The sequence below is a fragment of the Acinetobacter sp. 1207_04 genome, assembly GCF_052850415.1.
Genome location: NZ_VXCQ01000010.1, coordinates 57,672 through 115,342, shown reverse-complemented (window position 1 = coordinate 115,342; position 57,671 = coordinate 57,672). Strand labels below are relative to the sequence as shown.

General features: G+C 37.7%; 59 protein-coding genes and 1 pseudogene (1 of these 60 only partly in view). 42 read left to right on the top strand and 18 right to left on the bottom strand.

Annotation, left to right across the window (positions count from 1 at the left end):
- Positions 1-10: 10 nt before the first annotated feature.
- From FW754_RS10865 to pyrF, 23 genes are all read left to right on the top strand, one after another.
- Positions 11-649, top strand: a complete 639-nt coding sequence (locus FW754_RS10865) for a MotA/TolQ/ExbB proton channel family protein (RefSeq protein ID WP_419346931.1) — start codon at positions 11-13, stop codon at positions 647-649.
- Between the two features lie 14 nt (positions 650-663).
- Positions 664-1,089, top strand: a complete 426-nt coding sequence (locus tag FW754_RS10860; protein ID WP_409511583.1) for an ExbD/TolR family protein — start codon at positions 664-666, stop codon at positions 1,087-1,089.
- Between the two features lie 3 nt (positions 1,090-1,092).
- Positions 1,093-2,817 carry a lipid A export permease/ATP-binding protein MsbA gene (gene msbA, locus FW754_RS10855; RefSeq protein ID WP_446324652.1) on the top strand — a complete coding sequence of 575 codons (1,725 nt, stop codon included), beginning with the start codon at positions 1,093-1,095 and terminating at the stop codon, positions 2,815-2,817.
- A gap of 6 nt (positions 2,818-2,823) precedes the next feature.
- Positions 2,824-3,840 carry a tetraacyldisaccharide 4'-kinase gene (lpxK, locus tag FW754_RS10850; protein ID WP_419346934.1) on the top strand — a complete coding sequence of 339 codons (1,017 nt, stop codon included), beginning with the start codon at positions 2,824-2,826 and terminating at the stop codon, positions 3,838-3,840.
- An 11-nt stretch (positions 3,841-3,851) separates the two neighbouring features.
- Positions 3,852-4,613: a 3-deoxy-manno-octulosonate cytidylyltransferase gene (gene kdsB, locus FW754_RS10845; protein ID WP_446324651.1), complete on the top strand. Its 762-nt coding sequence runs from the start codon at positions 3,852-3,854 to the stop codon at positions 4,611-4,613.
- A 14-nt stretch (positions 4,614-4,627) separates the two neighbouring features.
- The gene (locus FW754_RS10840; protein ID WP_446324650.1) at positions 4,628-5,608 is read left to right on the top strand and encodes a DNA polymerase III subunit delta'; all 981 of its coding nucleotides are present in this window, start codon (positions 4,628-4,630) and stop codon (positions 5,606-5,608) included.
- A gap of 32 nt (positions 5,609-5,640) precedes the next feature.
- Positions 5,641-5,985, top strand: a complete 345-nt coding sequence (locus FW754_RS10835) for a PilZ domain-containing protein (protein WP_409511578.1) — start codon at positions 5,641-5,643, stop codon at positions 5,983-5,985.
- A 30-nt stretch (positions 5,986-6,015) separates the two neighbouring features.
- Positions 6,016-6,789 (top strand): TatD family hydrolase, encoded by a 774-nt coding sequence (locus tag FW754_RS10830; RefSeq protein WP_409511577.1) that lies wholly within the window; start codon positions 6,016-6,018, stop codon positions 6,787-6,789.
- Positions 6,790-6,860: 71 nt separating this feature from the next.
- Complete coding sequence (locus FW754_RS10825) at positions 6,861-7,481, top strand: TetR/AcrR family transcriptional regulator (protein ID WP_446324649.1); 621 nt, start codon at positions 6,861-6,863, stop codon at positions 7,479-7,481.
- Between the two features lie 7 nt (positions 7,482-7,488).
- Entirely contained in the window at positions 7,489-8,064 is a 576-nt protein-coding gene (locus FW754_RS10820) for a prepilin-type N-terminal cleavage/methylation domain-containing protein (RefSeq protein ID WP_446324648.1), read from the top strand.
- 21 nt (positions 8,065-8,085) lie between these two features.
- On the top strand, positions 8,086-8,475 hold the full coding sequence (gene gspI, locus FW754_RS10815) for a type II secretion system minor pseudopilin GspI (RefSeq protein WP_409511574.1): 390 nt from the start codon (positions 8,086-8,088) through the stop codon (positions 8,473-8,475).
- On the top strand, positions 8,472-9,215 hold the full coding sequence (gene gspJ / locus FW754_RS10810) for a type II secretion system minor pseudopilin GspJ (protein WP_446324647.1): 744 nt from the start codon (positions 8,472-8,474) through the stop codon (positions 9,213-9,215). Before gspI ends, gspJ begins: the two co-directional genes overlap by 4 nt.
- On the top strand, positions 9,216-10,214 hold the full coding sequence (gene gspK / locus FW754_RS10805; RefSeq protein ID WP_419346954.1) for a type II secretion system minor pseudopilin GspK: 999 nt from the start codon (positions 9,216-9,218) through the stop codon (positions 10,212-10,214). It abuts the gene before it with no gap.
- A gap of 187 nt (positions 10,215-10,401) precedes the next feature.
- Positions 10,402-10,998, top strand: coding sequence for a 6-pyruvoyl trahydropterin synthase family protein (locus FW754_RS10800; RefSeq protein ID WP_409511571.1), 597 nt, complete (start codon positions 10,402-10,404; stop codon positions 10,996-10,998).
- A gap of 137 nt (positions 10,999-11,135) precedes the next feature.
- The gene (gene ung / locus FW754_RS10795) at positions 11,136-11,849 is read left to right on the top strand and encodes a uracil-DNA glycosylase (protein WP_446324646.1); all 714 of its coding nucleotides are present in this window, start codon (positions 11,136-11,138) and stop codon (positions 11,847-11,849) included.
- Positions 11,846-12,967: an enoyl-CoA hydratase/isomerase family protein gene (locus FW754_RS10790; protein ID WP_409511569.1), complete on the top strand. Its 1,122-nt coding sequence runs from the start codon at positions 11,846-11,848 to the stop codon at positions 12,965-12,967. The genes ung and FW754_RS10790 overlap by 4 nt, the downstream gene beginning before the upstream one ends.
- A 61-nt stretch (positions 12,968-13,028) precedes the next feature.
- The gene (gene tadA / locus FW754_RS10785) at positions 13,029-13,580 is read left to right on the top strand and encodes a tRNA adenosine(34) deaminase TadA (RefSeq protein WP_446324645.1); all 552 of its coding nucleotides are present in this window, start codon (positions 13,029-13,031) and stop codon (positions 13,578-13,580) included.
- Positions 13,581-13,649: 69 nt separating this feature from the next.
- Positions 13,650-14,081 carry an SRPBCC family protein gene (locus FW754_RS10780; RefSeq protein ID WP_409511567.1) on the top strand — a complete coding sequence of 144 codons (432 nt, stop codon included), beginning with the start codon at positions 13,650-13,652 and terminating at the stop codon, positions 14,079-14,081.
- Positions 14,082-14,093: 12 nt separating this feature from the next.
- On the top strand, positions 14,094-14,783 hold the full coding sequence (gene cmk, locus FW754_RS10775; protein WP_446324644.1) for a (d)CMP kinase: 690 nt from the start codon (positions 14,094-14,096) through the stop codon (positions 14,781-14,783).
- Positions 14,784-14,904: 121 nt separating this feature from the next.
- Complete coding sequence (gene rpsA / locus FW754_RS10770) at positions 14,905-16,587, top strand: 30S ribosomal protein S1 (protein ID WP_409511565.1); 1,683 nt, start codon at positions 14,905-14,907, stop codon at positions 16,585-16,587.
- 159 nt (positions 16,588-16,746) lie between these two features.
- Positions 16,747-17,052, top strand: coding sequence for an integration host factor subunit beta (locus tag FW754_RS10765; protein WP_409511564.1), 306 nt, complete (start codon positions 16,747-16,749; stop codon positions 17,050-17,052).
- 18 nt (positions 17,053-17,070) lie between these two features.
- On the top strand, positions 17,071-17,436 hold the full coding sequence (locus FW754_RS10760) for a lipopolysaccharide assembly protein LapA domain-containing protein (RefSeq protein ID WP_409511563.1): 366 nt from the start codon (positions 17,071-17,073) through the stop codon (positions 17,434-17,436).
- A 167-nt stretch (positions 17,437-17,603) separates the two neighbouring features.
- Positions 17,604-18,284 (top strand): orotidine-5'-phosphate decarboxylase, encoded by a 681-nt coding sequence (gene pyrF / locus FW754_RS10755; protein WP_409511562.1) that lies wholly within the window; start codon positions 17,604-17,606, stop codon positions 18,282-18,284.
- 677 nt (positions 18,285-18,961) lie between these two features.
- Here the strand turns inward: pyrF and FW754_RS10750 are convergent.
- On the bottom strand, positions 18,962-19,870 hold the full coding sequence (locus tag FW754_RS10750) for a lysine exporter LysO family protein (RefSeq protein ID WP_446324643.1): 909 nt from the start codon (positions 19,868-19,870) through the stop codon (positions 18,962-18,964).
- 42 nt (positions 19,871-19,912) lie between these two features.
- The gene (locus FW754_RS10745; RefSeq protein WP_446324642.1) at positions 19,913-21,436 is read right to left on the bottom strand and encodes a flavin-containing monooxygenase; all 1,524 of its coding nucleotides are present in this window, start codon (positions 21,434-21,436) and stop codon (positions 19,913-19,915) included.
- 228 nt (positions 21,437-21,664) lie between these two features.
- Here FW754_RS10745 and FW754_RS10740 point away from each other — a divergent pair, with 228 nt between their 5' ends.
- The 3 genes from FW754_RS10740 (at position 21,665) to FW754_RS10730 (ending at position 26,487) form a co-directional block, all read left to right on the top strand.
- Positions 21,665-22,705 (top strand): AraC family transcriptional regulator ligand-binding domain-containing protein, encoded by a 1,041-nt coding sequence (locus FW754_RS10740; RefSeq protein ID WP_446324641.1) that lies wholly within the window; start codon positions 21,665-21,667, stop codon positions 22,703-22,705.
- A gap of 79 nt (positions 22,706-22,784) precedes the next feature.
- Positions 22,785-23,939, top strand: coding sequence for a cell division protein ZapE (gene zapE / locus FW754_RS10735; RefSeq protein WP_409511558.1), 1,155 nt, complete (start codon positions 22,785-22,787; stop codon positions 23,937-23,939).
- A gap of 385 nt (positions 23,940-24,324) precedes the next feature.
- Positions 24,325-26,487, top strand: a complete 2,163-nt coding sequence (locus tag FW754_RS10730) for a malate synthase G (RefSeq protein WP_446324640.1) — start codon at positions 24,325-24,327, stop codon at positions 26,485-26,487.
- Between the two features lie 138 nt (positions 26,488-26,625).
- Here FW754_RS10730 and FW754_RS10725 read toward each other — a convergent pair whose 3' ends face one another.
- The gene (locus FW754_RS10725; RefSeq protein ID WP_409511556.1) at positions 26,626-27,090 is read right to left on the bottom strand and encodes a MarR family winged helix-turn-helix transcriptional regulator; all 465 of its coding nucleotides are present in this window, start codon (positions 27,088-27,090) and stop codon (positions 26,626-26,628) included.
- Positions 27,091-27,234: 144 nt separating this feature from the next.
- Entirely contained in the window at positions 27,235-27,552 is a 318-nt protein-coding gene (locus FW754_RS10720) for a hypothetical protein (RefSeq protein WP_446324639.1), read from the bottom strand.
- 541 nt (positions 27,553-28,093) lie between these two features.
- Here FW754_RS10720 and FW754_RS10715 point away from each other — a divergent pair.
- Positions 28,094-29,647, top strand: coding sequence for a TerC family protein (locus tag FW754_RS10715; RefSeq protein ID WP_409511554.1), 1,554 nt, complete (start codon positions 28,094-28,096; stop codon positions 29,645-29,647).
- A 132-nt stretch (positions 29,648-29,779) separates the two neighbouring features.
- Here the strand turns inward: FW754_RS10715 and FW754_RS10710 are convergent, their stop codons facing one another.
- Positions 29,780-30,637, bottom strand: coding sequence for an alpha/beta hydrolase family protein (locus FW754_RS10710; protein WP_409511601.1), 858 nt, complete (start codon positions 30,635-30,637; stop codon positions 29,780-29,782).
- Positions 30,638-30,781: 144 nt separating this feature from the next.
- Between FW754_RS10710 and FW754_RS10705 the strand changes: the two genes are divergently transcribed.
- Complete coding sequence (locus FW754_RS10705; protein ID WP_446324638.1) at positions 30,782-31,240, top strand: hypothetical protein; 459 nt, start codon at positions 30,782-30,784, stop codon at positions 31,238-31,240.
- A gap of 108 nt (positions 31,241-31,348) precedes the next feature.
- Here the strand turns inward: FW754_RS10705 and FW754_RS10700 are convergent, their stop codons facing one another.
- Together FW754_RS10700 and brnQ are read right to left on the bottom strand one after the other, a co-directional pair.
- Entirely contained in the window at positions 31,349-31,591 is a 243-nt protein-coding gene (locus FW754_RS10700; protein ID WP_409511552.1) for a hypothetical protein, read from the bottom strand.
- A 423-nt stretch (positions 31,592-32,014) separates the two neighbouring features.
- Positions 32,015-33,307: a branched-chain amino acid transport system II carrier protein gene (brnQ, locus tag FW754_RS10695; RefSeq protein ID WP_409511551.1), complete on the bottom strand. Its 1,293-nt coding sequence runs from the start codon at positions 33,305-33,307 to the stop codon at positions 32,015-32,017.
- A gap of 320 nt (positions 33,308-33,627) precedes the next feature.
- Here brnQ and map point away from each other — a divergent pair, with 320 nt between their 5' ends.
- A complete protein-coding gene (gene map, locus FW754_RS10690) occupies positions 33,628-34,422 on the top strand; it encodes a type I methionyl aminopeptidase (RefSeq protein WP_409511550.1) in 795 nt (264 codons plus the stop codon).
- Positions 34,423-35,084: 662 nt separating this feature from the next.
- Here the strand turns inward: map and FW754_RS10685 are convergent.
- The 4 genes from FW754_RS10685 to aceR form a co-directional block, all read right to left on the bottom strand.
- Positions 35,085-36,257: a benzoate/H(+) symporter BenE family transporter gene (locus FW754_RS10685; RefSeq protein ID WP_446324637.1), complete on the bottom strand. Its 1,173-nt coding sequence runs from the start codon at positions 36,255-36,257 to the stop codon at positions 35,085-35,087.
- Positions 36,258-36,496: 239 nt separating this feature from the next.
- Positions 36,497-37,156 (bottom strand): leucine efflux protein LeuE, encoded by a 660-nt coding sequence (leuE, locus tag FW754_RS10680; protein ID WP_446324636.1) that lies wholly within the window; start codon positions 37,154-37,156, stop codon positions 36,497-36,499.
- 156 nt (positions 37,157-37,312) lie between these two features.
- Positions 37,313-38,302, bottom strand: a complete 990-nt coding sequence (gene tal / locus FW754_RS10675; RefSeq protein ID WP_446324635.1) for a transaldolase — start codon at positions 38,300-38,302, stop codon at positions 37,313-37,315.
- Between the two features lie 89 nt (positions 38,303-38,391).
- Complete coding sequence (gene aceR, locus FW754_RS10670) at positions 38,392-39,282, bottom strand: HTH-type transcriptional regulator AceR (protein ID WP_409511546.1); 891 nt, start codon at positions 39,280-39,282, stop codon at positions 38,392-38,394.
- Positions 39,283-39,402: 120 nt separating this feature from the next.
- On the opposite strand from aceR, the gene aceI reads away from it, so the two are divergent.
- The gene (aceI, locus tag FW754_RS10665; protein WP_446324634.1) at positions 39,403-39,834 is read left to right on the top strand and encodes a chlorhexidine efflux PACE transporter AceI; all 432 of its coding nucleotides are present in this window, start codon (positions 39,403-39,405) and stop codon (positions 39,832-39,834) included.
- Positions 39,835-39,949: 115 nt separating this feature from the next.
- Here aceI and FW754_RS10660 read toward each other — a convergent pair.
- Together FW754_RS10660 and FW754_RS10655 are read right to left on the bottom strand one after the other, a co-directional pair.
- Positions 39,950-40,474, bottom strand: a pseudogene (locus FW754_RS10660) (hydrolase).
- A gap of 182 nt (positions 40,475-40,656) precedes the next feature.
- Positions 40,657-42,186: an acetyl-CoA C-acetyltransferase gene (locus FW754_RS10655; protein ID WP_409511544.1), complete on the bottom strand. Its 1,530-nt coding sequence runs from the start codon at positions 42,184-42,186 to the stop codon at positions 40,657-40,659.
- A gap of 241 nt (positions 42,187-42,427) precedes the next feature.
- On the opposite strand from FW754_RS10655, the gene FW754_RS10650 reads away from it, so the two are divergent.
- The 4 genes from FW754_RS10650 (at position 42,428) to FW754_RS10635 (ending at position 46,685) form a co-directional block, all read left to right on the top strand.
- Entirely contained in the window at positions 42,428-43,819 is a 1,392-nt protein-coding gene (locus tag FW754_RS10650) for a 3-oxoacyl-ACP reductase (protein WP_446324633.1), read from the top strand.
- Between the two features lie 262 nt (positions 43,820-44,081).
- Positions 44,082-44,939 carry a MaoC family dehydratase gene (locus tag FW754_RS10645; RefSeq protein WP_446324632.1) on the top strand — a complete coding sequence of 286 codons (858 nt, stop codon included), beginning with the start codon at positions 44,082-44,084 and terminating at the stop codon, positions 44,937-44,939.
- A 76-nt stretch (positions 44,940-45,015) separates the two neighbouring features.
- Entirely contained in the window at positions 45,016-46,293 is a 1,278-nt protein-coding gene (locus tag FW754_RS10640) for a serine hydrolase domain-containing protein (protein ID WP_446324631.1), read from the top strand.
- A gap of 50 nt (positions 46,294-46,343) precedes the next feature.
- The gene (locus FW754_RS10635; protein ID WP_446324630.1) at positions 46,344-46,685 is read left to right on the top strand and encodes a hypothetical protein; all 342 of its coding nucleotides are present in this window, start codon (positions 46,344-46,346) and stop codon (positions 46,683-46,685) included.
- 91 nt (positions 46,686-46,776) lie between these two features.
- Here the strand turns inward: FW754_RS10635 and FW754_RS10630 are convergent, their stop codons facing one another.
- The 5 genes from FW754_RS10630 to FW754_RS10610 form a co-directional block, all read right to left on the bottom strand.
- A complete protein-coding gene (locus tag FW754_RS10630) occupies positions 46,777-47,856 on the bottom strand; it encodes a porin (RefSeq protein WP_419347006.1) in 1,080 nt (359 codons plus the stop codon).
- Between the two features lie 256 nt (positions 47,857-48,112).
- Entirely contained in the window at positions 48,113-48,526 is a 414-nt protein-coding gene (locus FW754_RS10625; protein WP_409511538.1) for an HIT family protein, read from the bottom strand.
- A 32-nt stretch (positions 48,527-48,558) separates the two neighbouring features.
- Positions 48,559-48,825 (bottom strand): YARHG domain-containing protein, encoded by a 267-nt coding sequence (locus FW754_RS10620; protein WP_409511537.1) that lies wholly within the window; start codon positions 48,823-48,825, stop codon positions 48,559-48,561.
- A 147-nt stretch (positions 48,826-48,972) separates the two neighbouring features.
- Positions 48,973-49,848, bottom strand: a complete 876-nt coding sequence (locus tag FW754_RS10615) for an NAD(P)-dependent oxidoreductase (protein WP_446324629.1) — start codon at positions 49,846-49,848, stop codon at positions 48,973-48,975.
- 72 nt (positions 49,849-49,920) lie between these two features.
- Entirely contained in the window at positions 49,921-51,012 is a 1,092-nt protein-coding gene (locus FW754_RS10610) for an alpha/beta fold hydrolase (protein ID WP_409511535.1), read from the bottom strand.
- Positions 51,013-51,152: 140 nt separating this feature from the next.
- Between FW754_RS10610 and FW754_RS10605 the strand changes: the two genes are divergently transcribed.
- The 8 genes from FW754_RS10605 to FW754_RS10570 form a co-directional block, all read left to right on the top strand.
- Positions 51,153-52,340, top strand: a complete 1,188-nt coding sequence (locus FW754_RS10605) for an O-succinylhomoserine sulfhydrylase (RefSeq protein WP_419347012.1) — start codon at positions 51,153-51,155, stop codon at positions 52,338-52,340.
- A 27-nt stretch (positions 52,341-52,367) separates the two neighbouring features.
- A complete protein-coding gene (locus tag FW754_RS10600; protein WP_446324628.1) occupies positions 52,368-52,697 on the top strand; it encodes a YbaB/EbfC family nucleoid-associated protein in 330 nt (109 codons plus the stop codon).
- A 12-nt stretch (positions 52,698-52,709) separates the two neighbouring features.
- On the top strand, positions 52,710-53,306 hold the full coding sequence (gene recR, locus FW754_RS10595) for a recombination mediator RecR (protein WP_409511532.1): 597 nt from the start codon (positions 52,710-52,712) through the stop codon (positions 53,304-53,306).
- Between the two features lie 290 nt (positions 53,307-53,596).
- Positions 53,597-54,739 carry a ribonuclease D gene (locus FW754_RS10590; protein WP_446324627.1) on the top strand — a complete coding sequence of 381 codons (1,143 nt, stop codon included), beginning with the start codon at positions 53,597-53,599 and terminating at the stop codon, positions 54,737-54,739.
- A 153-nt stretch (positions 54,740-54,892) separates the two neighbouring features.
- On the top strand, positions 54,893-55,195 hold the full coding sequence (locus tag FW754_RS10585; protein WP_409511530.1) for a YcgL domain-containing protein: 303 nt from the start codon (positions 54,893-54,895) through the stop codon (positions 55,193-55,195).
- Positions 55,188-55,604 (top strand): hypothetical protein, encoded by a 417-nt coding sequence (locus FW754_RS10580; RefSeq protein WP_409511529.1) that lies wholly within the window; start codon positions 55,188-55,190, stop codon positions 55,602-55,604. Before FW754_RS10585 ends, FW754_RS10580 begins: the two co-directional genes overlap by 8 nt.
- Positions 55,605-55,624: 20 nt before the next feature.
- Positions 55,625-56,476: an AAA family ATPase gene (locus FW754_RS10575; RefSeq protein WP_419347019.1), complete on the top strand. Its 852-nt coding sequence runs from the start codon at positions 55,625-55,627 to the stop codon at positions 56,474-56,476.
- Between the two features lie 15 nt (positions 56,477-56,491).
- Positions 56,492-57,671, top strand: the 5' portion of a protein-coding gene (locus FW754_RS10570) for a vWA domain-containing protein (protein WP_409511527.1). 8 nt of this gene lie beyond the right edge of the window; the window shows 1,180 of its 1,188 coding nt (coding positions 1-1,180); it begins with the start codon at positions 56,492-56,494; its stop codon lies off the right edge, out of view.

Here is a 57,671-nt window from a genome sequence, read left to right as displayed (position 1 = left end):
GAATAGGTTTATGTGGGAATTGGTGAAAGCGGGCGGTTGGTTAATGCTGCCGTTGGTGTTGTGTTCGATCTTTACTTTGGCTATTACGCTTGAACGCTTAATTCGTTTGAAGCGGGCGAATGTATTACCCAAAAATTTATTATTGCAAAAAGGTCGTCCACTCGATTCAGTGCTTGATACGCTTGAGCAAGATAAAGTCGCGGCAAATTCAACTTTGGGTTATATCTTGCGTGAAGGCATAGATGCATTTCCACAAGGTGAAGCCTATGCACGTGCACAAATGGAAGCGACTGCATCGCGTGAAATTGGATATTTGGAAAAGAATGTTAACTTTTTAGGCACACTCAGTGCTGTTGCGCCATTGCTTGGTTTATTGGGGACTGTACTTGGGATTATTGAATCATTTTTAGTTTTGGACTTTGGTACTAATAGTAATCCAACTATGATGATTCCAGGTATTTCCAAAGCATTGATTACCACTGCTGCGGGTATGGTGATTGCAATTCCTGCACTATTTGCCTACCGTTATTTTCAGCGCTTGGTTCAAGAATATATATCTGAGCTAGAACAACAATCGACACTATTTCATGCAGCATTGTTCTATCGTAAACAGCAGCCAAAAGATGTTGAACAAAAACAAGCGAGCTGATTGGGGATAGGCAGATGAAATTTAAAAGATCGAATACTGTTGAAGATATTCATATCAATCTAACACCCATGATCGATTGTCTATTATTTATATTGGTTATTTTGTTGCTTACGACAACATTCAATCAACAAAGTCGAATTAATTTATCTTTACCCGATGCACAGGGTGTTCCACCGAAGGACTTTCAGCATAAAATTGAGGTGATGGTTGATGCATCTGGACATTATGCAGTCAATGGTCAAGCTCTTTCGAGTAAAGAAGTTGCCGATTTAAGTGCAGCAATTAAACAGACGGCACACGATAAACGTGATTTAATGTTTATTATTGCCGCAGACGCTAAAGCAACCCATCAAGATGTCATTCGTGTGATGGATGTTGCGGGTCAGCTTGGCTTTGTTAATATCAATATCAGCACCAAAGTTCCCTCCCGAGGTTATTAATCAGTGAAGCAGGATTTTAAGGTCTATCTGCGCCTTTTAAGTTATTTAAAGCCCTTTGTTGGGATTATGGTCTTGGTTGTGGTGGGTTTTGCTCTCAATGCAGCGACTGAAGTTTCAGTCGCTAAATTGTTGGAAAAAATCATTAATGCCATTCAAACTCGAGATCAAAGTTTTACGACCTTATTTCCAATTCTTGTTGTTTTACTGATGTTTTTCCGCGGTGTCGGATTGTTTATTGGTGGTTATTTTACTGCCGTCATTTCACGCAATTTAATTTTTAATATTCGTCAGGAAGTATTTGCAAAGTTATTGCGTTTGCCTGCGCAGTATTATCTAGATAATAGTAGTGGGCATATTACGGCAAAAATTATGTACAACGTTGAACAGCTTACCGCAGCGTCAACAGAGTCATTAAAAACAGTTTTGCAACAGGGGATGATTACCATTGCCTTGTTAGGTTATCTGCTTTATACCAATTGGCGTTTAACAGCCGTAATTCTTATTTTTGGCCCACTGATTGGGATCATTATTCGCAAAGCATCTAAGCGAATGCGTAAACTGTCAGTGCAAGTGCAAGACACGATGGGGGATGTAAACCATGTGGTACAAGAAGCCGTAGGTGGACAGTTGGTTGTTAAAGGCTTTGGTGGACAGTCTTATGAGCAGGAGCGTTTTAAACAACATTCGTTGGAAAATTTAAAACGTGGTCTGAAAATGGTCATAGTACAACAGTTGAATAGCCCGATTGTTCAACTGATTATGTCCATTGCGCTGAGTATTATTATGTACATTGCGCTACGTCCTGAAATTTTACAAGATACATCAGCAGGTCAATTTATTGCCTATATTACCGCTGCGGGTATGCTGAGTAAGCCGATTAAAACCCTGACAGATGTGAATGAAAAATTACAACGAGGCATGGCAGCAGCACATTCAGTTTTTGAATTGCTCGATTTACCTGAAGAAAAAAATAATGGAACACTCACTCCAGTATTAAAAGGTAATGTTGAATTTAAAAACGTCAATATGAAGTATGCAGATGGTTATCATGCTATCCAAGATTTTACCTTAAAAATTGAAGCAGGGCAGACGGTAGCTTTGGTCGGACGTTCGGGTGCAGGTAAAAGCTCGCTCGTTAATTTACTTATGCGTTTTCAAGAGATTAATTCAGGTAGTCTATTGTTTGATGGTATTGCCATTCAAGATATTGAAGTCAATAGTCTACGTACACAAATTGCGATGGTGAATCAACAGGTCGTGCTGTTTAATCGAACCATTCGTGAAAATATTGCTTATGGTCAGTTAGAGTCTGCAACGGATGAAGAAGTGATTGCAGCAGCAAAAGCCGCTTATGCACATGACTTTATTATGAGTTTACCCAATGGTTATGACACCGAAGTCGGTGCACAAGGTTTAAGCTTATCTGGTGGACAACGTCAGCGTATTGCAATTGCGCGTGCAATTTTGAAGAATGCACCAATTTTGATTTTGGATGAAGCTACAAGTGCGCTCGATAATGAGTCTGAGCATTATATTCAAAAAGCTTTTGATGAGGCGATGCAACATCGTACGACGATTGTGATTGCACACCGATTATCGACCATTGAAAATGCAGATGTAATTGTGGTTATGGATAAAGGGCGTATCATTGAGCAGGGTACTCATAGTGCGTTATTGGCTGCGCATGGGGCTTATTATCAACTGCATGCACGCAATTTTGAGGAATAATCTGTTATGTCAATTGCACAGACCATTCAGGATGCTTGGAATCGTCAGGCGAAGTGGTTGGTTTTATTGCGACCGCTGTCTTGGTTGTATGGTGGTGCATTTGCATTTAATAAAAAATTATATACGCTTGGGTTGAAAGCAGTTTACCAAGCGCCTGTCCCTGTGATGGTGATTGGTAATATTACAGTTGGTGGTAGTGGGAAAACACCATTGCTGATTCAATTGGTGAAGTATTTACAGCAAAATGAAATTCGAGTGGGTGTGATTAGTCGGGGCTATGGTGGTCAAGGGCCATTCCCCGCATTGGTGGGCTTAGATGCAACACCAGATTTTGTCGGTGATGAACCGTGTTTGATTGTGCAGTCTACAGGTGTGCCGATGGCGGTCGGCTCAAATCGTCAACAGACGATTGAATTGTTGCTTGAGCAACATGAGCTTGACCTCATTATTAGTGATGATGGTTTACAGCATTGGGCATTGGCACGGCAAATTGAGTGGATTGTACTTGATCAAAATCGTGGTTTAGGTAATCAAAAACTCCTACCCGAAGGCTATTTACGCGAACCTATTTCTCGGCTTGAAATAGGGACAGTCATTGAGCATGCAACACAGCCTAATTCAGATTTAAATATGCATTTGGATGTCGGTGAGCCATATTTACTCAATCCATTGTATGACCAAGCAGTTGATTTTGATCCAACACAAAATTATTACGCTGTGGTTGGAATTGGTTTTCCGCAACGATTTTATAACACGCTTGAATCGATAGGCGTGCAACAGTTTCAGTGTCATGAATTTGCAGATCACTATGATTATGAAATTGATGATTTGCAGTTTGAAGATAGTAATCCGATTGTGACTACTGAAAAAGATGCTGTTAAACTTTTACCATTATTGAAAAAAAATCCGCTTTTTCACCGTGAAATATGGGTTATTCCTGTTGAAGCGGTGCTTTCTGAACAGTGTTATACATTACTCGATCAGCAACTCATGCAAGTGGGTATTGTTGTAGATGAAGTTTAAAGGTTAATTGAATGAAACATATCGTCATTCCTGCGCGTTTCGCAAGTTCTCGACTGCCTGGTAAGCCTTTATTGCAAATTCATGGTCGTCCCATGATTTTACGTGTGGTTGATCAAGCCAAAAAGGTTCAAGGTTTTGATGATTTGTGTGTGGCAACCGATGATCCTCGTATTGCAGATGTTTGTCGTGCTGAAGGTGTCGATGTTGTGATGACTAATCCAAATCATCCATCGGGTACGGATCGTTTGAGTGAGGTTGCACGTATAAAAGGTTGGGCAAGCGATGACATTATTGTCAATGTTCAAGGGGATGAGCCATTAGTTCCTGCACTATTAGTATGCCAAGTCGCTGATTTATTGATTCAACGTACAGATTGTTCTATGTCAACTTTGTGCGAACCGATTCATTCTCTCGAAGAATTTCAGCGTGATAGTATTGTCAAAGTAGTGATGTCTAAGCTTAATCAAGCGTTGTATTTTAGTCGTTCACCGATTCCCTATGATCGTGATGGCGCGAAAGTGACTGAGCCGAAATTACACTCACAAGCCTATCGTCATTTGGGATTATATGCCTATCGTGTGCAGTTGCTACAAGAATATGTGCAGTGGGATATGGGGGTGCTTGAGCAACTTGAAAGCTTAGAGCAGTTACGGGTTCTTGAAAATGGGCACCGTATTGCCATTGCTGTTGCACAAGTGAATTTACCACCAGGTGTAGATACACAAGTCGATTTAGATCGTTTAAATACTTTGCCTGTTTCGACCTTTGAATAAGTAGAGCAGGATTTATGGATGCATCAACCTCTCAGGTTTATCCGTGGCAACAACAGATGTGGAGTACGCTGACGGGGCGTTTTCCACAAATTGGTCACGCCTTATTATTTTATGGCAAAAAAGGCTGTGGTAAGCATGCGTTTGCACAACATTTTTTGGCGTGGATTTTGTGCCAAAAACGCCAGCCTCAAGGGGCATGTGGTGAATGTAGTAGTTGTTTGTGGTTGAAATCAGACACACATCCAAATTATGTATACATCAGTACAGATGAAGATAATAAAAAAAGTAATGCACGAATTAAGATTGAAAAAATTCGTGATTTATTGCCTTTTGTTCAACAAACAGTAGAAGGTTGGCGGGTGGTGGTGATTGAGCCTGCCGAAGCGTTAAATATTGCATCAGCGAATGCTTTGCTGAAAACGCTTGAAGAACCCGGTGAGCGTGTGATCATTATTTTATTGGCACAGCATCCACAAAAACTGCCTGCAACTATTCGTAGTCGTTTACAGCATTTTGCTTTAGACCGTATTGAAACTACTATTGCAGAACAATTTTTACATACCTATTTGCCTGAAATTGATCAAGTTAAAACACAATTGTTGATGAATTTATCAGGGCAAATGCCACTACAAGCCATACAATTGGCACAATCTACATGGATTGATCAGCGGCAAGTATTTGTGCAAGATTGGCAAAAATTAGTGATGGATAAAAATATGCCACTACTTTATGCGAGTAAATGGCAGAAGGCACTGATATTTCCAGATTTTGTTCAACTTTTTGAATACTTGTTGTCTGATTTAATTTGTGTCAAGCTGAATCAAGATGTGAAAAATTCCGATTTAAAGTTAGATGCTTTGGCAGAGCAATATTCGCTTGAAGCTTTATTTGCACTGTATCAAGACTTACATGACTTTAAAAAAATGGTCGATCAAAATGTCCAGACCAATTTGGTGTTGGATCAAATTTTTATAAAACTAATGAATGTCGCTTAACGACAAAATTGTAAAATGATAAGGGGAAGACAATGCAGCCACCACGTATGGGCGGTTTAATTCAGGTCAATATTAATGACCGTGCAACCTTGCAGGCAAGTTATATGCCATATATTAAAGGTGGTGGATTATTTGTACCATCAAAACAACAAGTTAAAATGGGTGATGAGGTTTTTGTACTTGCGGGTCTGCCTGACCAATCACAAAAAACACCGTTAACGGGTAAAGTGGTGTGGATTTCACAAAAGCAAACAGGATTGAAACCACAGGGTTTTGCAATTCAATTAACTGGTGAAAAAGGCGTTTATTACAAAATGGAAGCTGAAAAATTACTCGCAGGGAGTATGTCTTTAGACCGTCCTAGCTTTACAATGTAAGCTATTCAAATTGAAATCACAGGTAACGCCGTGTTTGTAGATACACATTGTCATTTAACTATGCTTGATCTTGCACCCTATGGCGGAGATTTGGATGTAGCATTGCAACAGGCACGTGAAGCGGGTGTAATTCGTTTTATGGGGATATCGGTTGATTTAGCTGATCATATTGCGTTGTCTGAAATTGCTGCCCGCCATGCCGATGTTGGCTATAGCGTGGGTGTACATCCTTGCGAAGATGAAGCAGTAATGCAACAAGCCACTGTTGAATGCTTGGTTGAGTTGGCACAACCGGACAATGTTTGGGCTTTGGGTGAAACAGGTCTAGATTATTTTCATAGTACCGAATTTGTCGATGAACAAAAGCGTTGTTTTGCTCGACATATTCATGCATCACAGCAAGTGGGAAAGCCTGTGGTAGTGCATACCCGTGCTGCCAAGCATGACACCATTGATATTATTCGTGCAGAAAAATCAACACACGGTATTTTGCATTGCTTTACTGAGGATTTAGAAACGGCAAAGGCTGTTTTAGATTGTGGTTACTATATTTCTTTCTCAGGTATTGTTTCTTTTAAAAATGCACAGGATTTGCGTGATGTGGCAAAACAAGTACCACTTGATCGCTTATTGATTGAAACAGACAGTCCTTATCTTGCGCCTATGCCGTATAGAGGAAAGTCTAATGAACCAAAATACGTGCCCTATGTAGCCAAAGCCTTGAGTGATGTATATGATAAACCACTCGAAGAGATTGCCATGATTACAACACAAAATTTTGAAAATCTTTTGCGAGGCAAATAAGGATTGCTCAGTGATGAGAGCAAGTAACACAGTAAACCAATAACAGCGAAAGAAGAGAGTACAGGGTGAAGATGGATCGTCAGGCTCAGTTTAGAGCAAGAGAAGCATTAATTTTTCAAGTCGCTGAGCAGTTGCTTTTGGAAAATGGTGAAGCAGGAATGACTTTGGATGCACTCGCAGCTGAGCTTGATCTTGCTAAAGGGACGCTCTATAAACATTTTCAAAGTAAAGATGAGTTATATATGTTGCTCATTGTGCGTAACGAGCGCATGTTATTGGAAATGATTAAAGATACAGAGAAGGCATTTCCTGAGCATTTGGCATTTTTTATGCTGCACCATCTACATCACCCCGAACGTGCGGTTTTATTCCATCAAATTGAAGAGCGGCTATCTACTACAGGTGTAGGTATTTATCATTTGTTTACAGAGCTTTATCAAGTTCGTAAACAGCGCTTACGCTTAATTATTCGTATGACAGAAAGTTATTTAGAGTCAATTCACAGCAATATGATGGTGCGCGATTATTTGGCATCTATTTGGTCAATTACGCAAGGTGGCGCATCGATTTTAAACTCAAGTTTCTATCAACGTTATTTGGGCTGTCGAGATACTCTCCGGGTTGCACTGATTGATCAGGCCTTGTCCTTGCCAAAACATCAAGTGCGAATGGCTCCAGTACAAACAATGTAAGGTCATCATGAAACAAAAGACATCATCATCTCAGTTGCAGTCAGGTTTTACCCTCATTGAGTTGATGGTGGTGATTGTGATCATTGCAGTGGTTGCTTCATTGGTCGTGTTTAATGTTGAAGGTGTCGATCAGCGTAAAGCCATGCAAGCTAGAGAAGTGTTGATGCTTGATTTAAAACAGATTCAGCGTGAATCGAGTGATCAAGGACGCATTTATGCTTTAAAAATCAGTCCTGCTACCGATGTTTCCGATTTTAAATACACATTGGTAGAATATCACGACAAGACTGTTGATTTGGCGAATCCAAACAAACGTATGGCAAATGAAAAAAAATGGACTGAAGTACAGGATTTTTCAGTGCGAACTTTACCTAGTCGTGTGTCATTTAACATTACGGCGCAAGAGCATGAATTTAATAATGCTGCGAATACCGATTTAATTGGACGCAATGCGCCCGATTTAATTTGGCTTGGCAATGGTGAAACCAAACCTGTTGCCATACAAATGTATTATGATCAAAAACCTGTCGGTGAGTTGATTCGTCTCGATTATTTGGGGCAAGTCAGCGATGAGCAACAATAACAACTCAATTGAGTCGATGCCATGAAAAAAAAGACAGGCTTTACCCTGATTGAAGTTGTGGTTGCACTCGCAATTTTTGCAATAGCGGCTATGGCGCTAACCAAGGTGGCAATGCAATATACTCAAGCCACATCAAATGCTATTTTACGTACCAAAGCGCAATTCGTTGCACAAAATGAAATTGCTCTCATGGAAATTAATAGAGAATGGTTGCAGGGAACCGCATCCAAGCAAATCACAGCGCAGGGTGAAACATGGCAAGTCGACAAAAAGGCTGAATCGACCATTAGTCCTGATGTTCAGCGTATCGAATTACAAGTCAGCCTTTTTAATACCGATCAGGGTAAAGTTGAAACAGGTGTCACAACATTGATTTTTTTTAACCACCCTGCAAAAGAAAAACAATCGTGAAAATTTACGCTACGTCACGAAAGGGCTTTACCCTTGTTGAATTGTTGGTTGCCATTGCTATTTTTGCGGTGCTTTCTGCATTGGGGTGGAAAGTTTTTGATTATTTGATTCAAGTTAAAGATCGTAATGCTGTGCATGAAGCTAATATTGGTCAATTACAGCAAGCCTATCAGCAAATGCAACGCGATACTTTGCAACTCATGCCTGTGACGGCAAATATTGCAGGCGATGTACAACCTGCGCTTAGTTTGTCTAATCAACAATTCACTTTTAGTAAAGCTGGTGTCACTGATCCATTAAAACAAGGTCGATCTGCTTTTGAACGTATTGAATACCAATACAATGCACAAGATAAAAAAATTTATCGTTTAAAATATAATAACTTGAACAGACTCCGAACTGAACAGCCACTATCAGCAGTATTGCTGAGTGATGTTGATCAGTTTGAAGTCATGGCTATGAATCCGACGGAAATTAATCAATGGCCTGCAACAGCAATTGATGCCGAAAATTTACAATATCAACGATTACTTCCTCGGGGTATTCGGGTACGTTTTACCATTCGTGAGATTGAATATGAATGGTTATTTAGTTTACTTAATACTGATTTCATTCTTCAGCAAGCCCAAAATAATCAGAATGGAATAGGGGGCTCAGGCAATCAGTCAAATAGTCAAAATGGAAATAATTCCCAACAAGGAAACGTGCAGCAAAATTATATGCAGAATGAGAGTGAGTAAATGAACTTAAAACGCACTCCTCCAATATATACTTTAAGTCATTCACAACGTGGTGTTGCGCTGATTACCATTTTAGTTATGGTGGCAATTGCAACGATTTTGGCGGCAACCATTGCTAAACGTCAAAAGCATACGGCTGAAAATACCGCTTATTTGATTCGACAAAATCAGGCATTACTGTATGCCAAAAGTGCCGAAGCCTTTGCATCTGAATTATTAGTACAAGACAGTGATAGCAGTGGTGGTGCGGACTATCTACAAGAAACATGGGCACAACCGATGCCGCCATTTCCTGTTGAGGATGGTATGGTATCGGGTCGGCTTGAAGATGAATCGGGAAAATTTAATCTCAATGATCTTGTAGGGGCTGATGGTACAACGGTAAATGATGATGCAAAAAAACTATTTGAACAATTGTTACGCCGTGTTGGTCTACCAGTAGAATTGAGTCAATCGACAATAGATTGGATAGATAGTGATGATTTGACTGTCGGTTCGATGGGGGCAGAAAGTAATTATTATCAAGGGTTATCACCGGGTTATACCTCTGCTAACGCACCCTTTAATGCAATTGAAGATCTGAAGCAAGTTCGTGGATTTGAAGGTGGAAATTATGATTTGATTGCACCTTATCTTTCGGCATTGCCTGCAACAACAGTTAAAATTAATATTAATACTGCACCATCATTATTGCTTGCAAGTTTAGATGAAAAATTGGACGTCAATACAGTTGCAACGGTATTGCAAGAAAAACAAAAAAAGATGGAACACTTTGCCAATGTCGGTGAGTTACTTGCTGTACAGCCTTTTGATAGTATGAGTGATGAAGGTAAAAATCTTGCCAATAAAATGCTCGATGTAAAATCGGATTATTTTAAAATTCAAGTTGAGGTGATATTGAGTAATCGAAAACGACAGCTCAGTAGCCATGTTTTTCGTAAAGATAAACAAGTGACTATTTATGCACGAAGTATGGCACCTTTTATTTTTCAGCCTTAAACTAATCCATTCACAAACGATTTTACTTTCTTATGAATCTGTAGGTTTTTCTCTCAAAGGTTGGAATATGGTATGTATATCTTCATGATGTAATTGACCTATAGTGCTGAACGGTAAAATTAATGCTCAGGCTCAGCATTTTGCTTTATAATTAAATTTCTTAACGTTTTGTTGAATGTACTGGCATATGTTAATTCGAAAGTTATTTAAGTTTGAAAATGCACACATTGTGCGTAATTGTACTTCTGACCGCTGTAAGCGCTCGATTCATGGGCATAGCTATAAGGTTGAATTGTTGCTAAAAGCTTCGAAGCTCGATCATGGTCAGATGGTGTACGATTTTGGTTTGTTGAAAGGTGTTATTAAGGATATTTTTGACAGTTTTGATCATGCCATTTGTTTTTGGCAAAATGATGATCCTGAATATATTCAGGCATGTAAAACATTCAGTGCGCGTTGGGTGGCTTTGCCTGTATCACCATCGGCAGAACAGTTTTCACGGATTTTCTTCTTTCTTGCACAAGAAGTGATGAAATCGACCATTACCCAAAATGGTGAAGGCGATGTTGAGGTGTATTCGGTCATTGTGCATGAAACGGATACAGGCTATGCACAAAGTTTTCAAGAAGATATTGAAAATGAGCAAATGGGTATTTTGACATTGGATCAAATTGTATTTTCAGAACAGGTACAGAACGAATGGGCTGATCCTGAAATGTATGGAAAATTACAACAAGGGATTCAATTTCAAAACCCTGAAGTAGATTTGCAAGTAAAAATTTAAAAATGGTTTGATTGAGAAGGGCTTGAGCTTTAGTCAAACTGTCGATTGTGAAGATAATTCACAAATATTGTAAAAGTAATAGTGGTATAGAGTAGACACATTGCGTTGTCGAGCGATAGATTTAGGATGAAAGATTAATGCTGCACACCGAGCAGGAGCTGAACAAATTAAGACAGATTCGATTGAATGAAAGTTGGAAAATCAGTCTAACAGAGTTTTTGTTGAGTCCGAAAATGGATCAGTTGCGTGAATTTCTGCTTGCGGAGAAAACTGCAGAGAAAACGATTTACCCACCAAATGCATTGATTTTTAATGCATTTAATACTACACCTTTAGAGCAAGTAAAAGTGGTGATTTTGGGGCAAGATCCGTATCATGGTCCGAATCAGGCGCAAGGCTTAAGTTTTTCTGTACAAAAAGGACTTGCTTTACCACCATCTTTACGTAATATCTTTCACGAATTACATACCGATTTGGGTATACCTGTATTTAAAAATGGTGATTTGAGCAAGTGGGCACAACAGGGTGTTTTATTGCTAAATAGTGTATTAACCGTTGAAGCAGGGCAGCCAACATCACATCAAAAACAAGGTTGGGAAGATTTTACCGATACTGTAATTGATGTACTAAATGAGCAAAGAGAGAATATAGTCTTTATTTTATGGGGCGCATATGCTCAGCGTAAAGGACAACGCATCAATCAAAATAAACACTTGGTGTTAAAAGCAGCGCATCCATCTCCTTTGGCTGCAAACCGTGGTGGTTTTTTTGGTTGTAAACCATTCTCAAAATCAAATAATTATCTGAAACAACATGGCATTGAGCCAATTGACTGGCAGCTGGACGCATGACTAACACTCCCGAAATGAACGCTTATCATCCCGATTTGATTATTGAGGAATCTAAAAATGGATGGCGCATTGTTCGCCTGAACCGCCCAAAATCGTTGCATGCTTTGGATGAATCCATTGTTGCAGCATTGCTTAAACTGTTTGAGGACTATCATGTCGATCCGACAGTTAAAGCGATTTGGTTAGATTCGACGACACCGAAGGCATTTTGTGCGGGGGGGGATGTACGTAAATTACGTCAACTTGTGATTAATAATGAAGTTGATGTTGCAAATCAATTTTTTAAAACTGAATATGCACTTGATTTATTATTACATAACTATGCGAAGCCGATTGTAGTCTGGGGTGAAGGTTATGTCATGGGTGGTGGTTTAGGTCTATTTATGGCTGCACCATTCCGCTTAGTGACACCTTACTCCCGTCTGGCAATGCCTGAAGTGAATATTGGTTTATACCCTGATGTTGGTGCAACACGTTTTCTTGCAGATCGTGGTCCGATTGGCTTATTTACGGGTTTGACAGGTTCAATTATGACTGCTGCTGGCGGTTATGGCATTGGTTGGGCGACGCATATTTGTGATGCACAGCGTGATATTGTATTACAAAAATTAATTGATATTGATTGGGGGCATTACCCTGCTGGTGATTTCCGTGCGTTAGATGACACGTTAAATGGCATGCATCGTCCTGTTTCACCAGGACCACTACAAAATTCATTGGACGTGATTCACAGCGTATGTCGTGGTGTGAACTTTGAAAGTGATTATGCTGCGATTATTGGTTTAAGTGATGCACGTAGTGATTGGTTGCGTCAAGCGAGTGAAAACTTACAAAAAGGATCGCCAAGTACCGCCGCCATTACTTGGTTGTTGTGGCAGTGGGGTCGCCAAGTACATGCTTGGAATGAAGTTTTTGATCTTGAGGTACAAATTTCAGATTGGAAAATTCGACATCCTGATTTTGTTGAAGGTGTGCGCGCACGTCTTGTTGATAAAGACCTTTCACCTGAATGGGAGGAGGCAGAATCAATGACCTTAAAAGGGATTCTGAGTAAAAACCCACCTGTGACCAATATTGAAAGTTGGAATGCACTGTTAAAGCAGTACGAAATTATTTGATGATTATAAATTTGATTACTCATAAGTAGTCAAATTTATTGTATATGTTATGGAAAGTTTTATGTCTAAATTGCATGACTCACTCAATGAAGCATTAAGTGATCAGCAAAAAATAGATTTACAGTGGATGCAGCTTGCTTATGCGCAAGCTGCTGAGGCTGCTGAATTGGGAGAAATTCCTGTTGGTGCAGTGATTGTTAGTCAAGGACAGATCATTGGACAGGGGTTTAATAGCCCCATTTCGACTCATGATGCTACAGCACATGCGGAAATTTTGGCAATTCGCCAAGCATGTCAAAGCATTAAAAACTACCGTTTACCTAATGATGCTACACTCTACGTAACTCTTGAACCGTGTACCATGTGTGTCGGTGCGCTTATTCACTCTCGCATTCAACGTGTTGTTTTTTCTGCAACTGAACCGAAAGCAGGTTCATTGGTCAGCGCACGTCAATTGCTTAATTCAGGCTATTACAATCATGTATTTGAATTTGAAGGTGGTTGTATGCAGGACCAGTGTTCCGAACAACTTTCAAATTTCTTTAAAATGCGCCGTGAACAAAAAAAACAAGCCATACAGCTAAAAAAGTCATTAAATGACGCTACTGAATAATTTATTATATTGAAATTGACAATGAGTGTTGTCATAGTGTTCTAAACTTACACAACAATGGAAATAACAATGAATTCGATTCAAGTAAAACAAGAGTTTAATGCGCCTGTAGAACAGGTTTTCGATTTACTATCTAAACATGCAACTTATAATGTGGCATTTGCACCAATTCAAGTGGTGCGTGTGAAGGATTCAACTGATCCTGAACGTCCTGATGGTTTAGGTTCAATTCGTCGTATGGGTTTAGGACCGATCAAACCGATTCAAGAGCAAATTACCTTTGTTGATGTGAACAATCGCATAGAATATAAAATAATTAAAAATCCACTAATTAAACATCATATTGGGATTATTGAATTTACGCCATTAGGTGATCATAAAACCCGTGTTGATTATACGATTGAATTGCAAGCACGTGCGCCATTTGTCAGCAAATTAATACTTGCACAGTTAAAAGTAGCGATTACACTAGGTTTTAGAAAACTTGCAAAGTCTGTATAAACAGGAAATTCAATGACAATTCAAATTATTACCATCGATGGTCCAAGTGGTTCAGGAAAGGGAACATTGGCGGCACGATTGGCAGCGCATTATCAGTTTCATTTATTGGATTCGGGTGCTTTATATCGTCTACTTGGATTGTCATTACACCAACAAGGTTTACTTGAATCGCTAGATGATGCAGATGTACTCAAACAATGCGTTACAATTGCAACAAAACTTGACATCATCTTTGAAACAACAGAATCAGGTATCGTAACATTACTAGATGGTCAAGATGTAAGTCAAACCATTCGCACTGAACAAGTTGGTGAGTATGCATCAAAAGTCGCTGCTATTCCTGAACTTAGAGCTGCTCTAGTTGAACGCCAATTGGCTTTTGCACAAGCGCCAGGTTTAGTTGCAGATGGTCGTGATATGGCAACAGCGATTTTTCCACATGCACAAGTAAAGATTTATTTGACTGCTTCTGCGGAGTCTCGTGCAGCGCGACGAGTAAAACAGTTGCAGGGCATGGGGCTGAATGTTAAAATAAACGATATTTTAGAAAATATACAAACTCGGGATAAGCGGGATATGGAACGCACAGTCGCTCCATTGAAACCTGCGTCAGATGCATACATCATTGACAGTTCCGAAATTGGCATTGAAGAAGTCTTTAAAATGATGACCGAGTATGCCGATTCAAAATTTTCTAAATAAACTGTTTTTTAATTTTTAAAATCAGCAGATGCATAGCTTGATCAGTTCTTATAGGGACTATGTGGACGCTTAACTAAACCAGCCTTGTCTGATCCAAGACTGAAGACTTACTAGGTATATCATGACCGAATCTTTTGCAGCCCTCTTTGAAGAAAGCGAATTAAACCTCAACGTTGAAAAGGGTGCCGTTATCCAAGGTATCGTTGTTAGCATCGACTCTGATTGGGTTACTGTTGACACTGGCCTTAAATCTGAAGGCGTTGTTTCACGTGCTGAATTCTTAAATGAACAGCGTGAGCTTGAAGTTCAGGTTGGCGACACAGTTGATGTAGTTGTTGAAGCGCTTGACAACGGTATGGGTCAAACAGTTCTTTCTCGTGAAAAAGCGAAACGTGCTGAAACTTGGACTAAGCTTGAAAAAATCTTTGAAGACGGCGAAATCGTTACTGGTATTATTTCTGGTAAGGTTAAAGGCGGTTTCACTGTTGACATCGGTCCAGTACGTGCGTTCCTTCCTGGTTCACTTGTAGACACTCGTCCGATCCGTGATACAACTCACCTTGAAGGTAAAGAGTTAGAATTTAAAGTTATCAAACTTGATGCTAAACGTAACAACGTTGTTGTATCTCGTCGTGCAGTTATGGAAGCTGAATCTTCAGCTGACCGTGAAGCTCTTCTTTCTCAATTGGAAGAAGGTCAAACTGTTACTGGTACAATTAAAAACCTTACTGACTACGGCGCATTCGTTGATCTTGGCGGTATTGATGGTCTTCTTCACATTACTGATATGGCTTGGAAACGCATCAAGCACCCTTCAGAAGTTGTTGAAGTTGGTCAAGAAGTTACTGTTAAAGTACTTAAATTTGACAAAGAACGTAACCGTGTTTCACTAGGTCTTAAACAACTTGGCGAAGATCCATGGTTAGCGATCATGAACCGTTATCCTAAAGGTTCTATCGTTAAAGCTCGTGTAACGAACTTAACTGATTACGGTTGTTTTGCTGAAATCGCTGAAGGCGTTGAAGGCTTAGTACACGTTTCAGAAATGGATCACACTAACAAAAACATCCACCCATCTAAAGTTGTTCAGATTGGTGATGAAGTTGATGTTATGGTTCTTGAAGTTGATGAAGAGCGTCGTCGTATTTCTCTTGGTATTAAACAAACTCGTGCTAATCCATGGGAAGAGTTCTCTAAAGACCACGATAAAGGCGAAAAAGTTTCTGGTACGATCAAATCTATCACTGACTTCGGTATCTTTATCGGTTTACCAGGCGGTATTGATGGTCTAGTTCACTTGTCTGATATTTCTTGGAACGAACAAGGCGAAGAAGCTATCCGTCGTTACAAGAAAGGTGACACAGTTGAAGCGGTTATCCTTTCAGTAGATGCTGAAGGCAACCGTATCAGCCTTGGTATCAAGCAAATGAACAACGATCCGTTCAATGACTTCCTTGCAACTAACGAACGTGGTGCGTTGGTTAAAGGTACAGTAACTGCAGTTGACGCTAAAGGCGCAACTATTAAGTTAGCTGACGAAGTTGAAGCTTCTTTGAAAGCATCTGAAATCAATCGCGATCGCGTTGAAGATGCAACTAAATTCTTAGAAGTTGGTCAAGAAGTTGAAGCGAAAATCATCAACGTTGATCGTAAATCTCGTTCTATCAACTTGTCTATCAAAGCGAAAGACGAAGCTGAAGAAAAAGAAGCAGTTGCTAACTTGAAAGCTCCAGTTGCTGCAAATGGTCAAGACAATGGTCCAAAAACTATTGGTGACTTGATCAAAGCGCAAATGGGTAACTAAGGTGTTGTAAAGAAGTATTATTTAATGTAATTAATTAATACTTTTTATACAAATACTGTAAAAGGTAGCGTAGTATTCGATGACTGCGCTACCTTTTTGTATTTAAAAAGGATATTATTTGTAGGTTGATAAATAGCATTAAAATTTATGAGGTTACCTATGACAAATGAAGCACTTAATAAGTCTGACTTAATAGAACGCATTGCGTTGAAAAACCCACATTTAGCAGAGCCTTTAGTTGAAGAAGCTGTTAAAATTATGATCGATCAAATGATTGCATCATTATCTGGCGATGATCGTATTGAGATTCGCGGATTTGGTAGCTTTGCATTACACCACCGTGACCCACGTGTTGGTCGTAATCCTAAAACAGGTAAATCTGTTGAAGTTGCTGCAAAAGCAGTTCCACATTTTAAGCCTGGTAAAGCACTACGTGATGCAGTAAACGAATCTGCCGATAAATAAAATTCGAATGGGGTGTCTATGCGCTATGTCTTGGTGTTACTGCTGATAGCAATTTTTGGCTATGCTTTAGCTTTGGTTTTACTTAATGGTACTGAACTAGCTGTAGATTTGTGGTTTACACAAGTTCCTGCTATGCGCTTAGGTTTATTGTTATTATTTACCTTAGTGATTGGCATTGTTCTTGGTCTGTTGTTGGGTGTTCAGGTTTTCCGAGTTTTTCAAAACAGTTGGGAAATTAAGCGTTTGCGCAAAGATATTGAGCATTTACGTAAAGAGCAGATTCAAAGTGCACAACAGGCTGCTGCTGAAGCTGCTGCAAATGTACGCCATGAAAAGACCGTATTGGATGTAAACCCTGAAAGTAAGAGTTCAAATCCTCTATAATACGCCTTGCTATTTCAAAAGAGACTTTACCTTATAGGTAAGGTCTTTTTTGTGCATATTAAATGAGTGGAAATAATCGGAAAAGCTGAAAAGATTCATCCATGTTTTGCAGTGCTTGTCATACGCATTTATAATGCGGTAATTTTTAAGTGATGGAATTAAGAAACATGAGTGTTATTGTTGCTCTTGATGCAAAAAGCCAATATGACGCCTTAGCAATTGCTGAACAACTTGATCCATCCTTATGTCGTTTAAAAGTGGGTAAAGAACTTTTTACGCACGAAGGTTCATCTGTCGTTAAGGCACTGCATGATCGAGGTTTTGAGGTTTTTCTAGATCTTAAATTCCATGATATTCCAAATACAACTGCTCAAGCGGTATGTGCATCGGCAGATATGGGGGTATGGATGGTTAATGTTCATGCTTCTGGTGGTCGCAAGATGATGGAAACATGTGTAGAGCGTTTAAAAGCAGGAAACTATGCAACTCAATTGATTGCAGTAACTGTTTTAACTTCAATGGGTCGTGAAGATTTACGCGATATTGGTTTAGATATAGAGCCTTTTGAACAGGTTCAGCGTCTTGCAAAACTGACTCAAGACAGTGGTTTAGATGGTGTAGTGTGTTCAGCGCAAGAAGCGAAAATGTTGCGTGAAACTCTAGGACAAGATTTTGCTTTAGTGACACCAGGTATTCGTCCAGCGGGTTCAAGTGCAGATGATCAAAAACGTATTGTGACACCAAAGCAAGCGATGCTCGATGGTTCAACTCATTTAGTCATTGGTCGTCCAATTACACAGTCGGCAAATCCTGCACAAACATTAAAAGATATTCTCGCAACGCTATAATTTAAGCAATTGTGTAGAATCTACGTAAAAAAACCTTTCAATCGAAAGGTTTTTTTATACCTTATGGATGCGTTTTTCATTCCACTGAAAAGGTATGACTATGCGACTAGATAGTCTTGATTTGAATGCAAGTCTAGGGCAATTAGAAGCGTAAGAAAATTAAGAGAATCAACATGGTATAGCTTCCGATATTGCTTTCGAAGTCATTATCCAAATAGGTATTTCAGATACTGTAGATCTGGATAGTTCAATTTTAGATTTCTTGGGTGATTTGCTGAGTGGAGTTGAAATTAACTTTTAATCAATTGGAGGGTAGTATTTTAATGTATGAATGATTTAAAGCTACTTTTCTTTATATGTGATTACGTGGTAAAAAGTGTTTAAATTGAAAGTTTCACAAAACTAAAAAATATTAAAACTAAGTAAAACGTAACTTTATAAGTTGGTATTTGTCGTTTCAGTAAATATTAAATTTTAGGAGGATAAAATGTCTTTAGGTGCAATCTATTTATGAGAAATGAGTTTATAAACACGATTCCCAGACTGAATGAACCTGAACGTATGGTATATGAGCTTTACCAGAAACACCGTAACACGACCAGTCGTGGGAATAAAAATTCTGCATTAGGCTGAATGTATGGTCACTAAAAAAATATAACTTTTGACATTTAAAATTTTTAAAGAGCTGCCAATACACTGACTGCAATTGGAGCAAGTACCGAAAGTATAAATCCACTGACCATGGCATGAGGAATAAAATCATTCCCACAAGCTTGTTTGACCATGGGTAATGTGACATCCATTGCAGTTGCACCTGCAGATGAAATAGCAGAACGAGGATAGCGCCAACCAATTATATACATAAATAAAATGGCAAAAATTTCTCTAAATAAATCATTGATTAAGGCAATACTACCAAGCTGAGCATTTTTGAGCTCTGTCACCACAATGCCAGTCATAGAATAAAAACCATAACCTTGAGAAAGCATAATTAAATCTTTGAGGCTAATGTCTTTAGTCATGAATGAAACAGCAATAGCACCTAGAATTGAACCAATAATACAGCCTACAGGCACGAGCATAATTTTCCAATTGAGCCATGAGCGATCAAGGGGAGAATAGGCTAAATCAAGACCAATTAAGATCATGTAAATTAACAATAAATTCCATGTACTGACATGTAGTGCATATTGATGATGATTGGCAAGCTCTGCTATTCCATAACCAATGGCAAGAGCAATGAATGCATAGCTAATATTAAGTAACGAGCCGACTAGTAATTCGGCAGAAACTTTACCTTGCGTTGGCTTATAGCCAATAGCTTTAAATAAAATATAGCAACATAAAAAAGCACCAATTGATGTTGCAAGTGCAATACTGATAGCATTACCTAAAATTTGTGAGGGGCTCGCAATACTATGCATTGTTTGCGAAAACTCTATTGCGATTGCAATGAGTAAAATATAGGTAAAATAAGGTAGGATTTTAAACGCAATTTTTTCGAGCCATTGAGGTACACGGCGTGCAAAAATAAATCCAAGAAATAAACAAAAAAGAAGTTGGAAAATAAGCCAAAGTGATTGCATGAAAATAGGCAAATAAAATTATTTGCCTATTATAGTCATTATTTAAGCTGCTTGTGAGCCTTTTACGGGCTGTTTTTGATTGCCTAAAAGCTGATAATCATTCAGGTTGGCTTTACGTGTTTTAAGCCAAAATTTCCATGTATAGGTTGGCCAAAGTGAAAAGTTTTTACCGCCATCTTGTTGATACCAACTGACACAGCCTGATTGCCATACCGTACCTTGGAGTTGTTGTTGTATAGATGTATTAAATTGATCTTGAACCTCAGGTTTAATCGTAACTGCTTGAATATGTGTTCTTTCAACCATTTGAATCAGTTGTAAAATATAATTCACTTGTGATTCAATCATGAAAATCACTGAATTATGTCCAAGTACAGTATTTGGTCCCAATAGCTGAAATAAGTTTGGAAAATTTTTAGTGGTGATACCATAATAACTTTCTGCACCATCTTTCCATGCTTCTTTAAGTTCAAGACCATTTTCACCATAACATTCAAATGATTTTAAATAGATACGAGGGTCTGTAATAAAGCCTGTACCGTAAATAAGACAGTCAATTTCACGTTTTTGTCCATCTTTGAATATGATGCTATTTTCAGTAATTTCCTGAATTTGCTCTGTGACTAGCTCAACATTGGTACGGTTGAATGTTGGAAAATATTTATTCGAAATCAAAATACGTTTACAGCCCATAATGTAATCAGGGGTGAGTTTTTTGGCAATTTTTTTATTTTTAACCTGATATTTAATAAATATTTCGGCAAGTTTCTGACCGTATTTCATCATTTGTGGTTGAACAATTGGAACAACACGAGATTCATTTGACCAATATAAACGTGCACGATGTAGTTTGCGGAACCATTCAAATTTTTCGAAAAGTTTTTTATTTAAATCGTTATATGTGCGTTCATCTCTTGGAATGACCCAAGCAGCAGTTCTTTGTAAGACATACAAATTTTTAACTTTAGGTGCAATTTCAGGAATGTACTGGATCGCACTACCACCAGTACCAATTGAGGCAACATTTTTATCATTTAAGTTATATGTATGGTTCCAATGTGAAGAATGGAAGACTTCACCTTTAAATTTTTCGATGCCTTTAATATTTGGTATTTGTGGAACATGCAGTGGGCCTGATGCAAAAATAACAAATTGTGATTCAATGCTTGAGCCATCTTTAAGTTGAATAGCCCAGTTAAAATTCGTTTCACTATAGGTGGTTGAGATGACTTCTTGATTGAATTGAATATATTTTTTAAGATTAAATTGTTCAATTAAATCTTGGATGTAGTCAAAAATTTCAGGAGCCTCAGCATAGCGTTTAGACCAATTGGTTTTTGCTGCATAAGAGAGGGAGTACATATGTGATTGTACATCGCATGCTGCACCTGGATATTGATTTTCACGCCATGTACCACCGACATCATTGGCTTTTTCGAGAATAATAAAATCTTGAATTCCTGCTTGGAGCAAGCGAATTGCCATGGCTATGCCGCCAAAACCTGCACCAATAATGGCGACACGTGTTTTTTGTGATAGATCTTTGTTTTGAGTTTGGCGTGACATTAATTTTCATCCTGAACATTTATTGTACTTATTGCGTAGCATAATGTGGTTGGTCAAAAATGAATATGATTGTAAAGACGTAAAAATTGATATATTCGGCAATTTGCAATGAGGCTACTTTCGGGTAAAAATATGAGCTAACAATTTATTTTGATGAATTCTATGTCTAATAGAATGTCATTAATTGGAATACAGTTCAGCGTCGATTCAAGAGTTGCTTGAAATTTAATGAAACGATCCATTCTAGGTTTGATGTATTTGATTCAAGGTATGCGTAATGCAGGCATTGATGTCGATGCACGTTTAGCAAATATTGGTATTCAAGCCGATGCGATTGATATGGGTACCATTATTCATGCCGACCTAGAGTGGGATATTCTGAAAGCAATTGGGCATGATGTACGTCCAGAGATTGGATTATTCATTGGACAGCATTACGCACTGGCCGGTTACGGTCCTTTACTCATGTTGTTGGTGACTTGCGGTACGATTCAAGATGCCTTGAAAAGTGGTATTCGTTTTCAAGGTTTGACACATTTGTTTGGTCAATTGGCTTTGCTTGAAAAAAATCAAACACAGGGTGGGCGGGTTGCTTTGACTTATGTACCTGTTGATCTTGAAACAGATATGGGATTACTTCGGGCACAATGTGAAATATCGGGAACCTATAAATTTATTCTCGATATTTATCGGATGATGGGTTTATCTGCACCAGAAATTCGTGTGGAATTACCATTTTCTGCACCAAAAGATACGACTACACTTGAGGAATATTATGCCTACTATGGGCATGATTTGCATTTTTCAGCTGACTGCGCAGTTTTTCAGCTGAATCAAGATGTATTGAATGTGCGAATTCCATCGGCAGATTTGATGACATTTCGAGTATATGAAGATAAATGTATTGCTGAATTGGAACGTTTAAACAATGATGTGTCACATCCGCATTTACTAATTCAGCATGTAATGGATTATTTAGAATTACAGCAAGGTGTGATTCCAAGTATGGCAGAAACGGCACATGCTTTGGATCTTGCAGAGCGAACATTGCGTTATCAGTTACAACAATTGGGCACAAGTTATAAAGAAATTCGTGAGCAATTGATTAAACATAAAGCACTGAAGTTGATGGAATACAACGAATATTCGATTGAAGTAATTGCAGACTTATTGGGTTATTCTGAACCCGCTGCATTCAATCATGCATTTAAACGATGGTTTGGACACAGCCCACGGCAGTATGCAAAACAGCCTAAGCTGAAAAAATAAAATGATCGTCTAAAGTTTTATTTATAGCTGTTCAATATCCGATATACTCCACTTGGACCAGAAAAAGTACCTAAGCCATATGTTAGATCAGAACACGACACACAGCACCTCATTTACTCCATTATCACCTGGTGAGCGTTATGCTCAGGCATTGTCTTCGGGGCAATTTATGCCTGATGATGCACAGGCACAGGCAGTGCATGAGTTGGAGAGAGTTTGGCAGGAACTCCTTAACCGCTATAAAGCTTCTAAAAAAGCCTTTCGCCGTTTTCGCCGTCAAACTGCACCACGTGGTGTGTATATGTGGGGTGGTGTTGGGCGTGGTAAAACATGGTTGATGGATCAGTTTTATGATTCTGTTCCATTTCGCCGTAAAACAAGGATGCATTTTCATCACTTTATGCAGTATGTTCATCGTGAATTAAATAAGCTTTCAGGTCAGCGTAATCCATTAGATTTGGTTGCGGATCAGATTTATAAAGAAGCCGTTGTCATTTGTTTCGATGAATTTTTTGTTTCAAACGTCACAGATGCAATGATTTTAAGTGATTTATTCCAGAAATTATTTGATCGTGGCATTACGCTCATTGCGACATCAAATATTGCACCAGATGGTTTGTATCGAGATGGAATCCATCGCGATCGCTTTATTCCAACCATTGAATTGGTGAAGAAAAACTGCGTTGTTTTAAATGTAGATGCAGGTGTTGATTATCGCTTACGTGTGTTAAAACAGGCACAATTGTTTAAGACTCCACTTAGCGATGATAATAAAGTGTGGATGGCACAACGCTTTTCAGCATTAACTGCATCACAAAAAGTTTCTGAAGAACCAATTATGATTAATAATCGTGTGGTTGAAACATTAGGGCATACAGAAGATATTCTATGGTGTGATTTCCGTGAGTTATGTATGAAGCCGCGTAGCCCATCCGATTTTATTGAAATTGCAAATATTTATAATACGATTTTGGTGAGTAATGTTCCACATCTCACGGACTTACTATCAGAAGGGACACGCCGTTTTATTTATATGGTAGATGAGTTTTATGACCGAGGTGTTAAATTATTACTTACTTCGGAAGATTCGATTATTAATATTTATGAAGGTGAGCGACTTGCTTTTGAGATTGAACGAACTCGTTCTCGACTCTTGGAAATGCAGTCAGATGAATACTTACAAGAAGCACATCGTTTGATTAACGATAACAGCGAACTTCAAGTTGAATCATAATATTTAGATGTAAAACGATAGCACTCTTCGGAGTGCTTTTTTGATTGTAAAATTTAATAGAATAATTCAGTAGATAGGTCGACTTTTTGTTGCATTCATGGCTTAATCTTTGAGCGTTGAGTGGAAAATGAAATGAAAAAAGCGTGAAAATTATTCATTTCAGCACTTAAGTCTAATATGGACATTTTAAAAACTTTATACACTGTAAAAGAGTATTTAGCTTGGTGATAATGTTGCTTTTCTGAGTGTCATTTTTTAAATATATGAGTACATTTACTTTATTTAAAATGATCACTATTTAGGAAAGTTATAGTACTATTCAGCTAAATATAATTCGGTATACTAGAAACTCTTGTTATAAAAAATAGCAATATCAGGAAAGACAATGACTGTACGTATTCAAAAAGGTAAGTTAGCGATTGCTAAAGAACTCTATGATTTCATAGAAAATGAAGCTTTACCGGGTTCAGGTTTAAACAGTGATACCTACTGGAAAAACTTTGAACAGGTTGTTGTCGATCTTAGTCCTAAGAACAAGACATTACTTGCGAAGCGTGATGATCTTCAGGCTAAAATTGATGAATGGCACCGTAATAATAAATTTGAACTTCAAGCTTACAAAGCTTTCCTTATTGAAATTGGCTACTTACTACCTGAAGTAGAAGATTTCCAAATCAGCACAGAAAATGTAGATGAAGAAATTTCATTGCTTGCTGGTGCGCAACTTGTAGTACCTGTGCGTAATGCACGTTATTGCTTGAATGCTGCAAACGCGCGTTGGGGATCACTCTACGATGCACTTTACGGTTTTGACGTGATCCCAGAAGAGGGTGGTGCAGAAAAAGGTAAAGGTTATAACCCTGTACGTGGCGAAAAAGTTATTGCATTTGCTAAAAATTTCTTAAATGAAACATTCCCACTTGTCGCAGGTTCGCATGCAGATGCGACCAAATATGCGGTGGAAAGTAAAAAATTAGTTGTAAGCTTGAAAGATGGCTCTACAACAACACTTGCAAAAGAAGCACAATTTGTTGGCTTTAATGGTGATGAAGCTGCACCTGTTGAAATTGTTCTATTGAACAATGGTTTGCACGTTATCATTGAAGTGGATGCAACAAGCCCGATTGGTCAAACTGATGCTGCAGGCGTTAAAGACTTGGTTCTTGAAGCTGCTGTAACGACTATTCAAGATTTAGAAGATTCAATTGCTGCAGTAGATGCAGAAGAGAAAGTTGAAGGCTACCGTAACTGGTTAGGTCTAATGAAAGGTGATTTAACTGAGTCTATCGTGAAAAACGGTAAAACAGTTACACGTACTTTAAACAAAGATCGTATGCACAAAAACCTCATTGGCGGTGAAACGAAACTTCACGGTCGTTCATTGATGCTTCTTCGTAATGTAGGTCATTTGATGACGAATCCTGCGATTCTTGTAGATGGTGTTGAAATCTACGAAGGAATCATGGATGCGTTAATTACACCGTTATTGTCTTTCGCTGACATTAAAGGTCAGAACGAAAATCATAACTCTCGTAAAGGCTCAATGTATATCGTTAAACCGAAAATGCATGGCCCTGAAGAAGTTGCTTTTGCTGTTGAATTGTTTGAGCGTTCTGAGCAGGCTCTTGGTTTGCCTGCGAAGACACTTAAAATCGGTATTATGGATGAAGAACGTCGCACATCTGTAAACTTGAAAAACTGTATCGCGCAAGCAAAAGACCGTACTATCTTCATTAATACAGGCTTCATGGATCGTACTGGTGACGAAATTCATACCTTTATGGAAGCAGGTCCATTCGTTCGTAAAGGCGAAGTGAAAGCGCAAACTTGGTTCCCAGCGTACGAAAACCGTAACGTAATGATTGGTCTTAAAGCTGGTTTACGTGGTAAAGCGCAAATTGGTAAAGGCATGTGGCCAAAACCAGATTTATTGCTTGATATGTATAATACCAAAATTGAACATCCTGAAGCGGGCGCAAGCTGTGCTTGGGTGCCATCACCATCAGGTGCTGTGATTCATGCGATTCATTACCATCAATGTAATGTTTCTGAGCGCCAAAAAGAGCTTTTACAAACAGAAGCTTTACCTTTAGATGACTTATTAACACCGCCATTGGCGACCGATACAAATTGGTCTGATGAAGAAAAAACTAAAGAGCTTGAAAATAATCTTCAAGGTATCTTAGGTTATGTTGTTCGTTGGGTAGATTTAGGTGTAGGTTGTTCTAAAGTTCCAGATATCAATAATGTTGGTTTAATGGAAGATCGTGCAACATTACGTATTTCTTCTCAGCATGTTGCAAACTGGTTGCGTCACGGTATTGTAACCAAAGAACAAGTAGAAGAAGTAATGCAACGTATGGCGACTATTGTTGATGGTCAAAATGCGGATGATCCTTTATATACACCAATGGGTCCAGCATTTAATTGTTATGCTTATGATGCAGCTTATGATTTAGTATTCAAAGGTGCAGAGCAGCCATCAGGTTATACAGAGCCATTGTTACATGCTTACCGTTTAAAGTTAAAAGGGTATACAGGCGACTAATTTGAGTTGTTGTATCTTTAATAAATAAAAAAACCTCTTCGGAGGTTTTTTTATTTCGTTTACATTAAAGGAAATAAAAAACTGCTTTTAATCCTGGTTGATTTAAAGCAGTTTTGGTCAAACATTTATATGCTTGTTTTAATGTGCAAGATTTTTAAAAATATGTTTTAACGATTCCATCATTTTTTCAATTTGTAATGGTGTTAAGCCTTCAAATGATTGTTCAAGTACAACACTCATGAGATCATTGATTTTCTCAGTCATTTTTTTGCCTGAATCTGTCAAATGTACACGAGTAATACGTGCATCTTCGGTGCATGAATAGGTGTCAACAAAACCTTCATCTTTCAAACGATACACGATTTTTGTAGTGGTCGACATTTTAGACACAATCATATCTGAAAGATCGGAAACACTCGCATGTGGCTTTGCATTGAGAGCAAGTAGCAAGCGACGGCGAGAGTTATCAACGCCATATTTTTTCAAAGCATGATCTACATTTAAAACGTATTGTGCATGCACTTGCGTTACCCAATAAAATGGAAATTCTTCCAAATTAAATTCGTCTGATGTAGGTAAAAATTTCGAGTACTTCTTAGACATTCTTAAATCCCATTTTTTTAATTATCGTCTGATCGCTATATTACTTATATTATTTGAAATTAGATAGATGTATCAATAATTGTTCAGTCATTTATCTGAAAAAACAGGAGAAATCCACTATAAAGATTTCTCCTAGGCATTAAATTACACATGTTCATTCAGTAATGACAGGGCATAACTGTCATGATTTTGATGGAATGCGATAATACTTTGCGCAAATCGTGTTGCTTCTGTAAGTATTTGAGAATTTATAATATTCACTTGCGTCAGTTGTGCTGTCGGTTGTGTATTTTCAAGAATAACCTGATACGTAAGTTCTTGTTGTTGATCCTTGTGCATTACCCTAATGTTGATCTGATGTTGTTCTAAAACCTCATCATGATTGAGATAGGTGCCTTCATAACATGTATGTGTAATGTCCTTTGATATGCGTTTGAACATTAAGGCATGAGCAATTGTCATGGCTGAAAATTCCATTAGGTTTATGATTAATTTAAAGTTAAAAATAAATTAAAAACTTTAAGTGAGTTGAGAAAATATTTCTAATCATCATTAAGAGGACTATTTTTTATTTTACAGGAATTTAAGCACTTTAATATTTGGTCAATGGTCAAAAAATGATGTCTAAAAAGTCATATACATAAATGAAATATCAAAAATATTTATAGGATATTTTTATATAAATAAAAAAGTCATTTATGTATTAATCAAAATGAAAAAAGATTTAAAAAATGGATGAATGATCAGATGTGTAAATATTATCGATTTGTACAGTGATATTTCATTTAAAAACAACATGAAGATGGCGTGTAAAGCTCAGATTGGGTCTAGGTTAAAATATTATTATTTCAGAATGTAACATTTCAAAAAAAAAGAATTACAAATGTATCCATTTATGCATAATAAAAGTCACTTTATTGAAAAAGGTATCTTTCATGGATCCATCGCCGTGTGGGTTAAATTGTTTTAGCTGTAAAAAAATACAGTGCAGGGGTTCTAATCAATGGAATTTTTAATGGATCCCGGTATTTGGGTTGGTCTGTTAACGCTGATTGTGTTAGAGATTGTACTTGGTATTGATAATCTTGTTTTTATTGCCATTTTGGCAGATAAACTTCCTCCAGAACAACGTGATAAAGCACGTATTTTGGGTCTCAGCCTCGCATTAATTATGCGTTTGGGCTTATTATTTGCCATTTCTTGGCTTGTTACGCTTACAAAGCCGTTAATTACGGTCTTTAACTTGACCTTCTCTGGGCGTGATTTAATTCTTCTATTTGGTGGTTTATTCTTACTCTATAAAGCAGTCAGTGAATTGCATGAGCGAATGGAAGGTAAAATTGAAGTTCAGGTAACAACAAATAATGTTGTCTATGCAGGCTTTGCCGCAGTTGTTGCTCAAATTGTCGTGCTTGATGCTGTTTTTTCTTTAGATTCAGTGATTACTGCAATTGGTATGGTCGACAATATCTATGTAATGATGGTTGCGATGATTGTCGCAATGGTTGTTATGTTAGTTGCATCGAAACCATTAACCAACTTTGTAAATCGTCATCCGACCGTCATTATTCTATGTTTAAGTTTCTTATTATTGATTGGTATTAGTTTAATCGCTGAAGGCTTTGGCTTCCATATTCCGAAAGGGTATATCTACTCAGGTATTGGGGTTGCGATTGTGATTGAAGCATTTAACCAATTTACAAGCCGAAATGTAGAAAAGCATCAGTCTAAAATTCCACTGCGTCACCGTACTGCAGACTCCATCTTGAAATTGATGGGAAGTAAGCTAGATGATGATTTGATGTTGCAAACAGGTGAATCATTGGCTGCACAAAAAGCCTTTGGTGATGAAGAGCGCTATATGGTTGGTGGTGTTTTAACACTTGCTGAACGAAGCGTAGCTTCAATTATGACACCTCGTCTGCAAATTTCATGGATTAATCTTGATGATGATCATGAAAAAATTCGTGAGCAAATTCTAGCCGTTCCGCACAGTCTATTTCCTGTATGTCGTGGTCAATTAGATAAAGTTGTGACTATTGCGCGTGCTAAAGAATTGATTGATGCTTTGGATGACGAAGAGCAATTGCAAAAACTGTTAAAACGCAGTCGTCCGATTTTCATTTTTGAAAAAATGAAAGTGATTGATGCGATTAATACATTGCGTAGTTCAAAAGGTTCACTAGTTCTAGTTAGTAATGAATTTGGTAATATCCAAGGTTTGATTTCACCGCTCGATGTTTTTGAAGCAATTGCAGGTGAATTTCCTGATGCCGATGAGCAGCTTGAACTCACGAAAATTGATGAAAATACATGGAAAGCATCGGGAATGCTTGATCTGTATCAGCTTGAGCTTGAAATGGGTATGCTCGATTTAGATCTGGTACATGAAGATTCAGGATACTTTAGTGTTGCAGGTCTAATCTTGGATAAAACTCAAGGTGAAGTAAAACAAGGCACACAGATTGAACACGATGGTATTTGGTTTGAAGTTCTGGAAATGGACGAAAATCGTATTAAATGGGTAAAAATCACTAAGCCTGAATCTAGAGGTTAAGGTATTTAACTCATTGAAATAATTTGATTTTAAAATTGATATTAAAAATGCCTCAAAATTTGAGGCATTTTTTTTATTTAGAAATATGTAGAAGACTATTTTAAAGTCGATTTAAAGAAATATATAGAAAACTTAGGCTGCAATTTGTTCGGCAATAACAGCCCAAATATGGTGATGTGATTTTTTAAACATCAACATATGACCAATGGCTTTTTGATCATACTGAGTCGGTTGAAGTTCAATTTTATTTGTTTTCGCATTTGGATATAAACGCAGTAAATCATTGACATTAGCTTCGGTAGCAATTTCATCATCCGAAGCATAAATAGCTGTGATAGGGCATTGAATTTGCTGATGATAATCATTAAAAATGGTTTTACCAATAGCATTGATTACATAACCAGGCTTACTACAGAACTGTGCCCATTGGCGTGCAACATTCTTTGGTAAATTTTCGCCCATGCCTAGCATTTGAGTTGCGCCATAACCTTTCAGCGCAATCGATACGGGGAACACAACATTAAACATCACAGGCGCCATTTTTTTGGTACGCCCTTTGAGTCCTTTAACATGACCTGTTGAACCTGCAATTGCAATTAATCGAGCAACTTTCTGAAAATTAGGTGTAATTCCGAGTAACTGTCCACCTGCACTGTGTCCAATCAAAATAACTTTTTGTTGTTGTGTCTTGTTCAGTAAGCTATCAATGGCAGCCGGAATATCTAAAATTCCCCAATCTTGAATGCTCGCGTCACTCTTTTTTAATTCCGTATATAAAGATTGTCCAATGCCACGAAAGTCGAACACCATAACATGATAATTTTGTGTTGCTAACCACTCGCAGAATGAGTGGTAAAAACCCATTGTGATACCTGTGGCGGGACAAAGTAGAATAGGCAGTTGGGTTGTGTCACCTTGTGATGGGTAAAATTTTGCATTTAGGGTATAACCATCTTTACAAGTAATGGTCATGTTTTCACAACTGCTCATAATAATCATCGTATTGTTCTAGAGAAGATAGCTTAAACATACATGAGTTCTAAAAAGAAACTGAGGTTTGAGTGTGACCGAAAAGTCATAAAATATTTGCAGAGCTTGTTAAGATGGGGCATAAAAAATAAAGAGGAAAATGATATGGATGTTGAACAATTGAGCTTTGCCGTTAAGATTGCCATTATTTTTAGTGGTCTATATTTGTGGGTCGGTATGCTCACAGGAGTTTGGAAGTATTGGCAGATCAGTCGTTCTGTACATGCTAAGGCACATTATTATGTCGATATTGCACATAGAAGTAGTCTGCTGTATGCACCTGCGAAATTAATTTTAGCGGTTTTAGCTTATTTTTCAGTATGGTCGGCAGAACTTAATCTTGCTTTTGTATTGATTAATGTCCTGTTTTTTAGCTTTTCAATCTTAAGCTATATTGTGCATGGCTTTTTACAAGATACGACAAACCAATTTCGTCAACCGCATAAATTAGGAAAATTAAGTTTACCTGTATGGTTGATGCGCTGTGCGATGTTGTTATTGGTCATTGGAGAGATTGTTGCAACAGGTGGTTTATTGTGGGGTGCAACATTGGCTTTGATTTAAATGTAAAGCTAAGAAAAAAAGATTGAAAATTAAATAGATGAAAAAAGTATTTGAATTTTTATTATTCAATTTGTGCTACAAAAAAGGGATGACAAAGTCATCCCTTTTTTAATCAGAAGGACTGATGCGACGTTGTTTACGCTGGCTGTGGTCAATGATGTCCCAAATATAAAAGACAGCAGTTACAATAAGTGCATAACCAAAGAATTCAGGTTGTAAATTGCCTTGAATTAAACCATGCATAAGAATCATTAAAAAAATGGCAAGCGTCGTACTTATATAAATGACCAATTTGCTATTGGTCTTTAAAGAATTAATGAAGAATTGCTTGTTGAAATGTATTGATAACATCTCCATACCTCCTATTGTTATGTTTGACTAAAAAACCATGTGTTTTAGTCTGATTTGTATTCTAGTTTTACCACAATATGGGAATATTTCAAGAGAAAATACTACTATTATGTGAATTAATTGTGACATATTTATGACAAAAATGGAATAGCTTATTTATTTACTAAATTAGTATTATTTTGATTGAAAATTACACAATAAGTTAAGTTAAAACAAAATCACTGAAAAAGAGAAATACCAAAGCATCAATCCTAAATGGGTTGATCTCGATATTCGGGGGTATTTTCATCTGATATTTGGATCGTAGCACTTGCACCGAGTGTAAGCAATAGTTGCACATTTGGGTAAAATGGCAAGTATTGGTCACAAATCAAATTAAATCGGGGTAAGATTTAACTTTACGGCATAAAAATAAGAAATGTCTTAATTTCGAATTTTGTCAATCACAATACAAACGATCAATACAGCAATTGAAGGTAATAACCATGCGAGATTTTGTGCATTAAGTGGTAGATGTTGTAAAGCATCGGGTAAAATATCTGCAAAAGCAGTGACTTTAATGCCTTCAATAATTCCAAATGCAAATGCAATAGCTGTTACAGGTGCAACAACGTGTGATGGTTTTTTCCAGAATTTCCAAAAGAAACTTAAAATAATAACCACAATTGCTGGCGGGTAAATTGCACTAAGTACAGGTACAGATACCGCAATTAATTTAGTCAAACCAAGATTTGAAATAATTAATGAGAATAATACGAGAATGAAAACTAAAATTTTATAGGGAATTTTAGTAAGTTCCGAAAAGTATTCAGCACAAGCACAGGTTAAGCCAATTGCAGTGACCATACAGGCAAGAGCAATGAGAATGGTGAGGAAGATTGATCCCATATCACCAAAAGCATGCTGTACATAAGCATGTAAAATTATGGCACCATTAGCGGCATTTGGTGCGGCTTCATGGCTTCCAAGCCCAAGTTTAAATAAACTTAAGTAAACAAGGGTTAGGCCTACACCTGAAATTAAACTTGCAATAATGGCATATTTAGTCACGAGTTTAGGATCAGTAACGCCACGTGAATGGATGGCATGAATAATCACAATACCGAAAACCAATGCACCTAAAGTATCCATGGTTAAATAACCATTGACGAAACCTTCAGATACCGGGCTTGTAACATAGTTGTTAATTGCTGGTGGGACTAATCCTGCTGGAATAATAAATGCAGCAATACCTAAAATCGCAAGGGAGATAATTTTAAGCGGTGCAAGAAAATGTCCAACAGTATCGAGTAATTTATTTGGATATAGCGATACGACTGTGACAATCGCAAAATAAATAACACTATAAATGAATAAGCTGCTTGCTGAATCACCAAAATACGAAGAAAAACCAATCTCATAAGAAACAGTGGCTGTTCGTGGTGTTGCAAATAATGGCCCAACAGAAAGATAGCAAACTACAGTCAAGAGTAGACTTGCCACTTTTCCAAGCGGAGAACTTAGAATAGCGATGGAACCTTCTGTTTTAGACAGCGCCATAATCGTTAAAACGGGTAAGCCAACGGCTGTGATTAAGAAACCAAAAGCAGCTAACCAAACATGTTCACCGGCTTGCTGAGCAACAATCGGTGGAAAGATAATATTGCCTGCCCCAATAAATAAGGCGAAGGTCATGAACCCTAATGCAATAATATCCCGTGTGCGGAGACTAGTCATAAAAGGAAAGATATTGCAAAAGGAAATAATTTTAGAGTAAATACAACTACTTTTGTATTTTATTTTATCAATCACATATAATTTAGTTATGTATTATTCCATTAAATTCTAAATAAACAAATGATATCTAAGCTAAAAATATGATATTTGAAGTTGAAAATGAGTGATTATTGAATATGCGAATTTATTTTTGTATGTACTTTGTTTGGACAAATTAGACTAATACATACTATTTCCCATTTAATATGTACTTTATATATTCGGTTCGCCCTATTGGATAGGAAAGCGTATACTTATGTTTCTCAAAAGAGGGTTAAGTCATGAAAGCTTCTGCAGTCACTATTAAAACTGAACAGGATATTGAAAAACTTCGTATATCGGGGCGTCTTGCTGCTCAGGTACTAGAAATGATCGGAGCTTATGTCAAACCTGGTGTGACGACAGAATATTTAGACGACTTGTGCCATGACTTTATTGTCAATGAATTGAAAGTCATACCTGCCAATATTGGTTATTACGGTTATACCAAAACGACTTGTATTTCGCCAAATGAGGTCGTGTGTCACGGTATACCATCGGCAAAAATTGTTTTACAAGATGGCGATATTATTAATATTGATGTTGCGATTATTAAAGATGGTTATTTTGGTGATACCAGCCGTATGTACTGTGTTGGGAATGTCAAACCTGAAGCAAAAAAACTCATTAATACAACATACGAAGCAATGGTTGCAGGGATTCATGCGGTAAAACCAGGAGCAACATTGGGTGATGTAGGTCATGCAATTCAGCAAGTTGCACAGAGAGATGGTTATACCATTGTACGTGAATATTGTGGTCATGGTATTGGTAAGGTTTATCATGAACAGCCGAATGTTTTGCATTATGGTCAAGCAGGACAGGGTATGGTCTTGAAAAAAGGTATGGTCTTTACCATTGAACCTATGGTCAATATGGGCAAGGCGGCTGTGAAAGAGCTCAATGATGGTTGGACAGTGGTTACCAAAGATAAATCATGGTCTGCACAATGGGAGCACATGGTTTTGGTCACAGACGATGGTTTTGAATTGTTATCACCTTGGCCTGAAGGTACAGGAATTTATCCAGCGATTTAGATTATTACTTTAACTAGACTTTAGTCTATGTAATTGTATTTTTAAAATCCAAAGCTACTATAATGTGATTTGCATCACATTATTTTGGATTATTTTACTTTTTAATATCCAATCTATCTCATTTTATAGTTTTTAAATATTGGCAATATAGTTTAAATTTTATATAATTATCTCAAGAATCTAGCTGTAGTTTCTTTTTATTGTATTCAAGTTTTATAGCTTATCCATCACTGGATAAGCTTTTTTTTGACCTAAATTTAGGCGATATTTTTATTTTTCTATTATAAAAATCATAATGAATAAAGTTACATAATAAAAATGAATTAGATTATTTGTCCAATATGATAAGATTTTTTAAATCAGCTTTCTCCTGAACAGATAGATCAATCTATTGTGTGTTCAAATTTGAATCTATATTTATTATTTTACATATGTGCTTTGAACCATGTAGATATTAATTTAAGTAATTATTGTAGTAGCTTATAGAATGTATTGCCAATTGAGCCTAATCACGCACAATAACCTTGCTTGGATGTTCGTAACTACAAGATCAGGCAACCATTTTCAACTAAAATTGTAAAGATGATTTACCTGAATCTTGATTATCTCATATTCAAAATTTATGTGATGAATATGCCGTTGTTAAGCGTATTGAGAATTTGTTAGGTTTTATTTTTAAATTTCAGAATGAATGAAACCAAGAATCCAAACAATAGTCCCCAAAATGCAGAACCGATACCGAAAAACTGTACACCTGATGCGCAAAATAAAAAGGTCAGCAATGCCGCTTCACGATCTGCGACATCTTGAAAGGCAATGGAAATATTGTGGCTAATGGTGCCAAAAAGTGCGATTCCTGCAAGCACAATAATAAATAATTTAGGGAATGACATCAACAAACTAGTTAGTGTTGCTGCAAATAAGCCCATGATAATATAAAAAAATCCACAACTGATACCTGCAATATATCGTTTGCTTGGATCGGGGTGGACTTGATCATCAAGACTAACTGCTGCACTAATGGCAGCAATATTTACGCTATAACAACCAAAAGGTGCAAGTAAAGCTTGGGTCAGACCTGTCCAGCCAATGAGGTGTTTAACATGCGGTTGATAACCATAGCTTTTAATCATTGCAATCCCAGGAAGGTATTGCGAAGCCATATTGATAACAAATAAAGGTAGAGCAAGTCCAAGAATAGCCGACCATGTAAATTCAGGGCTAATCCATACAGGTTTTGCCAATGACCAATGTACAATAGGCATATGGAATTCCATAAACATTGGACAGAGTATCAGCCCTGCAATGACGGTAATAACAATGCAATAACGTGCCCATAAGCGTTTCGAGATAATATAAACGGCTAAGAGAGATAAAATAAAAGCCCAATCGGTTTGCATGCTTGTAAAAAGTGCGATGCCGAATTTGAGCAATACACCTGCAAGCATAGCACTCGTGAGGCTTTGCGGAATATAAGAGAGGACTTTTTCAAAAATACCCATGAAACCGAGTATAGCTGTTAATAATCCACAGACTAAAAATGCGCCAATAGCTTCATATAAGCTGTAGCCACTGCCTGTAGCCATAATGAGGGCAAGACCTGCGGTCGACCATGCTGTTGCAACGGGGTATTTAAATTTCCAAGAGAGAATGAGTCCACTAAGACCAATGCCTAAGCCTAAAGCCCAAAACCAAGAAGTAATTTGCTCAGCAGATGCACCTAAAATTTGTGCCGCTTGAATGACCAATACTGCAGAAACACTAATGCCAATTAGAAAAGTAATAAAACCTGCAAATACGGCGGGGATGGAGAAGTCTTGAATGATTTTTTGCATGATTCCTTTCTGCTTACATGTTTAAATTTTAACAAATATTCAATTTTTAGATTTAATCAAGCTTGATATTCACTTACTTTCAGCGATGCCAAAATATAGTACTGAGCGAAAGCATAACCGATGAACATCACGCATATGCGCAAAATATGTAAAAGTCATCATTGGAAATATACATAAAAATGAGCAGGATGATATTTTTTGATTATCATCGGAATATTGGTGGAAATAGAAACAAAAAATTAAACCATAGTCGAGGTTGCAAGTTTTAGACCAAAGCCACAGAACAGGATTCCGACACAGGCAACACCAATAGCTGCAATTTTATAACGGGTATTAAAAAAGTTTGCGAGTTTCACACCTGAAAAAATGAGCAGAGTCAAATAGCCCATACTAATGATTTGTAAACTGACAGACAGTACTGCAAAACTCATTGCAGGATACGGATAGCTTGGATCAACAAATTGTACGAAAAACGATAAATAGAAAAAGATGGCTTTTGGATTCAACACACTAATAGTCAGCGCTGTACGGTAGGGATGAAAGTCTTGTTGTTCAGTTTGATTTGTTGCCGTGGAAGCCACGATCTTTTCGGCTTTTTTGAACCATGTCTGATAACCTGCAATTAAAAGGCGTATACCTAAATATGCCAAATAACTTGCACCAACGACTTTAAGTAAAATAAAGAGCCAAGGAAATGCATGCAATAGTGATGCTGCACCTAAAATAGTGCATAAAATTAAAATTAGGTCGCCTGTAAAAACACCGAGCGCCCCAATATAGCCAGTTTTCACACCAAAGCGTGAGGCGATGGACATGACATACAATGAATTTGGACCGGGTAAAATAACAATGAAAATGGTTCCAATGATATAGGTCCAATAATCTATAACGCCAAACACTATGTCTCACCTTTTGATAAAATATTGGAAAGCTATTGGCTCATTCAATAAAAAAGCCGAGAAGCATCATAACAAACTCGGCTAACTTGTACACATAAAGCGTACATTTTTAGGGTATTTATAACGTAATTTTATATCAATATTTTACATGGTTGTTTAGTGGTGAATTGTTGCATCAATACCAAAAGATTGACGCAATAAGGTACTTAGTTGATCACGGGCACGAATAAAACCATCAATGCCACCTTGAAGCAGTTGAAATGCCATTAAATCATGTTCAAGTTGTGACTTAAAGTCATCTTTTTGAATTGCTTGATGTGTTGCCTCATGATTTGAGTGGACATGATCAACAGTCAATTGTGCTGTGACTACACGTTGCTCATTGTTCAAGTCTGCCAACAGATTCGGTGCAACGGTTAATAAGTCACAACCTGCAAGTCCAAGGACTTGATCGACACTGCGGAAGCTTGCACCCATCACTTCTGTTTTAATGCTGTGCTGTTTGTAGTAATGATAAATTTGTTTAACTGATAAAACACCAGGGTCTTTTTCGATAGGGTAATGATCAACATTTTCAGCTTTTTTATACCAATCTAGAATACGTCCCACAAACGGTGAAATTAGGGTTACACCTGCATCTGCACAGGCTTTGGCTTGGTGTAAACCAAAGAGTAATGTCAAATTACAATGAATGCCTTCAGCTTCTAAGATTTTGGCTGCTTGAATACCTTCCCAAGTTGAAGCAATTTTAATTAAAATACGATCTTGTTCAACGCCATATTCTTTATATAGTTTTAATAACTCATGTGCTTTGGCAACCGTTGCATCTGTATCATATGATAAAGAGGCATCGACTTCAGTTGAAACACGCCCTGAAACAATCTTTAAAATTTCAACGCCAAGTTTAACCGTAAGTATATCGATGGTGCGTTCAATAAGTTCATCATGCAGATAACCTTCTGCTTTGGCTTGAGTATATGCATCTTCAATGAGTACACGGTTTTCAGGTTGATTGGCTGCAACCGTAATCAGAGATGGATTGGTGGTAGCATCCAATGGACGAAATTGTTCAATTGCAGCTAAATCACCTGTGTCGGCAACAATAGTTGTAAGTGCTTTTAATTGTGCTAAAGAGGACTGTGTCATTACGATTTAATTCTTGGTTAAAATACTTGTGTATTTATTTATAGCACATTGTGCTTTGAGCAAAAGTAAAAAAAGTCTTGAAACGGCTTTTAATTTGCTTGAATTCTTTGATTTCGGATGTAATCAATCAAAAAACGAGCAGCAGCCCCGAGTTCACTTTCACGACTCCAAACCAAATCGACATAATATTCAAATTTCGGTGTGAAATCGGAAAAGTTTAAAATTTTTAATTGTTGCTGTAACAGTGGGTTTTCATTCAGCATTTCCAGAGGGAGAACACCCCAGCCGAGACCTTGGCAAATCATCACGCAAGCTGAATGATGATTGTCAGTGCGCCAATATTTTTGTGAGTAGAGTAGTTCTGGTTTAATCGTGCGGTCACGGCTTGCCACCACAATTTGACGATTTTTCAGAATTTTTTCAAATGCAATATATTCCAATTGGGCAAGAGGATGTTGTATTGATGCGACAGGAACCAGAGCTTCACGTTTTAATTCAACAAATTGCTCACTTGTTTCAAGTTGCTCTCGCTCAAACATTAGCGCAAGTTGAGCTGATTTATTCATCAGCATTTTAATAGCATCTTCTTGCGGTGCAGAAAAAATATTGATCTGTAATTCGGGAAATTGTTGTTCAAGCAGTGCAATATAACTTGTCCAATCAGTATGTAGTAACTCAGATACCACCACAATATTTAATGCCGATTCAAGCCCAACACTTAGCGCATAGGCATGTTGTTTCCATTGATTCATTTCTGTGAGTAGCTGTTCGGTACGTTCAAACAAAGTTTGTGCTTGTGCTGTAGGCAGTGGCTCACGACCTTCACGGCTAAATAATTTTAAATCGAGATCAATTTCCATATTCGCAATTGACATACTTACGGCAGAGGGAACTTTACCGAGCTTACGTGCCGCTGCAGAGAATGAACCTGTTTCCATTACCGTTTTGAAAATGATTAATTGTTCTTGGTTGATGTTCATTGGTCGTAAGTAGTAAAAATATTAACATCTATCCTATCAAAAAAATTGAAAGAATCTAACTCGATTAATCAATAATAAGCACATAAAATGGCTCCATCTGTAATTTAGAGGAAATGATTTATGATGATTTCAAAAAGAAGAGTCGTGCATGCGTTGACTTATGAGATTATTCTTCTAGTGATCATCGCAATTGCATTAAGTTTTATTTTTGAAGTACCAATGGAAATTACAGGAACTTTAGGTATCGCTATGGCGGTCACTTCTGTGATTTGGAATATGATTTTCAATCATTTTTTTGAAAAGTATGAAAAGAAGCATCAGCTTAAACGTACTGTGCCTGTTCGTATTATGCATGCGATTGGTTTTGAAGGTGGTTTAATGTTGGCTACTATTCCAATGGTTGCTTATGCTTTGAATATGAGTCTACTTGAAGCTATTTTGCTCGATTTTAGTATGACGATGTGTATTTTGGTATATACCTTTATTTTCCAATGGTGTTATGACTACATTGAGGAACGTTTGGGAGTTAGTTCTATGGTGACTATGAAATAAGAAATTGTCATATTAGAAAAATGAATGTATTTATTTTAAATTTTATAGTTAATCTTTCGCTAAAAACCGTATCGATAGGCATTGATACGGTTTTTTTACAGCAATTAAAGGGAAATTAATCTGGTTTTTTAGATACAAATTGAATACCCGCCGTGCCATCTATTTTGATGAATAGATCCATAAATTGTGTAATGGTTTTAGCACGTTTCCAATCACGTTGTAATTCACAAAATAATTCAATATGAAGTAATGTTGCTTAATTTGTCGCAACAGATGTGCCACCTCCAGCATCGACAACAACATATACTTCAAACCTTTTGAGTGAATCAAGTACATGGAAGATTAAACATGCCTCTGTTTAAAGTGCAGTCATAGGTTGGAATACCTTTTAATACTTTACTTAATTGCGGAATCGGTGGTTTATTTAAACTGGTTGAAACATTAACGTAGAATGATTGATTGATAAATCTTATACAAGTGCTGCCTTTACTTCACCAACAATGTTGTTGACAAGTAATTGGTGATCAATTGAAGCAATCGAATTGACTTCAACAGGTTTGAAAGTCGATACAAATAAATACTGAATTTGGGAGAGTTAATAAAAATTATCTTTCTGATTACGAATAGCTTCACTTGTCATTTTATATCCTATTGTGAGTGAGTATTATTGGAATATTGACCTTAGCAATCGCTATAGATAAATAAAATAATTGGGTATTTAATACTACAAAACGGTAACTATTTTGCATGAATGTTTTAAAACAAAAACACCTCTAAGAGAACTGAGAGGTGTTTAATATTTTTCGCTGTGTAATGATCGAATTATTTTTCAATAATTGCTGTTACACCTTGACCACCAGCAGCACAAATCGAAATAAGGATACGACCTGAACCTTTTTGGTTAAGTAGTTTTGCAGCACTTGCAAGGATACGACCGCCTGTTGCAGCAAATGGATGACCTGCTGCTAAAGAAGAACCATTGACATTCAGTTTGCTACGATCGATTGAACCCAATGGTGCATCACGACCTAAACGCTCTTTACAGAAAGTTGTGTCTTCCCATGCTTTGAGTGTAGACAATACTTGTGCTGCAAATGCTTCATGAATTTCGTAATAATCAAAATCTTGCAGCGTAATGCCTGCACGATCAAGCATACGTGGAACAGCATAAGCAGGTGCCATTAATAGACCTTCTTTTTTACCTACAAAGTCAACAGCAGCAGTTTCTGTGAAAGTCAAATACGCTAAAACTTCATGACCATTGGCTTTTGCCCATTCTTCAGAAGCAAGTAATACAGTCGATGCACCATCGGTTAACGGGGTAGAGTTACCCGCAGTCATGGTTGCATTTTCGCCTTTACCAAACGCTGGTTTTAGTTTAGCTAATTTTTCAACTGAAGAATCAGGACGTAAGTTATTGTCTTTGCTTAAACCTAAAAATGGTGTCATGAGGTCATCAAAGAAACCAGCATCATAGGCTTTTGCCATTTTTTGATGTGAAGTTGCTGCAAGTTCATCTTGCGCTTCACGAGAAATACCCCATTCAAGCGTTGTAATGGCTTGGTGCTCGCCCATTGATAAACCTGTACGTGGCTCACCATTTTTAGGGGCATCAAGTAAATCTTTAACATTGATTTTTGACAATGCTTTTAAACGGTCTTTTGCAGTTTTAGCAATATTTAGTTCAAGCATTGCTTTACGTAAGCCATCACCAAATGCAATAGGCGCATCAGATGTGGTATCTACACCGCCTGCAACACCCACTTCAATTTGACCTAAAGCAATTTTATTTGCCACAAGGAATGCTGCTTGTAAACCCGTACCACATGCTTGTTGAATGTCATAAGCAGGTGTTTCAGGTGCAAGTTGAGTATTTAAAACACATTCACGGGTCATGTTGAAATCACGGCTGTGCTTCAATACTGCACCTGCAACAACTTCACCAAGACATTGACCTTGAAGGTTAAAACGCTCAATTAAGCCATTTAACGCCGCAGTAAACATATCTGTATTGGATGCTTGGAAATATGGACCATTTGAACGAGCGAATGGAATACGGTTACCGCCAAGAATGGCTACACGACGAACAGTTTGAGTCATGGTTTTTCCCTGAGATGTGGATGTTTGTTTTGTAGGTGCTGAAGGCGCATCTACTTTTACTTTATTGGTATCTGAAGCTGTGGATTTTCGAGTCGATGTAGCAGCACGGGTACGTGGTGTCCGTGAAGTACTTTCTGATTTAGAAGCAACTGTGGTACTTTTGTTGGCACTCGTACGCTGTTTTGATGGTTTTGACACCGCTTCCGCAGCAGAATCCTCGACTGTTGGATTTTCTTGAGTTGTTTTGCTCATAAGGCTTTTCCAAGCATGTTTACGCTATTCTTAAGACGTACATTAGCATATTGTTGAGAGGGTCGTATTGACTGAAATGACATTTACGGATGCTTTCAGGTCAAGACATATAGTAGCTGAGTCAAGTATGATTCAGAACAAGCATCATGCATCTGTTGAAATATAAGTATCTGACATTACATTGAAGTTCGGACATATAAACAGATTCATTCAAAAATTAATTTTCAGAGAGATAATAAACATGTCTGACCAATACCAAGTATTTGCAAAATCTCCAATTGGTAAATTTGTCATTAAAAATTTAGGTTTGCCATCACCACTTGCGCTAGATCGTTTTGAATCTGCAACACCTGTAATTAAAGGTGCTGTACTTGTTGGTGCTGCGCCAGGTGGTATGTTGTCTGATTCAATTTCTCAAGTACTTAGCAATGTGCATGCAAATAGTTATGCAGGGAATAATGTTGAACTGCAACAAGCAGCAGCAAAATCAGGTTTAACTTTAAATGCGTTCAATGAAGGCGATAAAGAGTCAAAATTTAAAGCGGTTATTTTTGATGCATCAGGTATTCAAAATTCTGAACAGTTGAATGAATTACACAAGTTCTTTAGCCCGATTGCACGCCAAATTGCACCTTCAGGTCGTGTTATTGTTGTCGGTTTAACGCCTGAAACAGCATCAACCATTAAGCAAGCTATTGCACAACGTGCTTTAGAAGGTTTTGTTAAATCAGTCGGTAAAGAGTTTAAAAAAGGCATTGCTGCACATCTCATTCATGTCGATGCAGATGCGGCTGCAAACCTTGAATCATCTTTACGCTTTGCACTTTCACCGCGTTCTGCATATGTTTCAGGTCAAGTGATTCGTGTATCTAAAGCGGCTGTAGTGAATGTCGATTGGGCAAAACCATTAGCAGGAAAAACAGCATTGGTGACAGGTGCAAGCCGTGGTATTGGTGAAGCGATCGCCCATGTATTGGCACGTGATGGTGCGCATGTGATTTGTTTAGATGTTCCACCACAACAAGCTGATCTTGATCGTGTTGCTAGTGAAATTGGTGGTTCTGCTGTGGCTCTTGATATTACAGCAGTAGACGCAGGTGAACAAATTAAAGCCGCTGCGGCAGCACAAGGTGGACTCGATATTATTGTGCATAATGCGGGTATTACACGTGATAAAACCCTTGCCAATATGAAACAAGACATATGGGATCTCGTGATCAATATTAACTTGTCTGCGGCAGAGCGTATTAATGATTACTTGTTAAATAACAGTGGTTTGAACGAAAATGGTCGTATTGTTTGTGTATCTTCTATCTCAGGTATTGCGGGTAACTTAGGTCAAACGAACTATGCAGCATCGAAAGCTGGTGTTATTGGTTTAGTGAAATTTACTGCACCACTTCTGAAAAAAGGCGTTACGATCAATGCAGTGGCACCTGGTTTCATTGAAACTCAAATGACTGCGGCGATTCCTTTTGCTATTCGTGAAGCGGGTCGTCGTATGAACTCGATGAGTCAGGGTGGTTTGCCTGTTGATGTTGCTGAAACGATTGCATTGTTCGCATCATCAGCATCTACTGGTTTAAATGGTAATGTGGTTCGTGTGTGCGGTCAGAGCTTATTGGGCGCATAAAATTCTATATAAAGATTTAAAGTCCTAAGATATTTCATGTGATGTGATTGTTTTTTTTTCATGGATCATGAAATATCAGATTAGAAATTTTTAGTGGTGATGGTTATTAGAATAGTGGTTAGATTGTATTTTCTAGAATACAGTATTTTAACCTATCCACACCATCACATTAAATGTTAGAAGAGTCAGGGCTGTGCTTGAAACATCCCTGATTTTTTTATTTAATAGAATCAAAATTGATCAAATATTAGAAAGGTAAAATATGAATAGCCGTCACTTTAATCAATTGCCTAAGCCTTACTTAGCATATCCAAAAGTCATTCAAGGTTTGATTTTTAAAAAGCCTAAAGGTGAAAAAGTTTTGCCACAGGTTGAGTATGTGGTGGATTCATTCAAAATTGATACCGATCATTTAAAATCGTATAACGAAGTTTGTGGTTTTAAAAATAATGGCTATATTCCTGCAATTTATTTGGCAGTGTTATCGCAAAGTTTACAAATGCATATGATGACTTCAGAGCCATTTCCATTTGCAATTTTAGGCTTGGTGCATATTCGTAATACTGTAAAACAAAACCGTAAAGTAGGTGTTAATGAGCAATTGACGCTTACATGTACATTTGGTGAGTTGAAGCCACATGACAAAGGTGTACAGTTTGACTTCTTAACCACAGCAAAAGTTTCAGGTGATGTGGTGATGGAAGGCGTAACCACTTATTTAATTCGTCAAAAAACCGATGGTTCAAGTGTATCAAAAAATAAACAAGAAGCATCTACACCTGTATATGAAGTGTTAACAAGTTGGAATATTTCAGAAGATACAGGTCGCCGTTATGCACGTATTTCGGGCGATTATAATTTAATTCATATTCATGCATTAACAGCAAAAGCTTTTGGCTTTAAACAAGCCATTGCGCATGGTATGTGGAGTAAAGCACGGGCTTTAGCAAGTCTAACTTTACCTGATGCTTATGAAGCTGATGTGTCTTTTAAGTTGCCAATTTATTTACCATCGACAGTTGAGCTACTCACCGAAAATCGAAAAACCGAAACAGCCTTTTTGATTCGAAATCAGTCATCGCAAAAACCACATGTCAGTGGTATTGTAAAAGAATTATAAGACAAGAGCCTGCGTTGTGAAATGCAGGCTTTTTCAATTGAATGGATAATCAACATAAAACAAAAGGTGAAAGGGCATGAGTGGTTTAACGGATATTTTATTTGCAGTCAAAAACAACTATACAGGGACTGTAGATGACCGTTTTAAAGATCTTGCTGAGCAATTTAGTCGTTTGCAGGACAGTCGAACGATGCACGGTGGTGCTGCATTGGCGGTGTATTTTCAGGGTGAAAAGGTTGTCGATATTTGCACGGGTCGTAAATCTCTGACTGAACAGTGGAGCAGTGATACTTTATCTGTATGTTATTCCACTGGTAAAGGTGTACTTGCAACGCTTGCACATATTATCGTAAGTGAAGGTTTACTCAATTATGATACTCCTGTCAGTCACTATTGGCCTGAGTTTGCTCAAAATGGTAAAGCTGAGATGACCTTGCGTCATATTTTGAGTCATCAATCGGGTTTATATGATATCCGTAATGTGATTCAAAGTGCTGTAGAAATGGCTGATTGGGCACATATGCTAAATGTAATGGAGCATGCAACACCTCGTTTTGCTGTGGGGCAGGATATCGCCTATCAAGCATTAACTTTTGGATGGTTAGTCGGGGGAGTATTGGAAAAGGCTACAGGTCAGTCTTTACAGGGTTTGATGCAACATTATTTGGTTGAGCCTTTAGCGTTGGATGGTGCATATTTTGGTGTGCCTCAAGATCAATTAAGTCGAGTTGCTCGAATATTGCCTAAAGAAAAATCGCCTGAACAGCACGCTGCTCAAAGTGCAAAGCAAACAACGGAAAATAAAGTCAAAAAGCATCATAAAGCAAGTTTTTCAGATAGATTGGCGGAGTTTAGTGGACAAAATCCGCAAGATTTTTTAGATGCAATGGTGCCGAAAGGCATGAAAGATTTTAGTTTTTTTAGTGATCAAGGCTTACAAGCGATTATTCCTGCTGCCAATGGTGTATTTAATGCGCACAGTCTTGCGAAAATGTATGCCATGTTGGCAAACGGTGGGGAGTGGCAAGGGGAACAACTCATACAACCGCACGTATTTTCAGAGTTGAGTAAGATTCAAAGTATCCGCCGTGACCGTGTGATGCCAATTCCAATGAAATGGCGTTTGGGTTATCACCGTGTGATTAGTATGGGGAAACGAGCCAAACAAGGTTTTGGGCATATTGGCTATAACGGTTCAGGTGCATGGTGTGATCCACAGCGTCAATTAAGTTTTGCTTATACGCATAACTTTATGACAGGTTCAATTACAGGGGATTATCGTTTGTGGGGTTTAACACAGGAAACGTTACGTTGTGCAGATGCAGTAATTAAAGGACATAAAGGTTGGTTTTAATCACCGATTGAATCTTTTACAATGCATTTTTAAATTTTGATGATATTGCGATGAGTTTTCAATTAATCAAGCTCGACATTCAGGCAGATAGCAATATTGCCTGTCCACATTGCCAACAAAATATTATCAATTGGGCAGAAGAGCAGTATGTACAGCCGTGCCCACATACCTTATTTGTTGCATTTGATTTAGGTTTTGAATATATATCGGATGCTTATGAATCGACTATGCAACGCTCGGTTGATGATGTTCACGCACATGATATTCAAATCAATATATTGGAAGATTTAAAACAAGCAACTTATTCGGATTATGTGGTTTATCAGTCAGATTTAGGTGCTGCAGACATGTCGCGTTATATTGGTATTTCAGCAACAGCGATTGATGTTTAATTCATTTTTGAGTTATTTTTGAGTTATTAGCTGAATATAAAAAAGGAACTTACTTATGGTGAGTTCCTTTTTTTTGAATGGAATGGTTGATTTAGAAATTGTATTCCATACCTAAACCAAACACCGTTTTCTTGTCATCATCAGTTTGCCAATCGCGTTTTTGTTGTGCAACTACACCGTAGAAACGCGCTTGTTTGTTAAAGTTATAGTCAACACCAAGACCATATTGGTCAATGGTACGGTCGCCACCTGACCATTGTGTTTCAGCAGATTGATATTGACCTTTTACTGTCCAAGGTGTTTCTGGAATGGTGTAACCAGCAGAAATCAACCAAGCTTTTTCTTCGAGTGTAGCAACGCGAGTATCAAGTTTTGCAGCTGTAAGGGCATCTGCAGAAGGAGAGTTAGAAGGCTCTGCAAATTGATATAATGCGCCGAAAACTAGACCTTTTGCACCAATTGTACTTAAATCAACGGAACCCGTGATACGGTAAGCATCCGATTCAATATCTTTTAAACTCAGGGCATTATATGCACCTGCAACTGCAAAATTACCTGCTAGACCAGCCGCAATACCATAGTCTTTATTTTCATAGGTTAACGATGTAGAAACACCATTAATGCTGTCACGTTCTTTGCTTGAGTATACTGAGTTATTATTCTCACCCATTTGTGCTTGAACGTTAAATTGTAAACCTGGAACGATGAGGTTTTTATCAGTTTCAAAACCGACAACGTTTTTTAAACGTTCTTCGCCATACATGGTTTTGGTGATATCAAGATTAGTGTCATCATTGAAAATATCTTGATATTTACCAGCAGAGGTCTTGAAATATGAGTCATATTGACCTGCTTTTACTGTACCAATATCTTTAAATTTTAAGCCAAGGAAGCGGTTACGTGCACTGAGGTCTGTATCAGAACCAGAACCATCCGTAGAAATAGCCCATTCTGCTTGATAGACCACACCGACATTATCAGTCAGCTTTTCTTCGCCTTTGATCCCAATACGGGAAGCATTTGAATTTAATTGAGTTTCATCTGTGCCTTTGTAGTCTTTATTGTCTACTTGGTTTAAAGATACGTTGAGCTTACCGTAGATGGTTGGCGCTGCTTGCGCTGCGTTTAAGCCTAGTGATGCGATTGTTGCAGCGAGTAGCATTTTTTTCATTCAAAATTCTCCAAAACATGTTCAAAACGGCATTTATTTATTTCGCTTTTTATGGTGTTGATCAGCAGGTGGGTACTGACTAACGTGCATGCAGTATCTGCAAACAGTGTTACTAAAAAGTGAAAGTTCAATGACAGTTTGATGACGCTGATTGCATGGAAGATTTTTTAAACTTTAAAATAAAAAGACGTTTGATGATTTTTGAACATAAAAAATGAGGCATTGAGCCTCATTTTTTATGAATCAGATAAGGTACTTAGAGCGCTGCTTTAATTTTCTCTGCAAGCGATGCAATTTTCTCTTGATCACCCATTTGAGCTGCATGGCGTCCCAACTCGTGAATCGAAGAAGGGATTAAGTGGAAATGAACATGCGGAACAGTTTGACCCGCCGCAACACCTGATAATTGCATCAGGACAATACCTTTTGCATCAAGTGCAGTCTCCATAGCCTTCGCAACCTTCTGTACAATTTGAATGGTATATGCTGCTGCCTCAGGGGTAAGGTCAAGTAATGTAACCGCAGGTAATTTGGGAATCACCAAAGTATGACCTTCGGCTTGAGGCATAATATCCATAAATGCCAAAACTTGATCATCTTCATAGACCTTGATTGCAGGAAGTTCACCACGAAGAATACGGGCAAAAATATTCTGATCATCGTATGACATGTTTTTTCCTTAAAAGTTGAATTGTGCTGTAATTATTTACAGTTCAATTCTTTCTGACGTTCCTTGATCGCGTCAAGTCGTTGTTGCTCTTTTTCAGAAAATTTTGGTTTGCTTGTAAAGCAATTATCATTGCCGTACTTAGCTTTAGCCTCTGGGTCTTTAAAACAAAAACCTTTTGCTGCATAAATGACATTTGAGTCATCTTGTAATTTCTTACATTCTTGTGCTGCATCCGCAGCATAGACTGAACTGGCACATAAAGTTGCCATGCTTAGTAATGCAATTGAAATTTTTTTCATGAGTTTCCCTCAAAACTGACATATTACATTGTCTCATCTTATTATAAGGATGATTCTTCTGAATACAATGGTGAAAAATTATCCTTATGTTGTTTTGATGAGTTTTATAGATATAAGTAAGATAATTCCATACTTAAAGTTCTAAGATTATGATTCTAAAATAATATTATTCCAAGATTCATAAAGTTTGACTGCTGTAGAAAAATCACTGTCAGGTTCGGCAAGTGCATTCGCAGATTGGATTAAACTGTAAGTTAAGCCCGTCACAGGTGCAGATAAACGTGCTTCACGAATCAAGTCAATCGCAATACCTGTATCTTTAGCGAGAAGTGGTAGAGCAAATGTCAAGGGGAAACTGCGGTTTAAAATGCGCTGTGGTAATGCAGATTCGGTCACGCCACTTTTACCGCTTGAAGCATTAATACAGTCGAGTGCTTCATTAAGATTTACGCCGTGTGCTTTGAGTGTGGTAAAGCCCTCGGCTGCTGCGCATAAATGAATTGCCATCATCATATTATTGACAGCTTTGACTGCAAAACCTGCACCTGCATCACCCACACGTTTAATTAATTTACCCATCGTGTGCATAGCAGGAAGTGCTTGGTTAAATGCATCTTGATGACCACCCACCATAAAAGTGAGGGTTGCGTTTTCAGCACCAATGGTTTGTCCACTGACTGGTGCATCAAGGAACTGCACCTGTTGTGTTGCGAGTGTTGTTTGTAGTTTTTTGGCAGATTCGGGTACGCCACTTGTGCAGTCGACCCAAATAGAGCCTGCTTTTAGCTTGAGAGGCTGAATCAAATCTTCAACATCCTGACTCGTTGGTAAGCAAGAAAAAATAATGTCGGCTTGTACTGCTTGCTCTAGTTTTACCGCAATGGTGCCAAACTGTTCAGCATGTTGCTCAGCTTTGCTAAAATTTCGATTCCATACATAAACACTATCGAAATGTTGAGGTAAGTGCGTAGCCATACGCCAACCCATAGCGCCTAGACCAATAAATGCAACTGTTTGCGTCATGACATCACCCGAATCAGGAATTAAAATTATTTAAATAAATCATCAGCGCAATTTAAACTGAGAAGTGATTGTTTAAATTGGACTTGATCGTTTCGATAGCCACGTTGAGAGTGTTGGCCAAAATTCATCAGCGCTTTTCTGATTCGACATCAGACCCAAGTGTCCACCAGGGATGAGAGTAAACGTGACATCTTGGCTATTTGTCAATTGGACTAAGGGTTGAACAGAAGCTACAGTGACCATTTGATCACCTTTACCAGCCCCAATCATAAGTGAACAATCAATTTTATTGAGCTCAATTATGGTTTTACCGAGTGTGATTTTTCCATCTTTGAGTGGATTTTGTAGCCAAACATTAAATAGCATATCTTGGTTTACACCACCTGGGTAATCAATCATATGATTGAGAAAATGTCCAAGTGTGGCGTGTTCAATTAAGGTTTTTTGATCATCCAAATTTTGCAATAGGTTCTTGTGACCATCATACCAACCTTTAGGGTCTAAAACTTTAAAACCAATCGCATTGATAATACCAGGGGTATGCAAGAATGTTCGAGGAATACCACCGTTATAAAGTGTGTGTTTAAGTTTTTGATTATATGCTAAATACGCATTGATTTTACGGTATAAACGTCCAATACCACCAGATTTATAACTATCGATAGGGCTACCTAAAACAATAAGATTTTTAATATAACTCGGTTGATGGAGTGCGGTATAAAGCAATACAAAAATACCCGCCATACTCCAACCATGAAGTGAAATTTGCTCACTTTTAGAATGATTGCGAATGTGTTCGATGCAGTATGGAATTGATGTTTTAATAAAATCGAGGAAGGTTAAGTTACGGTCATTGTAGGTGAGTTTTCCCCAATCGATCAGGTAGACATCAAAGCCTTGTTCAGAAAAATATTTGACCAATGAGCGATACGGATAAAGGTCATAGATCGCCATACTAATTGCAAGAGGTGCAACAAAAACTAAAGGTTCTTTATATTTTTTATTTGCTGATGCGTAGTAGCGTACACGTGTTTGATGACGTTCTGCAATCACTTCATAAGGTGTACTTTGTGATAAAACTAATGATTTTCCATTGAAAATTCGAGTCGACAAATTTTTAATTTTTGCCTTACGTTCCTGAAATTTACTTTTGAGTTGTTCCATAATGAATTTTGAACTCAGATGAGTGGAAGTTTGTTCGAAGTCTAAGCGATAATTTACGTTTTTACCTTGACCTTAAATACATTAGACGCTCAAAATATTGGCAATAATTTACAAAGGCAGTTTTCGGACTGAGTTTAGAGATGAGCCAACACGACGAAATTGAATATCAACTGGATACTTTAGCCATTCGTACGGGGCATGATCGCACTTTCGAGGGTGAGCATAGTGAACCTATTTTCTTGACCTCTTCTTTTGTCTGTGAAAATGCTGCCGATGCCGCTGCTAAATTTTCAGGTGAAATCGCAGGAAATACCTATTCACGCTATACCAATCCAACGGTGCAGGCTTTCGAAAAACGCTTAGCTATATTGGATGGTGCAGAACGTGCCGTTGCAACTAGTTCAGGTATGGCGGCTGTGCATGCGATCTGTTTGGCTTACCTTAAAGCCGGTGATCATGTTGTGTGTTCACGTGCTGTATTTGGTTCGATTATTTCACTCTTTGAAAAATATGTTGTGAAATTTGGTGTTGACGTTACATTTGTTGAATTAGAAAATTTGGATGCTTGGAAACAAGCAGTCCGTCCAAATACAAAATTACTTTTTATTGAAACCCCATCAAATCCATTGGCACAAGTGGGTGATATGCAAGCAATTGCAGATATTGCTCATGCTAATGATGCATTATTTGCAGTTGATAATACATTCTGTACATCTATTTTACAGCAACCAATTAAATTTGGTGCGGACTTGATTATCTACTCATCAACTAAATATATTGATGGTCAAGGTCGTGCTTTAGGTGGTGCGGTTGTTGGTAAAGATAAACTTGTAGAAGAAATTAATGGTGTGATTCGCACACTTGGTAATTCTATGAGTCCGTTTAACGCTTGGATTTTCTTGAAAGGTTTAGAAACGTTAAGCCTACGTATGAAAGCACATTGTATTGGCGCGCAAAAACTTGCGGAATGGCTTGATCAACATGAGAAAGTTGAAAAAGTTTATTATGCAGGTTTACCAAATCATGAAGGTCATGAATTGGCAAAAAAACAACAAAGTGGTTTTGGTGGAGTTGTTTCGTTTATCGTAAAAGGTGAACGTACAGCGGCTTGGACTGTGATTGATAATACACGCTTCTTATCTATTACGAGTAATTTAGGTGATGTAAAATCAACCATTACCCATCCAGCAACGACATCGCATGGCAGAATGTCAGCCGAAGCTAAACAAGCCGCAGGAATTGTTGAAGGTTTAATTCGTATTTCTGTTGGTCTTGAAGATATTGATGATATTATTCGTGATATTAAACGTGGTTTAGACCTTATCTAATTATTTAATTTATGTTCGGAGAATTTTATGAACATCAATATGTTAATGCAACAAGCACAACGTATGCAAAAAGACATGGAAGGCAATGTTAAAAAAGCCAAAGAAGAGCTTGCGCAAACAGAAGTGCATGCAGAAGCTGGTGGTGGTTTAGTGAAAGTGACGATGACTTGCCGTAACGTGGTTAAGCGTATCGAAATTAACCCTGAATTACTTCAAGATGATGCGGACATGGTTGAAGATTTGATTGCTGCGGCAATGAATGATGCTGCTCGTCAAGTAGGAGCGATCACTGAAGAAAAAATGAAAGGCGCAAACTCAGGTATGGGCTTGCCACCAGGTCTTGCAGGTATGTTCTAAGGAATACGATTAGTGTTTAGTGATCGTTTTGATCAACTTGTACAAGCCTTGCGTATTTTGCCAAGTGTTGGGCCAAAATCGGCTCAACGCATGGCATTGCATTTGATCATGAAAAATCGTGAAGGTGCTGTTGCTTTGGCGCATGCACTCAATGAAGCAACCTCATATATTCATGAATGTACACTATGTCATTCACTGACTGAAAATGAAGTCTGTGATATCTGTGCTTCCAAAGATCGTGACGAACAAGTGTTATGCGTGGTTGAATCACCTGCAGATGTCATGGCGATTGAACAAAGTGGTAGTTTTCGTGGGAAATATCATGTATTGGGTGGACATTTATCACCTTTAGATGGTATTGGACCTGAGGAAATTGGTATTCCATATTTGTTACAACGCTTAAGTTCAGGACAGGTGGATGAAGTTATTCTTGCAACCAATGCTACTGTTGAAGGACAAGCAACTGCGCACTATTTGGTGGAAGCTACCAAACATTTGAATATTCAAATGACACGGATTGCACAAGGTGTTCCACAAGGTGGAGAGCTTGAATATGTTGATAGTCATACACTTAGCCAGGCACTGCATAATCGGATGAAAATGAAATAAGCACTGTAAAGTGCTTTTTTTATAAATAACTTGTATTCATTTTTTAAATTGGCAATGATGAGAGCGCTGTATTTTGATGTAAAGATTACTTGAAATATCTTAAAGAGAAAAAGCAATTAATTTTGAAATAAAAAGCCTGCTTTGTTTATTTTTTATTATAGATGATAGCGATCAATAAGGTGTTTATAAGCTATGTTTGACCAGTATTTTGCCCAAAAAAATATATTCATATTTCATATAATGTTGTAAAATAAACATAGTTTAAATGTAAGATTTTGATAGAACCTGATATGTCCAAATTTATCACCGAACAGGCTGACCTTGACACTGTAATCGCTTTAATGGCGCAGGGGTGTGTGTATGGGCTAGATACAGAATTTATTAAAGTGGATACATTTTGGCCGAAACTTGGTGTATTTCAAATTAATGTGAATGATCATGTTTTTTTATTGGATGGCACAACCTTAGATTTATCTTGTTTTTGGCAAAAAATTTTTGCAGCACAACAAAATATTTTTCATGCCTGTGGTGAGGACATTGATCTCATTTATCACTATGCCGACAAACAACCGCTTATCAATGTCTTTGATACGCAAGTTGCATTGTCATTTTTAGGGCATGGCTTACAAGTGAGTTATCAAAATGCACTTAAACTCGTTTTAGATATTGAAATTGATAAAGATCAGACACGTTCAGATTGGCTTGCTCGTCCTTTGAGTGCTGCACAAATGGAATATGCAGCCAATGATGTGCTATATATTATGCAGTTGGCAGATAAGCTGAAAGCTGAACTTGAAGCTAAAAATCTTTATGCATGTGTGCTTGAAGATTGTCAGCATTTAACTCAAGAAATTGCGCTTGAAACCCCGCAAGAAAAATTATATACCGATGTTGGAAATTATCGTCATTCACGTAAACAATTGATGCAATTGCAACAATTGTCGGTATGGCGTGAAGAAATGGTCAAAGCGGTTAATCAGCCTCGTAGCTTTATTTTAAAAAATTCGACAATGATTGATTTGGTTGAAAAAAATCCAAAAAATATTTTTCAATTGTCAGGTATTAAAGATATTCGCCAAAATGTTATTCGTGAGCATGGCAAGACTATTTTAGATTTACTCAAATTTATACCAGAAGCTGAAAGTTGGCCACTGCGTTTGGCACGTCCAATTCGTCATTCATCACAAGGCATTACGCAAGCGGTCGATGAGTTGATTGAACAAATTGCGCAACAATGCATTGTTCCAAAAGAAGTATTAATACGTAAAAAGTGGTTAAATACTTTATATCAGCATGTGGTTTTTCATGGTGATGAGCAAAATTTACCAGCATATTTGCTCGGTTGGCGTTATGAAATACTGACCAAGCCACTGATTGAATTACTTAAAAAAGATGCCTTATATTTGACAACACAAATGCAAGTAATTGAATAAATGGGATGGATGTTACAAAATAAATAGCATGCTAAATTGATTAAACAATTATCAACTAGCAAAAATCTCGACACTTAGGTTAACAAACGCTAATGAATCCTGTGCTGTTTTGATGTATGCTGTTCGTTGATTTTGTAGACGCTGTTTTTTGATATGCATTGTAATATTTATAAGTCGAGTAAGAAGGATGAGATGTATCTTTACGTTGCCCGCCCGGCAATTTTAGAAGATGACAATTCAGATCCTTTAGATGTTCTTTCTGATGCTTTACGTACGGCATTTGGTCGTGCAACATTCGTGATGCATTTAGAACTCAGCGAAACTCGAAAACTTGCACGAGTCAATGTCCTGCATGTGATGGACTCATTGCAAACCAAAGGTTTCTTTATCCAAGTACCGCCAGAAGGATTAATCAATCCAAACGCGGTAGAGCCAGAAGGATTACGCGGTGCTTGATCAATTATCCGGAATATGGGCAAATTTTTTGGAATTGTTAGATACCATTCCAGAAGACAGTATCGCTGTCACTGTATATATTCTTGGGGCATTGATAATTCTATGGTGTTGGGCGGGTATTTGTAAGCGCTTACCCGCACCATTGGGTGGTATTACATGGATTATTGTATTTGCAGTGATTGCAACCCCTACGATTTCTGAAGGACCAAACTCTGCGTTAGCACCAGCAACTTTTGGCTTGCTCTTTGGGGTTTTAACCAAAGACTCACCACTCATTTGGTCTAATTTAGCATTAATTAGCTTTGTCATTGGCTTAGGCTTGCTCATTGGCTATTGTTGGTCAAAATACAAATCTAATAAAACCACACTAGAAAAAAGCAGCACAGCGAAAAATATTTCACCACTTTAAATTAAAAATAAAGGTTATTTATGTCTGTTGATGTACAACAATTTATTGGTACGGCGCAATATATTGCGACGGATAGTCTAAAACTTGCAGTTAAGGCTGCACGTGCACTGCAAAAACCATTATTGGTTAAAGGTGAGCCGGGAACGGGTAAAACCCTGTTGGCTGAACAGGTTGCAGAAAATTTAGGTTTAAAACTCATCACATGGCACATTAAGTCGACCACTAAAGCTCAGCAAGGCTTATATGAGTACGATGCGGTATCACGCTTACGTGATAGTCAGTTGGGTGATGACCGTGTTTATGATATTAAAAATTATATTAAACCAGGTAAATTGTGGGAAGCATTTACAAGTGAAGAGCGTTGTGTATTGTTGATTGATGAAATTGACAAAGCGGACATCGAATTTCCAAATGACTTACTTCATGAACTCGATAAAATGTCATTCTTTGTCTATGAAACAGGTGAAACAATAACAGCGACTCAGCGTCCAATCGTGATCATTACCTCAAATAATGAAAAAGAGTTACCTGACGCATTCTTACGTCGTTGTTTCTTTCATTATATTGAATTCCCTGATGAAGCGACGATGCGAGAAATTATTGCGGTTCATTTCCCTAATATAGCTAGTACATTGGTCAATGAAGCTTTACAAGTATTTTTCAAATTGCGTCAAGTACCTGGCTTGAAAAAACCACCTTCAACATCTGAGTTGATTGATTGGTTGAGTTTGTTGATGGCAGATGATATGCCTGAAGATGTATTACGTAACCATGACAAATCAAAAGCGATTCCACCTTTATATGGTGCTTTGATTAAAAATGAGCAAGATGTTCAATTACTTGAACGTTTAGCCTTTATGTCGCGTCGTTAATGGGGAGATCGCAACATGTTTGTGCGATTATTTTATACCCTTAGAAAATATGGCATTCCTGTATCGACACGTGAACTGATCGACCTAAATCAAGCGGTCAGTGAGGGTTTGGTCTTTGCAGATCAAAACGATTTTTATCAGCTTGTTAAAACGGTCATGGTTAAAGATGAGCGTTTTTTTGATAAATTTGACCGTGCCATGAAAGACTACTTTGATGGTATCCAAACGTTTGATTTGGATGATTTACTGAAAAAAGTTCATCAATTGCCAAAAGATTGGTTTGATCTTGAGCTACTTGAAAAACATTTGACACCTGAGCAACGTGCTGAGTTGCTTAAAGCTGGTTCGCTTGAAGAACTGATGAAAATGCTTGAAGAGAGATTGCGTGAGCAGCATAAAAAGCATCAAGGTGGCAATAAAATGATTGGCACAGGTGGCACATCGCCATTTGGTGCATTTGGTGATCATCCAGAGGGTGTACGCATTGGTGGGCCGAGCCGTAAAAAGTCTGCGGTTAAAGTTTGGGAACAGCGTAATTATCAAAATTTAGATGATGAACAAATTTTGGGAACACGGCAAATGCAAATGGCTTTACGCCGTTTACGCAAGTTTGCCCGCCAAGGTGCTGCAGAAGAACTCGATATTAACAGCACAATTTATGAAACGGCGAAGCAGGGCATTTTAGATGTACAGATGGTGCCTGAGCGTCGAAATCGTGTCAAAGTGCTAATGTTGTTTGATGTTGGTGGGTCAATGGATTCACACATTGCACAGTGTGAAAAGCTTTTTAGTGCAGCTAAGACTGAATTTAAAACCCTTGAATATTTTTATTTTCATAATTGTTTGTATGACTATGTGTGGAAAGATAATTTTCGCCGTTCATCAACCAAAATGAACACATGGGATTTGTTGAATTCTTATGGTCGTGATTACCGTGTGATTGTGGTCGGTGATGCGAGTATGGCGCCGTATGAGTTGAAGTCTGTTGGTGGTTCAGTGGAATATATGAATGAAGAGCCGGGCGAAGTATGGCTACGTCGTTTGCGAAATCATTTTGAAAAAACAGCTTGGCTGAATCCTGAAGAACAGAACTATTGGCACTATACGCAGACCATTAACCAGATTAAACAGATTTTTGAAGATCATATGTATCCAATGACCTTGAAGGGAATTGAAGATTTAACCAAACTTTTGG

Coding starts and splice junctions, on each gene's coding strand:
- FW754_RS10865 (WP_419346931.1), top strand. CDS start 11: ATGTGGGAATTGGTGAAAGCGGGCGGTTGGTTAATGCTGCCGTTGGTG.
- FW754_RS10860 (WP_409511583.1), top strand. CDS start 664: ATGAAATTTAAAAGATCGAATACTGTTGAAGATATTCATATCAATCTA.
- lpxK (WP_419346934.1), top strand. CDS start 2,824: ATGTCAATTGCACAGACCATTCAGGATGCTTGGAATCGTCAGGCGAAG.
- kdsB (WP_446324651.1), top strand. CDS start 3,852: ATGAAACATATCGTCATTCCTGCGCGTTTCGCAAGTTCTCGACTGCCT.
- FW754_RS10840 (WP_446324650.1), top strand. CDS start 4,628: ATGGATGCATCAACCTCTCAGGTTTATCCGTGGCAACAACAGATGTGG.
- FW754_RS10835 (WP_409511578.1), top strand. CDS start 5,641: ATGCAGCCACCACGTATGGGCGGTTTAATTCAGGTCAATATTAATGAC.
- FW754_RS10825 (WP_446324649.1), top strand. CDS start 6,861: ATGGATCGTCAGGCTCAGTTTAGAGCAAGAGAAGCATTAATTTTTCAA.
- FW754_RS10820 (WP_446324648.1), top strand. CDS start 7,489: ATGAAACAAAAGACATCATCATCTCAGTTGCAGTCAGGTTTTACCCTC.
- gspI (WP_409511574.1), top strand. CDS start 8,086: ATGAAAAAAAAGACAGGCTTTACCCTGATTGAAGTTGTGGTTGCACTC.
- gspK (WP_419346954.1), top strand. CDS start 9,216: ATGAACTTAAAACGCACTCCTCCAATATATACTTTAAGTCATTCACAA.
- FW754_RS10800 (WP_409511571.1), top strand. CDS start 10,402: ATGTTAATTCGAAAGTTATTTAAGTTTGAAAATGCACACATTGTGCGT.
- ung (WP_446324646.1), top strand. CDS start 11,136: ATGCTGCACACCGAGCAGGAGCTGAACAAATTAAGACAGATTCGATTG.
- FW754_RS10790 (WP_409511569.1), top strand. CDS start 11,846: ATGACTAACACTCCCGAAATGAACGCTTATCATCCCGATTTGATTATT.
- tadA (WP_446324645.1), top strand. CDS start 13,029: ATGTCTAAATTGCATGACTCACTCAATGAAGCATTAAGTGATCAGCAA.
- FW754_RS10780 (WP_409511567.1), top strand. CDS start 13,650: ATGAATTCGATTCAAGTAAAACAAGAGTTTAATGCGCCTGTAGAACAG.
- cmk (WP_446324644.1), top strand. CDS start 14,094: ATGACAATTCAAATTATTACCATCGATGGTCCAAGTGGTTCAGGAAAG.
- rpsA (WP_409511565.1), top strand. CDS start 14,905: ATGACCGAATCTTTTGCAGCCCTCTTTGAAGAAAGCGAATTAAACCTC.
- FW754_RS10765 (WP_409511564.1), top strand. CDS start 16,747: ATGACAAATGAAGCACTTAATAAGTCTGACTTAATAGAACGCATTGCG.
- FW754_RS10760 (WP_409511563.1), top strand. CDS start 17,071: ATGCGCTATGTCTTGGTGTTACTGCTGATAGCAATTTTTGGCTATGCT.
- pyrF (WP_409511562.1), top strand. CDS start 17,604: ATGAGTGTTATTGTTGCTCTTGATGCAAAAAGCCAATATGACGCCTTA.
- FW754_RS10750 (WP_446324643.1), bottom strand. CDS start 19,870: ATGCAATCACTTTGGCTTATTTTCCAACTTCTTTTTTGTTTATTTCTT.
- FW754_RS10745 (WP_446324642.1), bottom strand. CDS start 21,436: ATGTCACGCCAAACTCAAAACAAAGATCTATCACAAAAAACACGTGTC.
- FW754_RS10740 (WP_446324641.1), top strand. CDS start 21,665: ATGAAACGATCCATTCTAGGTTTGATGTATTTGATTCAAGGTATGCGT.
- zapE (WP_409511558.1), top strand. CDS start 22,785: ATGTTAGATCAGAACACGACACACAGCACCTCATTTACTCCATTATCA.
- FW754_RS10730 (WP_446324640.1), top strand. CDS start 24,325: ATGACTGTACGTATTCAAAAAGGTAAGTTAGCGATTGCTAAAGAACTC.
- FW754_RS10725 (WP_409511556.1), bottom strand. CDS start 27,090: ATGTCTAAGAAGTACTCGAAATTTTTACCTACATCAGACGAATTTAAT.
- FW754_RS10720 (WP_446324639.1), bottom strand. CDS start 27,552: ATGACAATTGCTCATGCCTTAATGTTCAAACGCATATCAAAGGACATT.
- FW754_RS10715 (WP_409511554.1), top strand. CDS start 28,094: ATGGAATTTTTAATGGATCCCGGTATTTGGGTTGGTCTGTTAACGCTG.
- FW754_RS10710 (WP_409511601.1), bottom strand. CDS start 30,637: ATGAGCAGTTGTGAAAACATGACCATTACTTGTAAAGATGGTTATACC.
- FW754_RS10705 (WP_446324638.1), top strand. CDS start 30,782: ATGGATGTTGAACAATTGAGCTTTGCCGTTAAGATTGCCATTATTTTT.
- FW754_RS10700 (WP_409511552.1), bottom strand. CDS start 31,591: ATGTTATCAATACATTTCAACAAGCAATTCTTCATTAATTCTTTAAAG.
- brnQ (WP_409511551.1), bottom strand. CDS start 33,307: ATGACTAGTCTCCGCACACGGGATATTATTGCATTAGGGTTCATGACC.
- map (WP_409511550.1), top strand. CDS start 33,628: ATGAAAGCTTCTGCAGTCACTATTAAAACTGAACAGGATATTGAAAAA.
- FW754_RS10685 (WP_446324637.1), bottom strand. CDS start 36,257: ATGCAAAAAATCATTCAAGACTTCTCCATCCCCGCCGTATTTGCAGGT.
- tal (WP_446324635.1), bottom strand. CDS start 38,302: ATGACACAGTCCTCTTTAGCACAATTAAAAGCACTTACAACTATTGTT.
- aceR (WP_409511546.1), bottom strand. CDS start 39,282: ATGAACATCAACCAAGAACAATTAATCATTTTCAAAACGGTAATGGAA.
- aceI (WP_446324634.1), top strand. CDS start 39,403: ATGATGATTTCAAAAAGAAGAGTCGTGCATGCGTTGACTTATGAGATT.
- FW754_RS10655 (WP_409511544.1), bottom strand. CDS start 42,186: ATGAGCAAAACAACTCAAGAAAATCCAACAGTCGAGGATTCTGCTGCG.
- FW754_RS10650 (WP_446324633.1), top strand. CDS start 42,428: ATGTCTGACCAATACCAAGTATTTGCAAAATCTCCAATTGGTAAATTT.
- FW754_RS10645 (WP_446324632.1), top strand. CDS start 44,082: ATGAATAGCCGTCACTTTAATCAATTGCCTAAGCCTTACTTAGCATAT.
- FW754_RS10640 (WP_446324631.1), top strand. CDS start 45,016: ATGAGTGGTTTAACGGATATTTTATTTGCAGTCAAAAACAACTATACA.
- FW754_RS10635 (WP_446324630.1), top strand. CDS start 46,344: ATGAGTTTTCAATTAATCAAGCTCGACATTCAGGCAGATAGCAATATT.
- FW754_RS10630 (WP_419347006.1), bottom strand. CDS start 47,856: ATGAAAAAAATGCTACTCGCTGCAACAATCGCATCACTAGGCTTAAAC.
- FW754_RS10625 (WP_409511538.1), bottom strand. CDS start 48,526: ATGTCATACGATGATCAGAATATTTTTGCCCGTATTCTTCGTGGTGAA.
- FW754_RS10620 (WP_409511537.1), bottom strand. CDS start 48,825: ATGAAAAAAATTTCAATTGCATTACTAAGCATGGCAACTTTATGTGCC.
- FW754_RS10615 (WP_446324629.1), bottom strand. CDS start 49,848: ATGACGCAAACAGTTGCATTTATTGGTCTAGGCGCTATGGGTTGGCGT.
- FW754_RS10610 (WP_409511535.1), bottom strand. CDS start 51,012: ATGGAACAACTCAAAAGTAAATTTCAGGAACGTAAGGCAAAAATTAAA.
- FW754_RS10605 (WP_419347012.1), top strand. CDS start 51,153: ATGAGCCAACACGACGAAATTGAATATCAACTGGATACTTTAGCCATT.
- FW754_RS10600 (WP_446324628.1), top strand. CDS start 52,368: ATGAACATCAATATGTTAATGCAACAAGCACAACGTATGCAAAAAGAC.
- FW754_RS10590 (WP_446324627.1), top strand. CDS start 53,597: ATGTCCAAATTTATCACCGAACAGGCTGACCTTGACACTGTAATCGCT.
- FW754_RS10585 (WP_409511530.1), top strand. CDS start 54,893: ATGCATTGTAATATTTATAAGTCGAGTAAGAAGGATGAGATGTATCTT.
- FW754_RS10575 (WP_419347019.1), top strand. CDS start 55,625: ATGTCTGTTGATGTACAACAATTTATTGGTACGGCGCAATATATTGCG.